At 71.8% G+C, this 55,978-nt stretch carries 44 protein-coding genes; 23 read left to right on the forward strand and 21 right to left on the reverse strand.

All coding sequences use genetic code 11. The features are described from left to right. Positions 1-459: 459 nt before the first annotated feature. Both ACFQ6X_RS17950 and ACFQ6X_RS17955 read right to left on the reverse strand, forming a co-directional pair. Positions 460-1,749, reverse strand: a complete 1,290-nt coding sequence (locus tag ACFQ6X_RS17950; RefSeq protein ID WP_329210916.1) for a citrate synthase — start codon at positions 1,747-1,749, stop codon at positions 460-462. Between the two features lie 197 nt (positions 1,750-1,946). After that, entirely contained in the window at positions 1,947-4,178 is a 2,232-nt protein-coding gene (locus tag ACFQ6X_RS17955; protein WP_329210914.1) for an ATP-dependent RecD-like DNA helicase, read from the reverse strand. Positions 4,179-4,293: 115 nt separating this feature from the next. Between ACFQ6X_RS17955 and ACFQ6X_RS17960 the strand changes: the two genes are divergently transcribed. Together ACFQ6X_RS17960 and ACFQ6X_RS17965 are read left to right on the forward strand one after the other, a co-directional pair. Then, on the forward strand, positions 4,294-4,797 hold the full coding sequence (locus ACFQ6X_RS17960; RefSeq protein ID WP_383182494.1) for a DUF6584 family protein: 504 nt from the start codon (positions 4,294-4,296) through the stop codon (positions 4,795-4,797). A gap of 242 nt (positions 4,798-5,039) precedes the next feature. After that, positions 5,040-5,765: a class I SAM-dependent methyltransferase gene (locus ACFQ6X_RS17965; protein WP_383182496.1), complete on the forward strand. Its 726-nt coding sequence runs from the start codon at positions 5,040-5,042 to the stop codon at positions 5,763-5,765. 194 nt (positions 5,766-5,959) lie between these two features. Here ACFQ6X_RS17965 and ACFQ6X_RS17970 read toward each other — a convergent pair whose 3' ends face one another. Genes ACFQ6X_RS17970 through ACFQ6X_RS17980 form a run of 3 tightly spaced genes read right to left on the reverse strand, consistent with a single transcriptional unit; the run spans position 5,960 to position 9,080 of the window. Next, positions 5,960-6,793, reverse strand: coding sequence for a sugar phosphate isomerase/epimerase family protein (locus ACFQ6X_RS17970; RefSeq protein WP_329210908.1), 834 nt, complete (start codon positions 6,791-6,793; stop codon positions 5,960-5,962). After that, positions 6,790-7,932 (reverse strand): dihydrodipicolinate synthase family protein, encoded by a 1,143-nt coding sequence (locus ACFQ6X_RS17975; RefSeq protein WP_383182498.1) that lies wholly within the window; start codon positions 7,930-7,932, stop codon positions 6,790-6,792. The genes ACFQ6X_RS17970 and ACFQ6X_RS17975 overlap by 4 nt, the downstream gene beginning before the upstream one ends. Next, a complete protein-coding gene (locus ACFQ6X_RS17980; RefSeq protein WP_383182500.1) occupies positions 7,929-9,080 on the reverse strand; it encodes a Gfo/Idh/MocA family protein in 1,152 nt (383 codons plus the stop codon). Before ACFQ6X_RS17980 ends, ACFQ6X_RS17975 begins: the two co-directional genes overlap by 4 nt. Before the next feature lie 110 nt (positions 9,081-9,190). Between ACFQ6X_RS17980 and ACFQ6X_RS17985 the strand changes: the two genes are divergently transcribed. Together ACFQ6X_RS17985 and ACFQ6X_RS17990 are read left to right on the forward strand one after the other, a co-directional pair. Beyond that, positions 9,191-10,258 (forward strand): LacI family DNA-binding transcriptional regulator, encoded by a 1,068-nt coding sequence (locus ACFQ6X_RS17985; RefSeq protein WP_383182502.1) that lies wholly within the window; start codon positions 9,191-9,193, stop codon positions 10,256-10,258. A 59-nt stretch (positions 10,259-10,317) separates the two neighbouring features. Continuing rightward, complete coding sequence (locus ACFQ6X_RS17990) at positions 10,318-11,106, forward strand: sugar phosphate isomerase/epimerase family protein (protein ID WP_383182504.1); 789 nt, start codon at positions 10,318-10,320, stop codon at positions 11,104-11,106. A 3-nt stretch (positions 11,107-11,109) separates the two neighbouring features. Here the strand turns inward: ACFQ6X_RS17990 and ACFQ6X_RS17995 are convergent, their stop codons facing one another. Beyond that, entirely contained in the window at positions 11,110-12,009 is a 900-nt protein-coding gene (locus ACFQ6X_RS17995; protein ID WP_383182506.1) for an EamA family transporter, read from the reverse strand. Between the two features lie 96 nt (positions 12,010-12,105). On the opposite strand from ACFQ6X_RS17995, the gene ACFQ6X_RS18000 reads away from it, so the two are divergent. From ACFQ6X_RS18000 to ACFQ6X_RS18010, 3 genes are all read left to right on the forward strand, one after another. Beyond that, complete coding sequence (locus ACFQ6X_RS18000; RefSeq protein WP_383182508.1) at positions 12,106-13,014, forward strand: LysR substrate-binding domain-containing protein; 909 nt, start codon at positions 12,106-12,108, stop codon at positions 13,012-13,014. 175 nt (positions 13,015-13,189) lie between these two features. Next, positions 13,190-15,019, forward strand: a complete 1,830-nt coding sequence (locus ACFQ6X_RS18005) for a glycoside hydrolase family 3 protein (protein ID WP_383182510.1) — start codon at positions 13,190-13,192, stop codon at positions 15,017-15,019. A gap of 124 nt (positions 15,020-15,143) precedes the next feature. Beyond that, positions 15,144-15,758: a hypothetical protein gene (locus tag ACFQ6X_RS18010; protein ID WP_383182512.1), complete on the forward strand. Its 615-nt coding sequence runs from the start codon at positions 15,144-15,146 to the stop codon at positions 15,756-15,758. Between the two features lie 50 nt (positions 15,759-15,808). On the opposite strand, the gene ACFQ6X_RS18015 is transcribed toward ACFQ6X_RS18010, so the two are convergent. The 3 genes from ACFQ6X_RS18015 to ACFQ6X_RS18025 form a co-directional block, all read right to left on the reverse strand. Then, a complete protein-coding gene (locus ACFQ6X_RS18015) occupies positions 15,809-17,281 on the reverse strand; it encodes a S28 family serine protease (protein ID WP_383182514.1) in 1,473 nt (490 codons plus the stop codon). A 77-nt stretch (positions 17,282-17,358) separates the two neighbouring features. Then, a complete protein-coding gene (locus ACFQ6X_RS18020; RefSeq protein WP_383182516.1) occupies positions 17,359-17,823 on the reverse strand; it encodes a hypothetical protein in 465 nt (154 codons plus the stop codon). Between the two features lie 90 nt (positions 17,824-17,913). Further along, positions 17,914-21,693 (reverse strand): ABC transporter ATP-binding protein, encoded by a 3,780-nt coding sequence (locus ACFQ6X_RS18025; RefSeq protein WP_383182518.1) that lies wholly within the window; start codon positions 21,691-21,693, stop codon positions 17,914-17,916. A gap of 258 nt (positions 21,694-21,951) precedes the next feature. Between ACFQ6X_RS18025 and ACFQ6X_RS18030 the strand changes: the two genes are divergently transcribed. Further along, the gene (locus ACFQ6X_RS18030) at positions 21,952-22,314 is read left to right on the forward strand and encodes a hypothetical protein (protein WP_383182520.1); all 363 of its coding nucleotides are present in this window, start codon (positions 21,952-21,954) and stop codon (positions 22,312-22,314) included. A gap of 74 nt (positions 22,315-22,388) precedes the next feature. Here ACFQ6X_RS18030 and ACFQ6X_RS18035 read toward each other — a convergent pair whose 3' ends face one another. The 3 genes from ACFQ6X_RS18035 to ACFQ6X_RS18045 form a co-directional block, all read right to left on the reverse strand. Beyond that, complete coding sequence (locus ACFQ6X_RS18035) at positions 22,389-24,071, reverse strand: thiamine pyrophosphate-binding protein (RefSeq protein ID WP_383182522.1); 1,683 nt, start codon at positions 24,069-24,071, stop codon at positions 22,389-22,391. Next, positions 24,068-25,045 (reverse strand): agmatinase, encoded by a 978-nt coding sequence (gene speB, locus ACFQ6X_RS18040; protein WP_383182524.1) that lies wholly within the window; start codon positions 25,043-25,045, stop codon positions 24,068-24,070. The genes ACFQ6X_RS18035 and speB overlap by 4 nt, the downstream gene beginning before the upstream one ends. 153 nt (positions 25,046-25,198) lie before the next feature. Next, entirely contained in the window at positions 25,199-26,668 is a 1,470-nt protein-coding gene (locus tag ACFQ6X_RS18045; RefSeq protein ID WP_383182526.1) for a sodium:solute symporter, read from the reverse strand. Positions 26,669-26,789: 121 nt separating this feature from the next. On the opposite strand from ACFQ6X_RS18045, the gene ACFQ6X_RS18050 reads away from it, so the two are divergent. Next, on the forward strand, positions 26,790-28,229 hold the full coding sequence (locus tag ACFQ6X_RS18050) for a PucR family transcriptional regulator (protein ID WP_383182528.1): 1,440 nt from the start codon (positions 26,790-26,792) through the stop codon (positions 28,227-28,229). A gap of 25 nt (positions 28,230-28,254) precedes the next feature. Here the strand turns inward: ACFQ6X_RS18050 and ACFQ6X_RS18055 are convergent, their stop codons facing one another. Then, positions 28,255-29,574, reverse strand: coding sequence for a GntR family transcriptional regulator (locus ACFQ6X_RS18055; RefSeq protein ID WP_383182530.1), 1,320 nt, complete (start codon positions 29,572-29,574; stop codon positions 28,255-28,257). Between the two features lie 47 nt (positions 29,575-29,621). On the opposite strand from ACFQ6X_RS18055, the gene ACFQ6X_RS18060 reads away from it, so the two are divergent. Next, positions 29,622-31,010 (forward strand): MFS transporter, encoded by a 1,389-nt coding sequence (locus tag ACFQ6X_RS18060; RefSeq protein WP_383182532.1) that lies wholly within the window; start codon positions 29,622-29,624, stop codon positions 31,008-31,010. Between the two features lie 60 nt (positions 31,011-31,070). After that, positions 31,071-35,177: a hypothetical protein gene (locus tag ACFQ6X_RS18065; protein ID WP_383182533.1), complete on the forward strand. Its 4,107-nt coding sequence runs from the start codon at positions 31,071-31,073 to the stop codon at positions 35,175-35,177. An 11-nt stretch (positions 35,178-35,188) separates the two neighbouring features. Here the strand turns inward: ACFQ6X_RS18065 and ACFQ6X_RS18070 are convergent, their stop codons facing one another. Beyond that, complete coding sequence (locus ACFQ6X_RS18070; protein ID WP_383182535.1) at positions 35,189-35,635, reverse strand: hypothetical protein; 447 nt, start codon at positions 35,633-35,635, stop codon at positions 35,189-35,191. Between the two features lie 110 nt (positions 35,636-35,745). Between ACFQ6X_RS18070 and ACFQ6X_RS18075 the strand changes: the two genes are divergently transcribed. Further along, complete coding sequence (locus ACFQ6X_RS18075; RefSeq protein ID WP_383182537.1) at positions 35,746-36,156, forward strand: RidA family protein; 411 nt, start codon at positions 35,746-35,748, stop codon at positions 36,154-36,156. Positions 36,157-36,186: 30 nt separating this feature from the next. Here ACFQ6X_RS18075 and ACFQ6X_RS18080 read toward each other — a convergent pair whose 3' ends face one another. After that, the gene (locus ACFQ6X_RS18080) at positions 36,187-36,528 is read right to left on the reverse strand and encodes a DUF5713 family protein (RefSeq protein WP_383182539.1); all 342 of its coding nucleotides are present in this window, start codon (positions 36,526-36,528) and stop codon (positions 36,187-36,189) included. A gap of 135 nt (positions 36,529-36,663) precedes the next feature. Between ACFQ6X_RS18080 and ACFQ6X_RS18085 the strand changes: the two genes are divergently transcribed. Continuing rightward, on the forward strand, positions 36,664-37,239 hold the full coding sequence (locus ACFQ6X_RS18085) for a M23 family metallopeptidase (RefSeq protein WP_383182541.1): 576 nt from the start codon (positions 36,664-36,666) through the stop codon (positions 37,237-37,239). Positions 37,240-37,345: 106 nt separating this feature from the next. Here the strand turns inward: ACFQ6X_RS18085 and ACFQ6X_RS18090 are convergent, their stop codons facing one another. Together ACFQ6X_RS18090 and ACFQ6X_RS18095 are read right to left on the reverse strand one after the other, a co-directional pair. Continuing rightward, on the reverse strand, positions 37,346-40,240 hold the full coding sequence (locus tag ACFQ6X_RS18090) for a BTAD domain-containing putative transcriptional regulator (protein ID WP_383182543.1): 2,895 nt from the start codon (positions 40,238-40,240) through the stop codon (positions 37,346-37,348). Positions 40,241-40,337: 97 nt separating this feature from the next. Continuing rightward, positions 40,338-40,805 carry an Asp23/Gls24 family envelope stress response protein gene (locus ACFQ6X_RS18095; RefSeq protein WP_383182545.1) on the reverse strand — a complete coding sequence of 156 codons (468 nt, stop codon included), beginning with the start codon at positions 40,803-40,805 and terminating at the stop codon, positions 40,338-40,340. A gap of 268 nt (positions 40,806-41,073) precedes the next feature. Here ACFQ6X_RS18095 and ACFQ6X_RS18100 point away from each other — a divergent pair, with 268 nt between their 5' ends. Genes ACFQ6X_RS18100 through ACFQ6X_RS18110 form a run of 3 tightly spaced genes read left to right on the forward strand, consistent with a single transcriptional unit; the run spans position 41,074 to position 44,124 of the window. Further along, on the forward strand, positions 41,074-42,231 hold the full coding sequence (locus ACFQ6X_RS18100) for an acyl-CoA dehydrogenase family protein (RefSeq protein ID WP_383182547.1): 1,158 nt from the start codon (positions 41,074-41,076) through the stop codon (positions 42,229-42,231). Positions 42,232-42,251: 20 nt separating this feature from the next. Then, positions 42,252-43,127, forward strand: a complete 876-nt coding sequence (locus tag ACFQ6X_RS18105) for an acyl-CoA thioesterase (RefSeq protein ID WP_383182549.1) — start codon at positions 42,252-42,254, stop codon at positions 43,125-43,127. A 28-nt stretch (positions 43,128-43,155) separates the two neighbouring features. Next, positions 43,156-44,124, forward strand: coding sequence for a cation diffusion facilitator family transporter (locus tag ACFQ6X_RS18110; RefSeq protein ID WP_383182551.1), 969 nt, complete (start codon positions 43,156-43,158; stop codon positions 44,122-44,124). Here the strand turns inward: ACFQ6X_RS18110 and ACFQ6X_RS18115 are convergent. Then, on the reverse strand, positions 44,121-45,281 hold the full coding sequence (locus tag ACFQ6X_RS18115) for an epoxide hydrolase family protein (RefSeq protein WP_383182553.1): 1,161 nt from the start codon (positions 45,279-45,281) through the stop codon (positions 44,121-44,123). The two genes, ACFQ6X_RS18110 and ACFQ6X_RS18115, sit on opposite strands and share 4 nt — an antisense overlap. A 62-nt stretch (positions 45,282-45,343) precedes the next feature. Here ACFQ6X_RS18115 and ACFQ6X_RS18120 point away from each other — a divergent pair, with 62 nt between their 5' ends. Beyond that, on the forward strand, positions 45,344-46,330 hold the full coding sequence (locus ACFQ6X_RS18120) for a helix-turn-helix transcriptional regulator (protein WP_383182555.1): 987 nt from the start codon (positions 45,344-45,346) through the stop codon (positions 46,328-46,330). Here ACFQ6X_RS18120 and ACFQ6X_RS18125 read toward each other — a convergent pair. Together ACFQ6X_RS18125 and ACFQ6X_RS18130 are read right to left on the reverse strand one after the other, a co-directional pair. Continuing rightward, complete coding sequence (locus tag ACFQ6X_RS18125; RefSeq protein ID WP_383182557.1) at positions 46,282-47,079, reverse strand: phosphatase; 798 nt, start codon at positions 47,077-47,079, stop codon at positions 46,282-46,284. The two genes, ACFQ6X_RS18120 and ACFQ6X_RS18125, sit on opposite strands and share 49 nt — an antisense overlap. Positions 47,080-47,209: 130 nt before the next feature. Next, entirely contained in the window at positions 47,210-47,563 is a 354-nt protein-coding gene (locus tag ACFQ6X_RS18130) for an HGxxPAAW family protein (RefSeq protein WP_383182559.1), read from the reverse strand. Between the two features lie 95 nt (positions 47,564-47,658). On the opposite strand from ACFQ6X_RS18130, the gene ACFQ6X_RS18135 reads away from it, so the two are divergent. Then, positions 47,659-48,156 carry a MarR family winged helix-turn-helix transcriptional regulator gene (locus ACFQ6X_RS18135; protein WP_383182561.1) on the forward strand — a complete coding sequence of 166 codons (498 nt, stop codon included), beginning with the start codon at positions 47,659-47,661 and terminating at the stop codon, positions 48,154-48,156. A gap of 12 nt (positions 48,157-48,168) precedes the next feature. Here ACFQ6X_RS18135 and ACFQ6X_RS18140 read toward each other — a convergent pair whose 3' ends face one another. After that, positions 48,169-48,807 carry a TetR/AcrR family transcriptional regulator gene (locus tag ACFQ6X_RS18140; protein WP_383182563.1) on the reverse strand — a complete coding sequence of 213 codons (639 nt, stop codon included), beginning with the start codon at positions 48,805-48,807 and terminating at the stop codon, positions 48,169-48,171. Positions 48,808-48,906: 99 nt separating this feature from the next. On the opposite strand from ACFQ6X_RS18140, the gene ACFQ6X_RS18145 reads away from it, so the two are divergent. The 5 genes from ACFQ6X_RS18145 (at position 48,907) to ACFQ6X_RS18165 (ending at position 55,944) form a co-directional block, all read left to right on the forward strand. Beyond that, positions 48,907-50,538 (forward strand): carboxyl transferase domain-containing protein, encoded by a 1,632-nt coding sequence (locus ACFQ6X_RS18145; RefSeq protein WP_383182565.1) that lies wholly within the window; start codon positions 48,907-48,909, stop codon positions 50,536-50,538. A gap of 13 nt (positions 50,539-50,551) precedes the next feature. Further along, complete coding sequence (locus ACFQ6X_RS18150; RefSeq protein WP_383182567.1) at positions 50,552-52,600, forward strand: acetyl-CoA carboxylase biotin carboxylase subunit; 2,049 nt, start codon at positions 50,552-50,554, stop codon at positions 52,598-52,600. A gap of 17 nt (positions 52,601-52,617) precedes the next feature. After that, on the forward strand, positions 52,618-53,565 hold the full coding sequence (locus tag ACFQ6X_RS18155) for a hydroxymethylglutaryl-CoA lyase (protein WP_329215339.1): 948 nt from the start codon (positions 52,618-52,620) through the stop codon (positions 53,563-53,565). Between the two features lie 6 nt (positions 53,566-53,571). Then, a complete protein-coding gene (locus ACFQ6X_RS18160; RefSeq protein WP_383182569.1) occupies positions 53,572-54,738 on the forward strand; it encodes an acyl-CoA dehydrogenase family protein in 1,167 nt (388 codons plus the stop codon). Positions 54,739-54,915: 177 nt separating this feature from the next. Continuing rightward, positions 54,916-55,944: an ABC transporter substrate-binding protein gene (locus ACFQ6X_RS18165; RefSeq protein ID WP_383182571.1), complete on the forward strand. Its 1,029-nt coding sequence runs from the start codon at positions 54,916-54,918 to the stop codon at positions 55,942-55,944. Positions 55,945-55,978: the final 34 nt, after the last annotated feature.

Consider the following 55,978-nt stretch of genomic DNA (forward strand, 5'->3'; position numbering starts at 1 on the left):
GATGGGTTGGTGAGTCTAAGAGTGCGATGCCAAGGATGTCTTGGGGGACGTCCGATGGAGTGTCTTGGGGGACGCTCCTGGCAAGCGTTGGCCGGGGCACGTGCACCGGGGAGCTTTGAGCGGCCCTCCCGTTCGTACGTACCCCGGCAGACCGCACTGCAGGACCGAACTGAATACGCACCACCGGCAGAACAACGGGAGCCTCGGCTCCCTGCAGACGCCCGGCCGGATCCCGTGGGGGGAATCCGCTCCGGGATATGGGAAGCGCCCTGTCCGTCGACCCGTGGGGGGATCGGCGGCAGGGCGTTTCTCGCACCCGGACGGCCTCGCGGCGCCGTCGCAAGGGCCCCGGAACGCCGAAACGCCCCGGACACCGCGCTCTGATCAGCGAGCGCGGCACGCGGGGCGAAGGCAGTCGGCCGATGCGGCCGGGTACTGCAGCAGGTGCGGGAGCCGGATTCAGCGACTCTCGACCGGGACGAAGTCGCGCAGGACCTCGCCGGTGTAGATCTGGCGCGGGCGGCCGATACGGGATCCCGGCTCCTTGATCATCTCGTGCCACTGGGCGATCCAGCCGGGGAGCCGGCCGATCGCGAAGAGCACGGTGAACATCTCGCTCGGGAAGCCCATGGCCCGGTAGATCAGACCCGTGTAGAAGTCCACGTTGGGGTAGAGGTTGCGCGAGACGAAGTACTCGTCGGAGAGCGCGTGCTCCTCCAGCTTGAGCGCGATGTCGAGCAGCTCGTCGGACTTGCCGAGCGAGGAGAGCACGTCGTGCGCCGCGGCCTTGATGATCGTGGCGCGGGGGTCGAAGGACTTGTAGACGCGGTGGCCGAAGCCCATCAGCCGGACGCCGTCCTCCTTGTTCTTCACCTTGCGGATGAAGGAGTCGACGTCGCCGCCGTTGGCCTGGATGCCCTCGAGCATCTCCAGCACCGACTGGTTGGCGCCACCGTGCAGCGGGCCCCACAGGGCCGAGATGCCGGCGGAGATCGAGGCGAACATGTTCGCCTGCGAGGAGCCGACCAGACGCACGGTGGAGGTCGAACAGTTCTGCTCGTGGTCCGCGTGCAGGATGAGCAGCTTCTCCAGCGCCGAGACGACGACCGGGTCCGGCACGTACTCCTGGGCGGGGACCGAGAAGGTCATGCGCAGGAAGTTCTCGACGTAGCCGAGGTCGTTGCGCGGGTAGACGAACGGGTGACCGATCGACTTCTTGTACGCGTACGCCGCGATCGTCGGGAGCTTGGCCAGCAGCCGGATCGTCGAGAGGTGGCGCTGCTCCTCGTCGAACGGGTTGTGGCTGTCCTGGTAGAACGTGGACAGCGCGCTGACGACCGAGGACAGCATGGCCATCGGGTGGGCGTCGCGCGGGAAGCCGTCGAAGAACCGCTTGACGTCCTCGTGCAGCAGCGTGTGCTGGGTGATCTCGTTCTTGAAGTCCGACAGCTCGTCGACCTTCGGAAGCTCACCGTTGATCAGCGTGTAGGCGACCTCGATGAACGTCGAGCTCTCCGCGAGCTGCTCGATCGGGTATCCGCGGTACCGCAGAATGCCCTGCTCGCCGTCGAGGTAGGTGATGGCGGATTTATACGCGGCCGTATTGCCGTATCCGCTGTCCAGCGTGACCAGGCCCGTATTGGCCCGGAGCTTCCCGATGTCGAAGCCCTTGTCGCCGACGGTGCTGTCGATCACCGGGTAGGTGTACTCGTCATCGCCGTACCGCAGTACTACAGAGTTGTCGCTCACGTCATCCCTCACCGACGTAGTGCCTCTTCTTCGAGGTGCCCTGACTGTCTCCACCCTCCCCCATTTGGCTCAGGAGAGTGCACTCGGGGTCGTCCATTGGACCTACTGACGGCACTGAGTGCCGCCAACTTACTCATCCTGCCCCCTGGAAACCGGTTCCGGAAGGCCTCCGTGATGTTTCCCACCGTTTTGATCGATCATTTTTCCGCGAAGTCTGCGACGGGTACCCCGCGGAGCCGGAAATCCAGCCCCGTACAGCGCCTGCCTGCGGAAACCGTGCGGACCGCCTGGCCGATGGCCTTGCGTGAACCGACCAGTACGACAAGCTTCTTGGCCCGTGTCACCGCCGTGTACAGCAGATTCCTCTGCAGCATCATCCAGGCACTGGTGGTCACGGGGATGACGACCGCCGGGTACTCGCTGCCCTGGGAGCGGTGGATCGTCATCGCGTAGGCGTGGGCGAGCTCGTCGAGCTCATCGAAATCGTACGGAATCTCCTCGTCCTCGTCCGTGAGGACCGTCAGCTTCTGCTCGTCGACGTCGAGGGCGGTGACGACGCCGACCGTGCCGTTGAAGACGCCGTTCTCCCCCTTGTCGTAGTTGTTGCGGATCTGGGTGACCTTGTCGCCGACCCGGAAGACCCGGCCGCCGAACCGCTTCTCGGGCAGATCGGGGCGGCCGGGGGTGATGGCCTGCTGGAGCAGCCCGTTGAGATGGCCCGCACCCGCGGGGCCGCGGTGCATCGGGGCGAGAACCTGCACGTCACGGCGGGGGTTCAGACCGAACTTGGCGGGGATGCGGCGGGCCGCAACGTCCACGGCCAGCACTCCGGCGTCCTCCGTCTCGTCCTCAACGAAGAGGAAGAAGTCGCTCAGCCCCTCGGTCAGCGGGGGCACTCCCGAATTGATCCGGTGGGCGTTGGTGACGACGCCGGACTGCTGGGCCTGGCGGAAGATCGTGGTCAGGCGGACAGCCGGCACCGGGCCGCCCTCGGCGAGCAGATCCCGCAGCACCTCCCCCGCGCCGACCGAGGGCAGCTGGTCGACATCGCCCACCAGCAGGAGATGGGCACCGGGTGCCACCGCCTTCACGAGTTTGTTGGCCAGCAGCAGATCGAGCATCGAGGCCTCGTCGACGACGACCAGGTCGGCGTCCAGCGGCCGGTCGCGGTCGTACGCGGCGTCCCCGCCAGGCTTCAGCTCCAGCAGCCGGTGCACGGTGGACGCCTCGGCGCCCGTCAGCTCCGAGAGCCGCTTCGCCGCCCGCCCGGTGGGTGCGGCCAGCACCACCTTCGCGTTCTTGGCGCGGGCCAGCTCGACGACCGACCGGACCGTGAACGACTTGCCGCAGCCGGGACCGCCGGTGAGGACGGCCACCTTCCGGCTGAGCGCGAGCCGCACGGCCGCCTCCTGCTCGGGTGCCAGAGTGGCCCCCGTGCGCTGCGCGAGCCAGGCCAGCGCCTTCTCCCAGTCCACGTCCTGGAAGGCCGGCATCCGGTCCTCCGGCGTACGCAGCAGGCGCTGCACCTGGGCGGCGAGGGAGATCTCGGCACGGTGGAAGGGCACCAGGTACACGGCGGTGACGGGCACCCCGTCCTCGGGGCCCGGCACCTTCTCCCGTACGACGCCCTCCGGGTCCTCGGCGAGCTCGGCCAGGCAGTCGATGACGAGCCCCGTGTCCACCTGGAGGAGCTTCACCCCGTCCGCGATGAGCCGCTCCTCGGGCAGGAAGCAGTGCCCCTGGTCCGTGGACTGCGACAGCGCGTACTGGAGCCCGGCCTTGACCCGCTCCGGGCTGTCGTGCGGAATGCCGACGGCCTGGGCGATGCGGTCGGCGGTGAGGAACCCGATGCCCCAGACGTCGGCGGCCAGCCGGTAGGGCTGGTTCTTCACGACGGAGATCGAGGCGTCCCCGTACTTCTTGTAGATACGGACGGCGATGGAGGTCGAGACGCCCACGGTCTGGAGGAAGACCATGACCTCCTTGATCGCCTTCTGTTCCTCCCAGGCCGCGGCGATCATCTTCGTCCGCTTCGGGCCGAGGCCGGGCACCTCGACGAGCCTCTTGGGCTGCTGCTCGATGATGTCCAGGGTGTCGACGCCGAAGTGCGTGGTGATGCGGTCGGCCATGACCGGTCCGATGCCCTTGATCAGGCCGGAGCCGAGGTAGCGGCGGATGCCCTGGATCGTGGCGGGGAGGATCGTCGTGTAGTTCTCGACGGTGAACTGTTTCCCGAACTGCGGATGGGAGCCCCAACGGCCCTCCATGCGCAGTGATTCGCCGGGCTGCGCACCGAGCAGCGAACCGACGACGGTGAGCAGGTCGTTGGCTCCGCGCCCGGTGTCGACGCGCGCGACCGTGTACCCGTTCTCCTCGTTGGCGTACGTGATCCTCTCCAGGACACCTTCGAGGACAGCCATGTTGGACATACGACGACGTTACCGGTCGGCGCCGACAGCCGGACGGGGCCGGTCGCACTCCTCCGGGCGGCCGGAGGAGGGATGACCGTTCGGCGGACCACGCCCGGTGGCCGATGATGTGCGCATGGCACTGACCGACACACTGGCGCGCGCGGACGCCGACCTCGCCGCCGGACGCATACCCATGGCCCGCACCCGGCTTCGCGGGCTCGTCCAGGCCTACCCCGCGAGTGCTGAGGTGCGCCGGCGGCTGGCGGAGATCTACCGGCTGTACGGCGAACCGGAGCAGGCGGGACGGTGGATGTACCTGGAGGAGGACCGCGATCCGGTCGAGACGGCCGCCTTCGAGGACCGGTACGTCCTGCCTGCCCGGCGCATGCGCGCACTGGCCTGGCGGGGGCATGAGTCGCTGGCCGGATCCGCTTTCGCCGAAGCGCAGTTGACCGCTGTCCGTGTCGCCTGCGCGGAGTCGCTGGGCCGTGCCGTCGACTGGGACACCTTCACCGGCGAGGAGGAGGAGCCGGACACGGGCGGCGTGCGCCGTGTCGCGGGGTGTGCGGGGACGTTCCTCCTCGTGGCCGCCTTCGTGGCGATCTGGGTGAACGGGCTGATCGACCTCTTCGACTGAGCCCGGCACGGCCGGCACGGCATCAGGAATTGTTCGAGAAACACCTCCGGGCGCCCCGCCCAGTGCCCCGTCCAGGCCCTCGGGCGGACCGCTCGGAGCGCTCCCGCCCTTCCCGTACCCCTGCCGCCCGGCCCTCTTGCGAAAGGCGCGCTGCGGCCCGCGTGGGCTGGCCGCAAAGCGGCTTTGACCTGGGGTGATGCCACAACTCCGCCTAGAATTGGGGCCTCGGGAAGGGGGTCCGGATGGACCGGAACATACGCTCGGTGGAAGACGTACTGAAGCTCATGGACAGCCTGTTCGCGCCAGAGGCCGACCGGTGGACCGGCGGGGCGGGCGCATGGTGGGACGGGTTCTACGCGGACCGGTCGAAGCCCGTGCCGTTCTTCGTGGCGAAGCCGGACGAGAGCCTCGTCTCGTACCTCGACCGGGGCCTGATCGCTCCGGGCCGCGCGCTCGACCTCGGCTGCGGGCCGGGGCGCAACGCGCTGCACCTCGCTTCGCGGGGCTTCGAGGTGGACGCGGTCGATCTGTCGCCCGAGGCCATCGCCTGGGCCGGGGAGCGGGCCCGCGAGGCCGGGGCGGACATCCGCTTCCACTGCGGAGACGCCTTTGCCGAGGACGCGCCGGCCGGGCCGTACGACCTCGTCCACGACTCCGGCTGCTTCCACCACCTGCCGCCCCACCGCCGCGTCAGCTACCTCGCGTTCGTGGATCGTGTCCTCGCCCCCGGCGGGCACCTGTCCCTCACCTGCTTCGCCTCGGGTGCGATGGGCTCCGAGCTGCCGGACGCGGACTTCTACCGCGAGGCGGGACTCCAGGGCGGGCTCGCCTACACGCCGGAGTCGCTGCGCTGGATCTTCTCCGAACTGACGGAGGTCGAGCTGCGCCGGATGCGGGACGAACCGGCCGACTCCCCTTGTTTCGGGGAGGAGTTCCTCTGGGCGGGGCTGTTCAGGAAAGCCGGCTAGACCGGCCGGCGTTCCGGAGAAGCGGAATGGGGCCCGGCCACCAGGCCGGACCCCCCTCGCTTTCCCCCTCCGTCGGGTCTTCCCGATCCCCCCGGACCCCTCCCCGGAAGTCCCGACGCTGAGTACGACCGGGGAAGGTGCGTAAAGGTTGCACGCCTTGACGTTCTCTTTACCAAGGTTCGCCGGACACGCTCTCAGCAGGCATGTTCCAGGTAGCGGGACGCGACCTCGGCCAGTACCTCGGCGCCGTCACGCGCCCACAGGTCCTCGTTGAAGATCTCGACCTCGATCGGGCCGTCGAAGCCGGTGGCCTCTACCTGCCGGCGCATGGCCCTGAAGTCCACGCACCCGTCGCCCAGTTGGCCCCGGCCCACCAGGACGCCCGCCGGAAGCGGAGTGATCCAGTCGGCCAGCTGGAAGGAGTGGATCCGGCCGCCCGCGCCCGCCCGGGCGATCTGTGCGGGAGCCTGGTCGTCCCACCAGATGTGGTACGCGTCGACGACCACGCCGACCTGCTCGGCCGGAAAGCGCTCCGCGAGGTCGAGGGCCTGGGACAGGGTGGAGACGACGCAGCGGTCCGAGGCGAACATCGGGTGCAGCGGCTCGATCGCCAGACGTACGCCCCGCTCCTGCGCGTACGGGCCCAACTCGCCCAGCGCGTCGGCGATCCGCTCCCGGGCGGCGTACAGGTCCTTCTCTCCGGACGGGAGCCCGCCGGAGACCAGGACCAGGGTGTCGGTGGACAGGGCCGCGGCCTCGTCGACCGCCGCCCGGTTGTCGTCCAGGGCGCGGGCCTGCTCGGCGGGGTCGACCGCGGTGAGGAAGCCGCCCCGGCAGAGGCTGGTGACGGTGAGGCCCGCGTCCTTCACCAGCTGTGCGGCGCGCTCGACTCCGTACTCCTGCACGGGGGCCCGCCACAGGCCGACCTGTCCGATGCCCGCCTTGACGCAGCCCTCGGTGAGCTCGGGCAGGGACCACTGCTTGATGGTCTCCTGGTTGATGGAGAGGCGGGAAAGGGCGGTGCTCATCGTGCTCCTCCGTGGACGGCCAGCAAGGCGCGCATCCGGGTTTCGGCCAGCTCCGGGTCGGGGAACAGGCCGAGGCGGTCGGCGAGTTCGTACGCCGTCGCCAGGTGCGGCAGCGAGCGTGCGGACTGCAGGCCGCCGACCATCGTGAAGTGGTCCTGGTGGCCCGCCAGCCAGGCGAGGAAGACCACGCCCGTCTTGTAGTAGCGGGTCGGGGCCTCGAAGAGGTGGCGGGACAGCTCGACCGTCGGGTCGAGGAGGGCGCGGAAGCCCTCGACGTCCCCGGTGTCCAGGACCCGTACCGCATGGGCGGCCAGAGGGCCCAGCGGGTCGAAGATTCCGAGCAGCGCGTGGCTGAAGCCCCGGTCGTCGCCGGCGATCAGCTCGGGGTAGTTGAAGTCGTCGCCGGTGTAGCAGCGCACCCCACCGGGGAGTCGGCGCCGGACGTCGATCTCGCGCTCGGCGTCCAGGAGCGAGATCTTGATGCCGTCGACCTTGTCCGGGTGTTCGGCGATGACCTTCAGGAAGGTGTCCGTGGCCGCGTCGAGGTCCGGGGAGCCCCAGTAGCCCTCCAGCGCGGGGTCGAACATCGGGCCCAGCCAGTGCAGGACGACCGGTTCCGTGGCCTGGCGCAGGAGATGGGCGTACGTCTCCAGGTAGTCCTCGGGGCCCTTCGCCGCGGCGGTGAGGGCGCGGGAGGCCATCAGGATGGCCTGGGCGCCGCTCTCCTCGACGAGGGCCAGTTGCTCCTCGTAGGCCGCACGCACCTCTGCGAGCGTCGCGGGGCCGGTGAGCTGGTCGGTGCCGACGCCGCAGGCGATCCTGCCGCCGACCGACTTCGCCTCGGCGGAGGACCGGCGGATCAGTTCCGCGGCGCCCGCCCAGTCCAGGCCCATGCCGCGCTGCGCGGTGTCCATCGCTTCGGCGACGCCCAGGCCGTGCGACCAGAGGTGGCGGCGGAAGGCGAGGGTGGCGTCCCAGTCGACGACGGCGGGAGCGTCCGGGCTGACGTCGGCGTACGGGTCGGCGACGACGTGGGCGGCCGAGAAGACCGTACGGGAGGCGAGCGCCGCGCCGCCCGGTGCGAGGTCGAGCGGGGTGGTGCGCGGCTCGTACGGGCCCTGCGGGAGGTGGATGGTCACAGGTTCAGCTCCGGCACGTCGAAGCGGCGGCCCTCGGCGGACGACTTGAGGCCGAGCTCGGCGAGCTGGACACCGCGGGCACCGGCCATCAGGTCCCAGGTGTAGGGCTCGTCGAGGACGATGTGGCGCAGGAAGAGCTCCCACTGGGCCTTGAAGCCGTTGTCGAAGACGGCGTTGTCGGGGACTTCCTGCCACTGGTCGCGGAACGGCTCGGTGACCGGGAGGTCGGGGTTCCAGACCGGCTTCGGGGTGGCCGAGCGGTGCTGGACGCGGCAGTTGCGCAGTCCGGCGACGGCGGAGCCGTGGGTGCCGTCGACCTGGAACTCGACGAGCTCGTCGCGGTTGACGCGGACCGTCCAGGAGGAGTTGATCTGGGCGACGGCGCCGCTCGCCAGCTGGAAGGTGCCGTACGCGGCGTCGTCGGCGGTGGCGGCGTAGGGCTTGCCCTGCTCGTCCCAGCGCTGCGGAATGTGTGTCTGCACATGCGCGGATACGCTCGTGACCTGGCCGAACAGCTCGTGCAGGACGTACTCCCAGTGCGGGAACATGTCGACGACGATGCCGCCGCCGTCCTCCGCGCGGTAGTTCCAGGACGGCCGCTGGGCCTCCTGCCAGTCGCCTTCGAACACCCAGTAGCCGAACTCGCCGCGCACGGAGAGGATCTCGCCGAAGAAGCCGCCGTCGATGAGGCGCTTCAGCTTCAGCAGGCCCGGCAGGAAGATCTTGTCCTGGACGACGCCGTGCTTGATTCCGGCGTCGCGGGCGAGGCGAGCCAGGTCCAGGGCGCCCTCGACATCCGTGGCGGTGGGCTTCTCGGTGTAGATGTGCTTGCCCGCGGCGATCGCCTTCTTGATCGCCTCGACGCGGGCCGAGGTGACCTGGGCGTCGAAGTAGATGTCGATCGATTCGTCGGCGAGTACCGCGTCCAGATCGGTCGACCACTCGGTCAGGCCGTGCTGTGCGGCGAGTGCCTCCAGCGCGTGGGCGCGGCGGCCGACGAGGACGGGCTCGGGCCACAGCACCTCGCCGTCGCCGAGGTCGAGGCCGCCCTGCTCGCGGATCGCGAGGATCGAGCGCACCAGGTGCTGCCGGTATCCCATGCGACCCGTGACGCCGTTCATGGCGATGCGCACTGTCCTGCGTGTCACGAAGTTCCCTCCATAAAGCCGTAGCAAGCGCTTTCTATTTGGTATGACGCTAGCCTGCCGACAGCGGCCCGGACAAGAGGGGCCGCGCCACAACTCCTCGGAGGAGAGCGATGACAGTCACCCTGGCGGACGTGGCGGCTCGCGCCCGGGTGTCCCCGGCCACCGTGTCCCGCGTGCTGAACGGCAACTACCCGGTGGCCGCGTCCACCCGGGAGCGGGTCCTGCGTGCGGTCGACGACCTCGACTACGTACTGAACGGCCCCGCCAGTTCGCTCGCCGCCTCGACGTCCGACCTGGTCGGGATCCTGGTCAACGACATCGCCGACCCCTTCTTCGGGATCATGGCGGGGGCCGCGCAGACCGAGATCGGCGGACCCGGCGACGGATCGGGCCGCGGGGGCGGCGAGAAGCTCGCCGTCGTCTGCAACACCGGCGGCTCCCCCGAGCGTGAACTCACCTACCTGACCCTGCTCCAGCGCCAGCGCGCCGCAGCGGTCGTCCTGACCGGTGGCGCCCTGGAGGACCCGGCCCACCAGGCCGCGATGGCCGTCAAGCTGGCGAAGCTCGCGGACGCCGGTACCCGCATCGTGTTCTGCGGGCGGCCGCCGCTGCCGGACACCGACGCGGTCGTGGCCTCACTCGCCTTCGACAACCGGGGCGGCGGCCGGAGGCTCACCGAGCACCTCGTCTCCCTCGGCCACCGGCGCATCGGGTACGTCGCGGGGCCCCTGGAGCGCACCACCACACGGCACCGCCTGGAGGGCCACCGCGAGGCGATGAAGGCGGCGGGGCTGTACGGGGACGAGGAGCGGCTCACCGTCCACGGCCCGTACGACCGCCGGTCCGGCTACGAAGCCACGCTCGAACTCCTGCGCAGGGAACCGGATGTGACGGCCGTCGTCGCCGCCAACGACACCGTGGCACTGGGTGCCGGTGCGGCGATCCGGGACCGCGGGCTCCGCATCCCCGAGGACGTCTCGGTGGCGGGCTTCGACGACCTGCCGTTCTCGGTGGACGCGGTACCGGCACTGACGACCGTACGGCTGCCGCTGTTCGAGGCCGGGGCACGTGCGGGCCGGCTGGCGATGGGCAAGGAGAAGCCGCCGGCCGGGGGCATAGCGACGATTTCGGCGGAGCTGATGGTCCGCGGCTCGACGGCGCCGCCGCGGGTGGGGTGAGGATTCCCTCGCGGAAACGGGGGTACCGATCAGCCCGGCATCGACGGAAGGACTACATCGTGAAGCTCGCTTTTTCGACCCTCGGGGTGCCGGGGCTGCCCGTGGCCGAGGTGGTACGGCTCGCCGCCGGGCACGGGTACCAGGGCGTGGAGCTGCGCACCCACCCCGAGGAGCCCGTGCACACGGGGCTCACGCCGCTCGAACGGGCCTCCGTGGTCGAGGAGTTCAAGAACGGCGGGGTCGAGATCCTGACCCTCGCCGGGTACGTACGGATCGCCGCCGAGGGTGACGACGAGCCGGTGCTGGCCGAGCTCGCCGGGCTGGTGGAGCTGGCCCGCGACCTCGGGGCGGCGAACGTCCGCGTGTTCCCCGGCGGCGGCGGCCAGGATCCCGCCGAGTCCGACGCGACCGCCGCCCGGCGGCTGGGCGCCGCGGCTCCGCACGCCGCCGACATGGGCGTACGGATCCTGCTGGAGACACACGACTCGCACCGCGCCGGGGCCGACGTGGCCCGCGTGGTGGGGACCGTCGGGCACGGGCAGATCGGCGCGATCTGGGACATCATGCACACCTGGCTGGCGGGCGAGGAGCCCGTGGCCAGCCATGCGGTGCTCGCCCCGCACCTGGGATACGTACAGGTGAAGGACATCGCGTCGGCCGAGGACACCGCGCCCCTGGCCCTCGGGGACGGCGTGCTGCCGTTGCGGGCCTGCCTGGACACGCTGGATGCCGACAGCTGGGTCTGCTGGGAGTACGAGAAGCGCTGGCACCCCGGCGCACCGGAGCTGCCGGGGATGCTGACCGCGGCGCGGGAGTACCTGCTGCGGCTGGGCGCACCGAAGCAGTAGCCGTCAGACCGGTGCCGGCTGCGCCTCCGGCACCTGCGACGCCGTCGCGCGCCGCCCTGCCAGGGACGTCAGTGCCACTCCGCCGACCAGCAGCGCCGCCGCGCACCATCGCAGCGGGCTCACCGACTCGTCGAGGAACAGTGCGGCGGAGGACATCCCGAAGACCGGCACGAGCAGGGTGAACGGGGCCACGGACGAAGCCGGGTGGTGGCGGAGGAGGAAGCCCCAGGCCCCGAAGCCGAAGACCGTGGTGATCCAGGCGACGTAGACGATGATGCCGACGCCGCTCCAGTCGAGCGCCGCGAGGGCCTCGGCGTCGCGGTCCGGTCCCTCGATGAGCAGGGACAGGCCGAGCAGCGGCAGTACGGGCACTGTCGACACCCACACCATGAAGTTGAGGGAGTCCGACGGGGCGGCCTTGCGGGTGAGGACGTTCGACACACCCCAGCAGGCTGCCGCCGCCACGACCAGGACGAAGGCGAGCACGGGCCCGCCCGCCCCCTCGTCGACGGCCGCGACCCCGATGCCCGCGAGGGCCACGCCCATCCCCAGTACCCGTACCCTGCCCGGCCGTTCGCCGAGCGCCAGGGCCGCGAACAGGGCGGTGAAGACCGCCTGGACCTGGAGGACGAGGGAGGAGAGCCCGGCGGGCATCCCCCGGTCCATGCCGATGAAGAGCAGCCCGAACTTGGCCACCCCGAGGACGAGGCCCACGCCGATGATCCACTTCCACGCGACGGTGGGCCGTCCGACGAGGAACACGGCGGGCAGTGCGGCGACGAGGAAGCGCAGGGCGGAGAAGAGCAGGGGCGGGAAGTGGGCGAGGCCGACCTCGATGACGACGAAGTTCACACCCCAGACGGCGGCGACGAGCGCGGCCAGGGCGATGTGGAGGGGACGCATGCACCGAGGATCGGCTGCGGGGACCGTGTAGCACCAGCGCGGATTTCTTCATGGTTGGATTAAGCGCTGCTCACGCTTTGCTCCCGGGAGGGTCCCGTGCTCGATCTGTCCCGGCTGCGCGCCCTGCACGCCGTCTCCGTCCACGGCTCCGTCGCGGGCGCGGCCGCGGCGCTCGGCTACACGGCCTCGGCGGTCTCCCAGCAGATCACCAAGCTGGAACGCGAGACCAGGACGACTCTTCTCGAGCGGCGCGGGCGCGGGGTGGCGCTCACCGAGGACGCGCTCCATCTCGCGGCCACGGCACAGCAGTTGCTGGCCATCGTGGAGCAGGCCGAGACGACGTTGGAGGAGCGCAGGGGGCGGCCGGCGGGGCGGCTGTCGATCGGCGCGTTCGCGTCCGCGGCGCGGGGGCTGCTGCCCGGTGTACTGGCGCAGCTGCAGCAGGAGCACCCGTCGCTGGACGCCCGGCTCACCGAGGTCGACCCGCACCTCTCGGTCGACCTGGTGGCGAAGGGCGTGATCGATCTCGCCGTGGCACACGACTGGGACATCGCGCCGCTTCCCGCACCGGAGGGGGTGGCGCAGGCGGTCATCGGCGACGACCGGTGCGACCTGCTGGTGCCGGAGGGGCACGCGCTCACCGGTCGGACCGCGGTGCGGCGCGAGGAGCTGGCCAAGGAGCGCTGGGTGTGCCAGCCGCCCGGCACGGTGTGCCACGACTGGCTCGTACGGACGTTGCGGGCGGCGGGGTACGAGCCGGACATCCGCCACCGGGCAGAGGAGAACCACACCCAGCTGGCCCTGGTCGCCGCGGGACTCGGTGTGGCGATGATTCCGCGGCTGGGGCGGGGGCCGCTCCCGCCCGGCGTGGTGGAGGTGCGGCTGGATCCCGTACCGGTGCGGCGGCTGTACGCGCTGTGGCGTACGGAGGCGGCGCGGCGACCGGCGATCACCGCTGCGGTGGCGGCACTTCAGGGTCACGGCGCGGGGGCGGGCCTGACGTAGCCGTCGTGGGGGACACGACTCCCCGCCGCACGGCACGGGTGTGGGCCATGTCCGGGCATGTCCACCCGTCCTCCCGCGTGTCACTGCCTTTATCGGGTGGTCCTCTTGACTGGTAGTTACTTTCCATATATCCGTACCTTCTTGGAAGTTTCTTTCAGCACCGGAAGGAGCTCACGTGCACCACCGCACCTCCAGACGCACTCTTCTCACCGCCACCGCGGCCACCGTCGCCGCGGCAGCGACGGGCGTCGCCGCCGTTCCCGGGGCCGCCCAGGCATCCACGGGCACCTCCACGGACAGCCGCCTCAAGCGGCTCATCGCCCGGATGAGCCTGGAGGAGAAGGTCGGCCAGCTCTTCGTGATGCGGGTGTACGGGCACTCCGCCACCGCACCCGACCAGGCGGACATCGACGCCAACCTCGCCGAGATCGGTGTGCGCACCGCGGCCGAGCTGATCTCCACGTACCACGTCGGCGGCATCATCTACTTCGCCTGGGCGCACAACACCCGCGACCCGCACCAGATCGCCGACCTGTCCAACGGCATCCAGCGTGCCGGGCTCGCCGGGCCCACTCCCCTGCCGCTCCTCGTCTCCACGGACCAGGAGCACGGGATCGTCTGCCGCGTCGGTGAGCCCGCCACCCTGATGCCCGGCGCGATGGCGCTGGGCGCGGGCGGCTCGCGCTCCGACGCGCGCACGGCCGGCCGGATCGCCGGGGCCGAGCTGGCCGCGCTCGGCATCAACCAGAACTACGCGCCGGACGCGGACGTCAACGTCAACCCGGCCAACCCGGTCATCGGCGTACGCTCCTTCGGCTCCGACCCGGAGTCGGTGGCCGGCCTGGTCGCCGCACAGGTGAAGGGCTACCAGAGTTCCGGAATCGCCTCCACGGCCAAGCACTTCCCCGGTCACGGCGACACCAGCACCGACAGCCACACGGGCCTGCCCTACATCCACCACACCCGTGAGCAGTGGGCGGAGCTCGACGCCCCGCCGTTCCGGGCAGCCGTCGCAGCCGGCATCGACTCGATCATGACGGCCCACATCGTGGTGCCCGCCCTCGACCCCTCGGAGGATCCGGCCACCCTGTCCCGGCCGATCCTCACCGGCATCCTGCGCGAGGAGCTCGGCTACGACGGTGTCGTGGTCACCGACTCGCTCGGCATGGAGGGCGTGCGCACGAAGTACGGCGACGAACGCGTCCCCGTGCTCGCCCTGCAGGCAGGCGTCGACCAGCTGCTCAACCCGCCGAACCTCTCCGTGGCATGGAATGCCGTCCTCGACGCCGTGCGCAACGGCGAGATCAGCGAGGCCCGCATCGAGGAGTCGATCCTGCGCATCCTGCGGCTGAAGTCGAAGCTGGGCCTGTTCCGGGACCCCTACGTCACCCACCGGGGAGTGGACCGCACGGTGGGCATCCGTACCCATCTCGCCGCCGCCGACCGGATCGCCGAGCGCACGACCACGCTGCTCGCCAACACCGGTTCGCTGCTGCCGCTCTCGCGCCGCTCCCACCGGAACCTGCTCGTGGTCGGCGCCGATCCCGCCTCCCCGTCGGGCACGACCGGACCACCGACCACGACGCTCGCCGCGGCGTTCGAGGAGCTGGGGTACACGGCCACCGCCCTGTCCACCGGCACCGCTCCCGCCCCGGCGAGGATCGGCGAAGCGGTGGCCGCCGCGCAGGGCAAGGACGCGGTGATCGTGGGGACGTACAACGTCACCGCGACCAGCTCCCAGCGCACCCTGGTCGAGGCCCTCGCGGCGACCGGGGTCCCGGTCGTCACCGTCGCCATCCGCAACCCGTACGACATCGCCCAGCTGGCCGGCACCGGTTACGCCGCGAGCCTCGCCGCGTACTCCTGGACGGACGTCGAACTCCGGGCCGCCGCCCGGGTCATCGCGGGGCGGGCCGAACCCCGGGGCAAGCTGCCGGTCCCGGTGCAGCGTGCGGACATCCCCGCGCAGGCGCTGTACCCGGTCGGCTACGGACTGTCGTACTAGACGTACGCCGCACCGTAGGCGTACCGATACCGAAGAGCGCAAAGCCCCCCGCTCACCTGGCGTGTGCCCGCTCCGGCGGGTCACGCTGGGTGTACGTCTTTACGGACGTATCGGGGGGTCGACCATGTCCGAGCACCGTGTCCCGGGGGTCCTGCACGTCCTGCTGTCCGCACTCGCGGCCCTGTCCCTGAGTGCCTGCCAGCAGCCCGTGGGCGGCGCCTCGGGGCCCGGGGCCGACGGGCGGCGGGACAGTACCGCGCCGTCCGGTTACGGGGTGGTGTTCCTGGGGCCCGCCGACTGCAGTTCCCGTGGGGACGTTGTCCGTGAGGTGTCGTGCCGCAGCGAGAAGGCGGCGGCGCGGGTACTGACCAGGTACACGGGTGCGCCCTCGGAGGGCCCGGCCTGCCCGCCCTCCACCGATTTCGTGCTGCACATCTCGCGGAGCGGCCCCTCCCAGGAGCCCGCCGTGCCCGGCGGGTACGCGTGCATGCGCAATCTGGAGTCCCCGCATCCGGGCGATCCCGGGCAGGGCGGAGGCCCCCTGACCGTCGTCGGGGACTGCGTCTACGGCTCGCGCAAGGGTGAGGTCAGGGAGACGGCCTGTGACGGATCGGGGGAGCGGCCACCGGAGTTCGAGGTCGGCTCCGCGGTGGAGCGGCGCGGCCTCTGCCCGGACACGACGGATCTCTTCGTGCAGCTGGGCGGGGAGACGCCGGTGGGCTGTGCGCGCCGGGTGTGAACCCCGGTGCGCACAGCCCACGTCGGCCGATCGGCCCCCGCTACGCCCGGCTACGGCCGCAGCGTGCCCTGGTTCCGCTCGAGCTCGGCGTCCCGCTTGTCCAGACGCGCGTCGAACTTCGCGAGCGGCTTCGCCTTCGCCGGGTCGGCCTCGACGGCCGCGGGGGCCACTCCGGCCCAGCGCAGGATGGCCGCGGTGGCGTTCGCCTTCTCGTCGGCGACGAGACCGGCGACCTTGGAGCCGTGGTTGCCGCCGGGCACGGTGTAGACGTAGCTGTCACGCGCGCCCCTGCCGAGGCGGAAGGGCTCGGCACCCCACGGGTCGTTCTCCCCGTAGACGTACAGCATGTGCCGGGCGTTGTTCCTGACCCAGCTGTCGATGTCCCGCATCGCCGAGGGCTGGAACTTCATGGAGATGTCGCGCGGTACGAAGCTGCGCGGCGGCTGGTAGCCGTACCGGCTCAGGTTGCCGAGCCACGGCTGCCTGATGTCGGGCGATCCGAGCTGCGTGCCCGCCTGGTAGTAGTACGGCGTGTACGTCCCCAGGCCCTGGTCGGCATAGGCCGAGAAGCCGGAGATGCCGTCGATCGAGTCCCAGATCTCCTGGTCGGTCGCCTTGGCGGCGTCGGCCGGGATGGCCTCGCAGTCGGCGAGCAGGCTGTACTGCCAGAACGCCCAGACGTAGTCCATGACGACGGCTTCGTACGCCTTGTCGAGCGAGCCCACGGTGTTGAAGGTGTAGCCGCCCTCGGCTGCGTACGCCTCGTACTTCTTCTCCAGCGGCCCGCGGCGGACGAGGGCCTCGCGCTGGACACCGGAGAGCCGGTCGCGGCACTCCTTGGTGCCGACGCGGGCGAGGAAGCGGTCGTAGGCCGAGTCCTCGTTGTTCACCACGTCGTTGGGCGCGACGTAGGCGACGACGCCGTCCATGTCCTTCGGGTAGAAGCGCTCGAAGTAGGTGGCGGTCATGCCGCCCTTGGAGCCGCCGGTGGTCAGCCAGTTCTCGGAGTAGATCTTCTTCAGCGCGGTGAAGACGCGGTGCTGGTCACTGGCGGCCTGCCAGATGTCGAGCTTCGACCAGTCCGCCGGCGCGGGGCGGGACGGAGTGAAGAAGCGGTACTCCAGCGAGACCTGGTTGCCGTCGATGATCTGCGTCGGCTCGCTGCGGCTGGGGTTGGTCGAGACGTTGTAGCCGCTGGTGAAGAAGACCGTCGGTCGGCTCGTGTCCTTGTGCAGCAGGGTGATGCGCTGCTGGAACGTGCCCTTGGACGGCCTCTTGTGGTCGATCGGCTGGGTGTAGTTGAGGACGAAGTAGCGGTACCCGGGGTACGGCTTCTCCTCGATCAGACTCATGCCCGGGATGGCCAGGATGCGGTCCTTGATGTCCTCGCTGCTGCTGGTCGAGCCGCTGCTCTGCTTCGCGGTCGGTTCCGCGGCGGTGGCCGCACCGGCCGAGGCACCCGTCGCACTCACTGTGCCTATGAGCACCGCGAGCGACAGGACCCCTCTGAGCGCCTTGCGCATGCACCCTCCCCTTGATTCACGACAGTCGCCGCGAACCTAGCCGGGGTAACACCTGCAACGCCAGACCCAGTTGTGCGTCAGCACAGGATCCATCCCGTGGATGCCGATTTGCCCGCGATGGAACCGGACGCACGGACGCAGCGGTTGAGCGCGTGGACCGTGACGGGACCGGCCAGCTTGGTGAACCTGCCGCTGTCGACGGCCGCCCGGCCGCCGCGCGGCTGCAGGGACACGCGCATGGCGCGGCGCGCACCCGGCTTGTCGGCGACGGTGACGGCGCACGCGTAGGCGCGGCTCTCGTAGACGCGCAGTGAGCCGGTGGAGAACGTCACCGTCTTGACCAGCCGTCCGGAGCAGGCCGCAGCGGCGTGCGCCGGGGAGCTGCCCGAGGTGCCGAGCACCAGCCCGACGGCTCCGAGCAGCGGCAGGACGAACAGGAGGACCGCCGCGCGTCTCCCGGCGGGCCCTCCCGACGGTCTCGACGACCTCAGCGGTCCCACCACCCCGTCCACCCCACCTGTTCCGTCTGTTCCATCGAACATTCCGAGCCTCGCCAGACACATGTACGTATGTGCGTACGACGCCGAGGCGGGCCGAAAGGTTCCGGGAACGGGCGGAGTGGCCGGACGGTGTCACACACCCGCCGGTGTGTCCTCCCCTATGTCCTCGCCTATGAAGGTGCGCCACAGCCGGGCGTACGTCCCGTCCCTGGCGAGCAGTTCGTCATGCGTGCCGTCCTCGGCGACCCTGCCGTGGTCCATCACCACGACCCGGTCGGCGCGGGCGGCCGTCGTCAGCCGGTGGGCCACCACGAGCGTGGTGCGGCGGCCGGTCAGCCGGTCGGTGGCCTGATTGACCAGCGCCTCGCTGGCGAGGTCCAGGGAGGCGGTCGCCTCGTCGAGGAGGAGGATGTCGGGGTCGACCAGCTCGGCGCGGGCGAGGGCGATCAGCTGGCGCTGGCCGGCCGAGAGGTTGCGGCCGCGCTCGGCGACCTCGTGCAGATAGCCGTCCTCGAGGGTGGCGATCATGTCGTGCGCGCCGACCCCCCTGGCCGCCGCCTCCACCTGCGCGTCGGTGGCGTCGGGCAGGCCGTAGGCGATGGCGTCGCGGACCGTACCGGCGAAGAGGTAGGCCTCCTGCGGTACGACTCCGAGCCGGTGCCGGTACGCGGTCATGTCGAGTGCACGCAGATCGGTGCCGTCCGCCGTGACCCGCCCGCTCGTCGGGTCGTAGAAGCGGGCCACGAGCTTGACGAGCGTGGACTTCCCCGCTCCGGTCTCGCCGACGAACGCGACCGTCTGACCCGCCGGGATCCGCAGGTCGATGCCCGTGAGGGCCTCCTCCTCACCCTTCTCGCCGTCGAAGGCGCCGTAGGCGAAGGAGACGTCCTCGAAGGCGATCTCGCCGCGCAGCGAGGAGACGTCCTGCGGCGCGTCGTGGTCGGCCGTGGACGTGGGCTCCCGGAGGAGTTCCTGGATCCGGCCGAGGGAGACCGTGGCTTGCTGGTAACCGTCGAAGACCTGGGACAGCTGCTGCACGGGGGCGAAGAACAGGTCGATGTAGAGGAGGTAGGCGACCAGCGCACCCGTGGTGAGCGTGCCGTTGTCGACGCGGCCCGCGCCGACGATCAGCACGGCGGCCGCGGCGACCGAGGCGAGTAGCTGCACGAACGGGAAGTACACGGAGATCAGCCACTGCCCGCGCACCCGGGCCTGGCGGTAGTGGTCGCTGCGGGCCGCGAACTGCTCGGCGCCGTCCTGCTCGCGCCGGAACGCCTGCACGATCCGCAGGCCGGAGACGGACTCCTGGAGGTCGGCGTTGACGACGCTGATGCGTGTACGGGCGAGCTCGTACGCCTTGACGCTCTTGCGGCGGAAGAAGAACGTGCCGACGATCAGCGGCGGCAGCGTCGCGAACACGACCAGGGCCAGCTGGACGTCGAGGACGAGCAGGACTCCGGTGATGCCGAAGAAAGTGACGACGGAGACGAAGGCCGTGACCAGACCGGTCTGGAGGAAGGTGGACAGCGCGTCCACGTCCGTCGTCATCCGGGTCATGATCCGGCCGGTCAGCTCGCGCTCGTAGTAGTCGAGGCCGAGCCGCTGGAGCTGCGCGAAGATCTTGAGGCGGAGTGAGTACAGGACGCGTTCGCCCGTACGCCCGGTCATCCGGGTCTCGCCGATCTGGGCCGCCCACTGCACGAGGACGGCCAGCAGTCCGAGTCCCGCAGCCGCCCAGACCGCGCCGAGCGCCATCTTGGTGACGCCGTCGTCGATGCCGTGCCGGATCAGTACGGGCAGGAGCAGGCCCATGCCCGCGTCGACGGCGACCAGCCCCAGGCTCACGAGCAGCGGGAGCCCGAAGCCGCGCAGCAGCCTGCGCAGCCCGTACGACTCCTCGGGACGGACCGCGCTCGCCTCGTCGATGCCGGGGGCGTCCGTGGCGGGCGGCAGCGCGTCGACCTGGGCGAGGAGCTCGGGGGTTGCGGGCATTCCTGCCGCGGCCGTGTCGCGCTGCTCCTCCTTGCGGATCCACAGCTCGGGGGTGACGCCGCGCTCGGCGTCGAACTCGGCCTCCAGTTCCTCCTGGAGCGCGCGGTCGTCGTCCTCGGGCGCCCCGGTCATGACCGGCTGGTGGCCCGGTGAGGTGCCGCCCAGCTCGTCGGGGTCGGTGAGGAGCCGGCGGTAGAGCGCGGAGCGCTGTTCCAGCTCCGCGTGCGTGCCGATGTCGGCGAGCCGCCCCTGGTCGAGGACCGCGATGCGGTCGGCGAGGCCGAGGGTGGAGCGGCGGTGCGCTATCAGCAGGGTCGTGCGACCGGCCATGACCTGGGCCAGGGCCTCGTGGATCTCGTGCTCCACCCGGGCGTCGACGGCGGAGGTGGCGTCGTCGAGGAGGAGCAGCCGGGGGTCGGTGAGGATGGCGCGGGCGAGCGCGACGCGCTGGCGCTGGCCGCCGGAGAGGGTGAGCCCGTGCTCGCCGACGGTGGTGTCGTACCCCTCGGGCAGCTCGGAGATGAATCCGTGGGCCTGGGCGGCGCCGGCGGCCTGCTCGATCTGCTCCTGGGTGGCCCCCGGGAACCCGTACGCGATGTTGGCGCGGATCGTGTCGGAGAAGAGGAAGCTGTCCTCCGGTACGAGCCCGATGGCGGCCCTGAGCGAGTTCTGGGTCAGCTCGCGGACGTCGTGGCCACCGACGAGGACGGCGCCGTGCGTCACGTCGTAGAAGCGGGGCAGCAGGAGCGAGACGGTGGACTTGCCGCTGCCGGAGGCGCCGACGACGGCGACCGTCTCGCCGGGCTCGATGGTGAGGGAGAAGCCGTCGAGTACGGGGCGCTCCTCGTCGTAGCCGAAGCGCACGTCGTCGAACTCGACGCGGGCGGGGGCGTCGGCCGGGAGCTCCTTCGTACCGTCCTGCATGGACGGTTCGGTGTCGATCAGCTCCAGGACGCGCTCCACACCGGCCCGTGCCTGCTGGCCGACGGTCAGGACCATGGCGAGCATCCGGACGGGGCCGACGAGCTGGGCGAGATAGGTGGAGAAGGCGACGAACGTACCGAGGGTGATCTCGCCGCGGGTGGCGAGCCAGCCGCCGAGCGCCAGCATGGCGACCTGGCCGAAGGCGGGGACGGCCTGGAGGGCGGGGGTGTAGCGGGAGTTCAGCCTGATGGTGCGCAGCCGGCCCGCGAAGAGCCTGCGGCTGACCTCGCGGAGCTTGCCCGTCTCCTGCTCCTCCTGCCCGAACCCCTTGACGACCCGGACTCCGGACACGGCCCCGTCGACCACTCCGGCGACGGCGGCGGCCTGGCTCTGCGCGTACCAGGTGGCGGGGAAGAGGCGGGTGCGGGAGCGGCGGGCGATGAACCAGAGGGCGGGGGCGACGGCGAGGGCGATGAGGGTCAGCGGCAGCGACAGCCACGCCATGATCACCAGGGAGATGATGAAGAGCAGGATGTTCCCGATGGTCATCGGGAGCATGAAGAGGAGCCCCTGGATCAGCTGAAGGTCGCTGGTGGCGCGCCCGACGACCTGTCCGGTCGACAGCTCGTCCTGCCGCTTCCCGTCGAGCCGGGTGAGCGTCGTGTACATCTCGGTACGCAGGTCGTGCTGTACGTCGAGGGCGAGCCGGCCGCCGTAGTACCGGCGGACGAAGGTGGCGGCGTAGACCAGGACGGCCGCGCCGATGAGGAATCCGGTCCAGACGCCGAGGGAACGGGTGTGGTCGCCGACGACATCGTCGATGATCACCTTGGTGATCAGCGGGACGAGGGCCATCACGGCCATACCGGCGAGCGACGACCCGAGCGCCAGCACGACATTGCGCCGGTAGCGCCACGCGTATCCCGTCAGCCGCCGGCCCCACCCCTGTCGGTCGGCGCCCTGTTCCTTCGCGCCCTGCACCTTCGTGCCCGCCACCCCGTGCCTCCAGTCCGCCCCGCTGTCCCACCTGACCTACCGCACGTCACCAACGCGGTCAGCTGCGGATTTCATCCCGCTGCAACAATTCTCGGCCCATGGTCGGAGACGGTACTCGGGTGGTCCTAGGACCACCCGGGGGCGAGCCGGGCGCCCGGGCCGGGCTTCCGGGCGCCCGGCGGGCGGGTTCGGCCGGTGGGCGACCGGGTAGTCATGTCCGCTGACCGGCACCGGGGACGACGGGGACAGGGGGGCTCCATGGCGAACGGCGGGCACGCGGAGGCATTCCGTTGCGGACAGCTCTACGCGGCGCTGGCAGCGCTGCAGAAGTGCAGCGACGGACCGCATCACTCGCTGGGCCGGCCCGCGACGGTGAAGAACATCCTGAGATCACCTTCGAAGGTGCTCAACGATCATCTGTGGCGGGTCGGGAAGTATCTGGTCACTGCGCACAACAATGGACAGGGTGCGGCGGCGGCGGTGCTCTTCCGGTCGATCCCCGATCTCCTGCCGACGCGGAAGGAACCCCCGTTCGCCCTCGACGCCGGGCAGCGGGAGCAGTTCCAGCTCGGCGCCGAGGCCCAGAAGGCCGAGATCGAGAAGGCTCTGCGGTCGCTGTAGGCGCCCGGGGTGCCCGAAGGCACGGCCGTCCGCGTACCCGGGCACGGCTCCCCGGGTACGCGGACGTCAGGTGCTCACAGGTGCGTCGGCTCGAACATCCTCAGCAGAGCGGGGAGCACGACCACCGACGGGCCGGGGCTCGCCAATGCCTTGCCCAGGTCCGCGGCCAGGGACTCGGGCGTCGTCAGGACCGCGGGGACCCCGAAGGACTCGGCCAGGGCGACGAAGTCCGGCCGGGTCAGTTCCGTCGCCGTGGCCTCGCCGAAGGCACCCGTCATGTACTCGCGCAGGATGCCGTAGCCGCCGTCGTCGACGATCAGCCAGGTGACGGGCAGGTCGTACTGCCGCGCGGTGGCGAGCTCGGCGATCGAGTACATCGCGCCGCCGTCGCCGGAGACCGCCAGCACGGGCTTCGTACGGTCGGCCGCCGCTGCGCCGATCGCGGCCGGGAAGCCGTAGCCGAGGCCGCCCGCGCCCTGCGCCGAGTGCATCGTGTTGGGGTGGCGGGCGTCGAAGGCGGACCAGGCCCAGTAGGCGAGGATCGTCATGTCCCAGAAGCTGGGCGAGGTGTCGGGCAGTGCCTCGCGGACCGAGGCGAGCACCTGCTGCTCCAGGGTGAGGTCCTGGGCGGCGATCCTGTCGTGGACGGCCCCCAGGACCGCCGCGACGCGCTCGGGCGCGGTCGCGTCCTCGCGGGCCTCCACCGCGTCCAGGAGGTCGTCGAGTGCCTCGCGGGCGTCGGAGTGGATGCCGAGTGCGGGGTGGTTGGACTCCAGCTTCCCGGCGTCGGCCTCGATCTGGATGACCCGGCCGCGGGGAGCGAACGTGTGGTAGTTCGAGGAGAGTTCGCCGAGCCCGGAGCCGACGACCAGCAGCACGTCCGCGGACTCCAGGAAGTCCGTGGTGTGCCGGTCCTCCAGCCAGGACCGGAGCGAGAGCGGGTGCTCCCAGGGGAAGGCGCCCTTGCCGCCGAACGTGGTGACGACCGGGGCGTTGATCTTCTCCGCGAGCGCGAGCAGCTTGCCGGTCGCGTCGGACCGTACGACTCCGCCGCCCGCGATGATCGCGGGCCGCTCGGCGTTCGACAGCAGGTGGGCTGCCGCGACGGTCAGTTCGGGGCGCGGGTACAGCTCGCGCGGGGTCGCGTCGAGTGCGCTGACGACCGGCAGGACCGTCCCGGCGAGCAGCACGTCCTGCGGGATCTCCACCCAGACCGGCCCGTGCGGAGCGGTGAGCGCGGACTCCCAGGCGGCGGCGATCGCGGACGGGATCTGCGAGGCCGTACGCACGGTGTGCACGGACTTCACGATGTCGCGGAACGAGGCCTTCTGGTCGCGGAGTTCGTGCAGGTAGCCGTGGCGTCCGCCGCCGAGCCCGGCGGTCGGGATCTGGCTGGAGATCGCCAGCACGGGGGCGGACGCCGCCGCCGCTTCCTGGAGTGCGGCGAGGGAGGTCAGGGCGCCCGGTCCGGTGGAGAGGAGCAGCGGGGCGACCTCCCCGGTGATCCGGCCGTAGGCGTCGGCGGCGAAGCCCGCGTTGTTCTCGACGCGCAGCCCGATGTACGCGAGGGAGGAGCGCCGCAGTGCGTCGAACATGCCGAGCGCGTGCTGGCCGGGCAGTCCGAAGACGGTGGTGGCGCCGAGGCCCTGGAGGGTCTCGACCACGAGGTCTCCGCCGTTGCGTCCGGCCGGCGGGTTCAGGGCCGCCTCGGCCTGCGCGGGGGTGAGCCGGGGCCGGTCGTCGTGGTCGTGGCTCACTTGGCCTGCGCTCCCTTGGCCGCCGCGATCTGGCGGGCCATGATCGTCGTGAGTTCGTACGCCGTGTGGGAGGCGGCGACGGAGGTGATCTCCGCGTGGTCGTACGCGGGGGCCACCTCGACCAGGTCCGCGGAGACCAGGTTGCAGGAGGAGAGACCGCGCAGGATCTCCAGGAGCTCGCGCGAGGTCAGGCCGCCGGCCTCGGGGGTGCCGGTGCCGGGGGCGTGCGCCGGGTCGAGGACGTCGATGTCGATGGAGATGTAGAGCGGCCGGTCGCCGATGCGCTGGCGCAGCTGGTCGGCGATCTCGTCGACACCGCGCCGCATGACGTCGGCGGAGGTGACGATGCCGAAGCCCATCTTCTCGTCGTCGGTGAGGTCCTGCTTGCCGTACAGCGGGCCGCGCGTACCGACGTGGGAGAGCGCCTCGGTGTCGAGGATGCCCTCCTCGACGGCCCGGCGGAACGGGGTGCCGTGGGTGTACTCGGCGCCGAAGTAGGTGTCCCAGGTGTCCAGGTGCGCGTCGAAGTGGAGCAGGGCGACGGGGCCGTGCTTCTTGGCGACGGAACGCAGCAGGGGCAGCGCGATGGTGTGGTCGCCGCCGAGGGTCATCAGGCGGGCACCGGTGGAGAGCAGGTCGTCGGCGGCGGCCTCGACCGTGTCGACGGCCTCGTTGATGTTGAACGGGTTCGCGGCGATGTCACCGGCGTCGGCGACCTGGGCGAGGGCGAACGGGGAGGCGTCCTGCGCCGGGTTGTAGGGGCGCAGGAGGCGGGAGGCCTCGCGGATGGCGTTGCCGCCGAAGCGCGCGCCGGGGCGGTAGGAGACGCCGCTGTCGAAGGGCACGCCGACCACGGCGATGTCGGCGGTGCCGACCTCGTCGAGCCGCGGCAGCCGGGCGAACGTCGCGGGACCGGCGTACCGCGGGACGCGGGAGGAGTCGACGGGGCCGCGCGGCGATTCGTTGCTGCTCATGGGGCGGAGTGCCTTTCCTTCGGTTTTCGTACGGTATCCAGTGTGCGGGAGGCGGTGGTGTGCGGGCCCCCCGGAAACGGTTTCGTCCTCGGGCGCCGGACGGGCCGGGACTGTGTGGTCAGGCCCGTCCGGCGATCGAGGACAACGAGGGGGTCAGGTGGTGGCCGGCTCCGGGGCGGGCGCCGGCTCGGCCTCCGCACCGCGGCCCGCCAGCCGTTCGCGCCAGGCGACCAGCACCGCGGCGTCCGTCGGCTTCGTCGCCAGCGAGACGACCACGTACACGGCGAGCGAGGCGAGCAGCCCGTAGTAGACCGGCTCGTTGGCGAGGATCCCGTAGGTCGCCATCAGCCCGATCACCGCGACGCCGCCCACGCAGACGGAGGCCAGCGCGCCCGCGGCCGTGCCCCTGCGCCACAGGAGGCCGCCCAGGATCGGCACCAGCAGCCCGCCGACGAGCAGGTTGTAGGCGACGGTCAGGGCTTCGACGACGTTGTTGAGCGCGATGGCGATGGCGATGACGGCGATGCCCATGATCAGGATGAAGATCCGGTTGCCCTTCACCTCGTCGCGCTCCTCACCGTCTCCCCTGGTGACCGCGCCCCGCAGCCGCGACCAGATGTCGTTGTTGGCCACGGTCGCGCAGGCGATCAGCGCACCGGAGGACGTCGACATCACCGCGGCGAGTGCGGCTGCCAGCACCAGGCCGCGCACGCCGACCGGCAGTTCGTCCTTGACGATGGTCGCGAAGGCGGCGTCCGCGCTGGGCAGGTTCGGGTACATGACCTTGGCGGCCGTGCCGATGACGGCCCCGGCGACCGCGTACACCAGACAGTAGGTCCCGGCGACGGTTCCGCCCCAGCGTGCCGTGCGGTCGCTGCGGGCCGTGAACACGCGCTGCCAGATGTCCTGGCCGATCAGCATGCCGAAGGTGTAGATCAGGACGTACGTGAAGATCGTCTCGCCGCCGATGCCCAACGGGTCGAAGTACTCGGTGGGCAGCTGGGCCTTCATCTCGCTGAAGCCGCCCGCCTTGATGACCGCGATCGGCAGGAGCAGCAGCAGGACGCCGATCGTCTTGACGACGAACTGCACCATGTCGGTGAGCGTGATCGACCACATGCCGCCGAGCGTCGAGTACGCGACGACGATGGCGCCGCCGAGGATGATCGACAGGGTGCGGTCGAGGTCGAAGAGGACGTCGAAGATCGTGGCGTACGCGATCGTCGAGGTGACCGCGAGCATCAGGGTGTAGGCCCACATGACGACACCGGATATGAGCCCCGCCCTGCCGCCGTAGCGCAGGTCGAGCATCTCGGAGACGGTGTAGACCTTCAGCCGGGCGATGCGGGCCGAGAAGAAGACGGACAGGGCGAGCAGCCCGAGGCCGATGGTGAAGACCATCCAGGCGCCGGAGAGCCCGTACTGGTAGCCGAGGCCGACCCCGCCGATCGTCGAGGCGCCGCCGAGGACGATCGCCGCCATGGTGCCGGAGTACATCCAGGGGCCGAGCCGCCGGCCGGCGACCAGGAACTCGCTCTTGGACTTGGCGCGGCGCATGCCCCACCAGCCCATGGCGAGCATGCCGGCCAGATAGACGACGATCACTGCGTAGTCGACAGCCATGGGCTTCCTCCGTCTCGTCTCGATACACGGGGCGTGTGTCGAGAAGACGGTAGGTGGCCGGAAGCCGACGCTGAAGTGTACGTTTCATCCACTCCCCATTCCACGAATGGATGGACCGTCCATGCCGGACTCCCCCGCCGGGCCGCCGACCCCGCCCATCCCCCTGGCCGAGCTGCTGGCCAGGGAGGAACTCGGGCTGCGCCGGATCGCCGGTCCGGACCGCGCGGATCTGCTGTGGGTGCACACCTCGGAGATGGCCGACCCGTACCCCTACCTGCTCGGCGGCGAGCTGCTGCTGAGCGCCGGGGTGCTGCTCACCGACCCGGACACGTACGTGGCCCGACTGGTGGAGGCGGGGGCGGCGGCGCTCGGTTTCGGGGTGGCGCCGGTGCACGACACGGTGCCCGCGGCTCTGGTGGAGGCTTGCGACCGGCACGGCCTGCCGCTGCTGGAAGTACCCCCGGAGACCCCCTTCACGGCGATCGCGCGGGCGGTGTGGCGGCTGATGGCGGAGGCCCGCCACCGTGAGCTGCGCCGGGTGACCCGCGCCCAGCAGGCCCTGGCGACGGCAGCCGCCCGGCCCGACCCGGTGCCCGCGGTGCTCCACCAGCTCGCCGTACAGCTGGAGGGCCGGGTGGTGCTGCTCACGAGGGAGGGCGCGGAGCTGCACACGGCGGGCGGCCATCCGCCGCCGGAGGAGCGGGCGGCCCTGGCCCAGCTGTCCCGGGTGGTCTCCTCCGGCCGGCGGGCCTCCCCCGCTTCCGCGACCGACACCCTGAACGACACGCAGCTCGCCGCCTACGCGCTGAGCGGCGGCCAGGGGCTGGCCCTGGCCCTGGCGACCCGCCGGCGCGATCCCGGCGACCACACCGTCGCCGGGATCGCCGTCGTCCTGCTCGCCCTGCTGACCGCCCCGCACCAGGGCGCGGACGCGGCGGGCCGTTCGGCGGCGCTCGTACGGATGCTGCTGGGCGCGCCCCCGCAGGAGGCGGCCCCGCTCCTCTCGGAGGACGGCGCACCATGGACGGTGGTCCATGCCCGCCGCACGGACGGCGCGGTTCCCGACCCGCTCACCGCCGGGGCACTCGGCGCGTCGCTGGGCTCCGCCCTGGTCGACGCGAACGGCGAAACGGTACGGGTCCTGCTCACCGGCCACCGCGGGGCGACGGCGCAGCCGGGCTGGATCCTCGGCGCGTCCGCCCCCTCCCCCGCCACGGCCCTGCCCACCGCCGACACCGAGGCGGCCCGCGCCCTGGGCCGCGCGGAGGCCACCCGCTCCCCGCTGGCCACACACCGTGCCGGTACCGGAGGTCTGGCCGCCCTGGTGCCCGCCGACCGCGCCGAGGCCCACGCCCGCACCCTCCTGGCCCCGCTCACCGCACCCCTCGCCGAGACGCTGCGGTGCTGGCTGAGCCTGCACGGCAGCTGGGACCGGACGGCCGTGGCCCTGCGGATCCACCGCAACACGGTCCGCCAGCGCATCGCACGCTGCGCGGAGCTGCTGGACGCGGACCTGGACGACATGGACGTACGCGCGGAGCTCTGGCTGGTGCTGCGCTGACGCACGCCGCCACCGCCGGGCAGCCCTAACCCCCGTACACCGCTTGCGACTCCGCGAGGGTGTCCGCGAAGTCACGGGCGAGGACGCGGGATTCGTCGGGGGTGAGGGTCGCGGTGGTGACGCGCACGCCGGGCGGGGACGCGATACGGAAACGGGTGCCCGCCGCGGTCCACCAGCCGCGTGTGCGAAGCCCGTTGACGACGGCGGACTCGTCCCGGACGGGCACCCACACGTTGAGGCCGCTCACACCGTGGGAGGAGATGCCGTGCTGCTCCAGCGCGGTGCTCAGGGCGTCCCGGCGGGTGGTGTACGTGCGGGCGGCCCCGGCCACCAGCCGGGTCACCGCCGGGTCGGTCAGGAGGTCCGCCACGGTCGTCTGCAGGATGTGGCTGACCCATCCGGAGGTCAGCAGCATCCGGCCGTCGTGGCGCGCGAGTGTGGCGGGGTCGCAGGCGAGGGCGGCCCAGCGCAGATCGATGCCCAGGTGCTTGGACACGGTGCGCACCTGCGCCCAGCGGGGCAGTGCGCCGGAGGTGAGGCTCACCGCGGCCGCGCCGGCGATGTCCGCGTTGTGGTCGTCCTCGACGACCAGAACATCGGGGAAGTCGCGGAGCACGGAGAGGAGTTCGTCCCTGCGCCCGACGGTGAAGCGCGCGCCGAGCGGGCTCTGGGCGCGGGGGCTGCACACCAGCGCGCGTGCCCCCGCGCGCAGAGCCGCCCGCAGCGCCTCGGGGCGGATGCCCTCGTCGTCGACCGCCACCGGCAGCATGCGCAGCGCGAGCGCCGGGACGAGGTCGAGGAGGTGGTGGAAGCCGGGATCCTCCACGGCCACGGCGTCGCCGGGCTTGAGCTCGGTGGAGAGCAGCCGGGCGATGCAGTCCAGCGCCCCATGGGCGAAGGTCACCGACCCGGTGGGCACGCCGTCGCGGGCGAACCAGTCGCGGGCCGCCTCCTCGAGTGCGGCGAGCCTCGGCGCGGCCCGGTGCGATCCGGGCACTGGCTCCACGCGCGCGGGCGGGTTCAGCACCGGAAGGCAGGCGGGGTCGGGGTGCCCGCCCGCCAGGTCACGCAGTCCGGACGGCACCCGTGGAGGGCGTCGCGAGGTGACGACGGGAGCGGACGCCACCACCGTGCCGCCGCGCCCCAGGGTCATCACCACCCCGCGCCCGCGCAGCTCCTTGTAGGCGGCCGCCACCGTGCCGGCGCTCACGCCCAGTTCCTCGGCGAGCCGGCGCACCGGGGGCAGCGAGGAGCCCGGGCGGAGCGTGCCGTCGGCCACGCGGCTTTCGACGGAGGCGGAAATCTCTCTGGCCGTACCACCCGTGATCCCATATTGTTCTGCCACAGAGGCAAGTTTGTACCGATACAAAATGCATGTCAAGGGGGATCCTGATGCAGCCGACACCGAGCCGCGTGCCGTTCGTCCGGCGCCTGGCCGTTCCGGGTGGCAGGGACGGCCGGCTGATGCTGGTGGTCGCGATCATCGACAAGGTCGGCACCGGCCTGTGGATGGGCGTGGCGACGCTCTACTTCGTCTACGTCACGCATCTGTCGGTGTCTCAGATCGGCCTGCTGCTGGGGGTGTCCGGCATCCTCGGCATCGCCGGACCCCCGCTCGCCGGGCGGCTGGCCGACCGCTTCCCCGTCACCCGCCTCCTGGTCGCCGCCCAACTGGTCCGGGGTGCGGCCCTGGTGGCGTTGCTGACCACGCACGACTTCGGGCTGCTGGTCGTGTACTCGGCGCTGGGCGCGCTGCCCGACCGTGCGTCGAGCGTGCTGACCAAGCTGTTCGCCGCACGCGTGGCCGGCCCGCAGCGCGTCCGCTACCAGGCGATCCAGCGCACCGCGGTGAACATCGGATGGGCCGTCGGCGGTACGGGAGCCGCCGCCGTGCTCACGGTCGGAACCGTCCTCGCCTACCAGGTACTGCTGCTCGCCAACGCCGCGTCCTACCTGGCCATGGCGGTCCTGACGCTCCGGTGCACGGAGCCGCCCGCCCCCAGCCGTGTCGTCGCCGGACCCGGTGGCGCCGCCGGCGGGAAGACCCTTCCGGTCGCGCGCCCCGAGGGAGTGACGCCCTGGCGCGACCGCCGCTACCTCGCTTTCACCGGTACGGAGGTCTGGCTGTTCCTCGACGACAGCGTGCTCCAGGTCGGATTCCCGCTGTGGATCGTCCACGCCACCAGCGCCCCGGTCGGGCTGGCACCGCTCGTCCTCGTCCTCAACAGCGTTCTGGTGATAGCGCTCCAGGTCCCCCTGTCCCGCTTCGGGGAGACCCGCGCAGCGGCCCGTCGCCTGCTCGTCCCGATCAGTGCCGTGTTCCTGACGGGAGGAGTGGCGCTCGCGGCCTCGGCCGGAGGCGGCCCCTGGTTCGCCACCGGCGCCGTCGTCGTCGCGGCCGTCGCCTTCACCCTGGCGGAGATCCTGCACTCCCTCTCCTCCTGGGAACTCTCCGTCGCCCTCGCGCCCCCTGAGGCGCAGGGCGCCTACCTCGGGGTGCACGGCCTGGCCCAGTCGGCGCAGCGCAGCCTGGGGCCCGTCGTCGTCGGGGCCGCGGTGAGCGCCGGCCCGCTGGCCTGGCCGGTGCTCGGCGCCACCCTGGCGCTGGCCTGCCTGGCCCAGCACCGGCTGGTCCGGCCGACGGCCGCCCCGGACGCGGAGACCGCTCCACCGGAGGCCGGGAGCGGCGGGTCGGCCGAAGCCGCCCCGGACGCCCCCGAGGTGCAGCCTCGGCCGAGTACCGCGAAGCCTGCGGGAGTACGGCAGTCCGACGGCTCCTGACGCCCTTGTCCGCGAGGGGGACCGGGCCCGTTGTCGGTGGCACCTGACAAGATCGCCCGTATGACCAGCAGCACCGGAACTCCCGTCCCGCTCCCGGCCAATCACCGCATCTCGGAGACGTACGCCGACTGGGCGCGCAGTCAGGGACCGGGTGTCGAAGCGGACGCCCGCGACACGCTGGAACGGGCGGGCAGCAGCCGGCACCGGTCCTGGGAGAAGCCCGGCCGGTTCATCGACGACGCGGAGCGCCTGGCCCGGGGCCTGCCGGCCGCCCATCTGCCCTGGTTCTGGGACACCATCGGCCACTGGATGCTGGAGACGCACCGCCGCTCGGCCGGCCGTGCCTACGGGCAGGCACGTGCCGCCGAACGCACCCACGGGCTGCCGGTCGATCCCGACTGGCGGCGGGCGAATCTGCTGCTGTTCGCCCGGTTCGGCGCCCTGCCTGCCACCGAAATCGGCGGAGCGGCGGCCTGGTTGGCCGATGTCCTCGAACCGGCCGACGCGCACCACGAGTTCGTCCGCCTGCTGACCGCCTGGGCCGCGTCACCCGGCGAACTTCCCGCCGACCTGGCCCGCCGGGTCCGGGACTCGGCCCGGGTGGCCGGTCTCGGCACCGAGGAGGAGGCCCGGGTGCTGGGAGGGCTGCTGGCCGCGGCCCGCGGCAAGGCCGTACCCGACCGGCTGCTCGACGCGGCCGTCGGCCCGCTCACCGCGCACCCGCCCGCCGACGAGCAGGCCACCGCACTCCTCGACCTGTTCCCCGAGTCGAAGAACGACGCGGCGGCCTGGCTGCGGCTGCTCATCGCGTGCGGCGCCGCCGACGCGGCCGCGGCCGGACGGATCGTCCCGGAGGGCGGCCTCGGGGACTGGCTGCGCCGTTACGCCGCCGGTTACTCCCACCGCACGGTCGGCGGCGGCGGGGTGACCCGTCAGCCCATGCCCGCGGAACTCTTCGACCTGGTCGGCCGGTTCGCCCCGCTGCTGCGCGCGGGCGGCAGCCCGGTCCGGCTGCACGAGGACCGCTACCGCTGGCCGCATCTGGACGCCGACCTGCTCGATCTCTGCCTCGCCGAGGGCATACCCGTCCACGACCCCGGTGCTGCGATCGGCCTGGAGTTCTGGGGTGACGGCTCCCGGCGCGACCTCGTGGCGCTCGCCGCGGACCCGGTGTTCGGGCCCCGGCTGGAAGGCACCGTGCATGCCGGGCTCCGCACCCGCGGCGGCACCGCCATCAGCCGGCTCCCCCACAACCCGGGCATCACCGCCGAGGTGCACGCCCGCGTCGAGAAGCTGCTCGACGCCCTGCGCGGCGGGGGGCTCGCCGCCGCGGACGAGGCCGTCGACGAGTTGCACGGCCTTCTGGACCGGCCCACCGCCATCGCTCTGGACGGCATCGAGGAGGCCCTGGACGCCCTCGATCTCACGGGCCCGCTGGCCCGCGCCCTGCGGGCCGGACTGCCCGAGGAACTGGGCTGGCCTGCGCTGGATCAAGCCCTGGCCGCGTTCCGGCCCGACGAGACCGTGCACGTCACCTGCACCTGGCCGGTGCTCACCGTCTACGGGGAGACCCGCGCCCTGGCCGTCGACCACGCCGGACTGCGCGGCGACCACACCCTGGAACTGCCCGAAGGCGCACTGGGCCACACGGTGTACTGGGTCGGCGGCCGGTTCCTCGTCGCCTGGAACGAGGAGCACAAGGACAACTTCCCCGGCATCGCCTACTGGTCCGACCGCCCCGACGAGACCTTCGAACCCGAGCAGACGTACGGGCTGCGCCCCTACGGCGGCAGCATCCAGGGCGGCCTCGGCTACCAGTTCGAAACCCCGGACGGTGGCGGCCGGTTCGACGGCGAGCGCGTCCTGCGGGCGGGCGGCCGTGAGGGCATCGGCCATCGCGACTACCAGATGAGCGACGGCCGCTCCTTCTGGAGCGCCGCGGTGTTCAGTGAGGACCACGGCGGCTGGAGCCGCACCGACCGGGCCACCGGTGTTCCCCTCGCCGACCGCGCCCTGCCGGCCTTCCACGACCCCGCCGGATCCCCGCCCGGCACGAAGCCCTTCCCCGACCACCGGATCCTCGCCGCGCTGCCGCCCGGCGCCCCGCCCTCCCCGCTCGGCCAGGACGGCGCACTCACCGGCTGCCGGGTCGACCACCGCACGCCGTACGCGGGGCCGTCGCCCCGCGAGTTCGTGCTCCGGTCCGTCGACGGCCGTACCGCCTCCTACCGCAGCCGCAACTGGGGCCGCCGCCCGTGGGGCATCCTCGCCCTGCCGCTCGACGGCGAGGACGCCGTCCTGGCCGGCGGGACCACGATCCGCTGCCACGCCGCCGACGACAACTCGCTGCTCTGGCAGGTCCAGGGCTTCCCCGGCAGCCGGAACAGCTCCCGGGGACGCGCCACTCTGGGCGAGTCGGCCGGGCCGGTTCCGCCGCCCGCCTTCTGGCACTTCCTCACCCCGCGCGACGAGCCCTCGTCCCACGCCCTGCGGACGGTCACGGACACCGCCGTACGCGAACTGCTGCGCCCCGGCACCGGGACCGACCTGCCCGGAGTGAGCGACCCCCGGGTCCGGGACGGCGTGGACCGTGCCGCCCGGCTCGCCGCCGACGTCCTGCGCCGCCGCCTGGAGCTGTCCCACCGGGTCGCCGTCATGCGCGCCGGGCCGGTCGTCGACCTGCCCGACCCGGCACCGGACACCCGGCTCGTCCCGGCCCTCCACGGCCTGCTGCCCCAGCTGCGCGGCTACGAGGAACGGCAGCCGCAGCCGCAGCCCGCCCTCCTCACCTCGGTCGCCGCCGACGGCCGCTACCTGCGCGGCGAGATCGACGACGAGGTGCGGGTGCTCGCCCTGCCCGCGCCGCCGTCCGAGTGGGCGGTGCTGACCGGCCGGATCGATGCCGTGGCCTGGCGGACCGTTGTCGCGGCCACCCCCGACGAGCAGCGACAGGCACTCGCGGCGCTGCTCGGCGTGTGGAGCCGGCAGCCGTTCGCGGAGGCCGGGGGCTCCTGGCGGACCGGCCGTGCTCCCGAGCAGCGGATCGCCGGACTCCGCGCGGACGGCTCCCTCGTGGCCTCCGGGCCGGTCCGGAGCGGCCTCGCCCCCTTCCTCCAGCGAGCCGCCGATCCGCTGCCCGCAGACGCCGAGGAGTGCGCCACGCACACCGTCGCCGCGGACGACGCCGCCAGGCTCCCCCGTCTGCTGGCCCTGCTCGCCGAGCAGGGCCCGCTGCCGGTGCCCGAGGAGGCCGTGGACCTGTTCCGCTGGCGCACCGGGGTACCGCGCCCGATCGCGGCCCTGGTCCTCGACGGATTCGCCGGCAGCGACGACTACGGCGTACACCGCAAGCTGCTCCGCGCCAAGCCGTACAAGGCTGACCGGACCACCTCGTACGCGTACGACGAGTTCCTGCGGCGGCTCGGCCCGGCCGGCAGGCGCACCGTGCTCGCGGCCGCTGTACCCGGCGACCCGGCGGAGCTCTGGGCCCCCGGCGGGACGACCGCGGCCGCGGAGCGCATGGCCGCCGTCTGGGCCGAGTTGCTCGGTTCGGCCCCGTACACCGACGACGGCAGCCATGCCTCAGCCCTCGCCGCGGACCACGGCCTCCCGGAGACCTGGGCCGCGGCGCTGCTCACCGGCCGCGTCGAGGTGCCTCTGGACGCCGACGGGATCCGGGCCGCCGCCACCGCCATCGCGTGGGCCCTCGCCGAGCGCCCGGTCGCAGACCCTGCGGCCCAGGGCGCCCGCGCTCTGATCGACGGGCTCGCGGACGCCCCCGCCGGGCTCCTCACAGCCCTGCGCGCACTGGCGGACCGGTCCGCCGCCACTCCCGTCCCGCCCGGCCAGTACGAGGCCAACCCGCTGTTCGGTGCCCCGGACCTGGTGGACGAGGTGGCGGCGGCCCTCGGTGTCAGCCGTGACGCGGCCGCGCTCCACCTCCAGGTGCACGCCTTCGACCGCCCGGCCGACCGCACCGTACGCCGCTGGAACTCCTGGTCCCTCGACCATCACCGCGCCGTCCGAAAGGAGTTGACCGCCGCGAAGGCTCCGCGCCCGGCACCCGCCACGCCGGCGGAAGCCCCTGCTGCGGTCCTGCCGCCCGCGCACGAGCGGTTCGCCCGCGCCTGGGCACAGGGGGCGGCACGTCCCAGGACGAAGGCATGACGCCGCTGCTGTCAGCCGACCGCCGACCCGTGGGGACGGGCCGGGACGTCACCGATCGGCGCAGGCGTGAGGGCCATCCTCACGAGCGTGCCCGAGTCGTTGATCAGCAGCTCCGGCACATGGTCCTCGTAGAACCGGATCTGTCCGATCACACCCTCGGTCCCGCAGTGGTGGGCCAGCCGCTCCAGGAGCGCGTCCAGATCGGGCAGGAGCTCGGCATGCACCTCCTGCCGCACGGTCAGTGACCAGCCGTCGCCGGTTCGGGCGATCTCTCCCACCAGGAGCCCGCCGATGCGCATCGCCGGCCCGCGTTCGGCGAGCAGCGGCACCAGGCCGTCCGGCTCGTCGTCCCGCCCGTCCGGATGCGTCCCGAGGTGCCGGCGGAGATCGTCCATCACGGCGCCCGGCACGGAGGCCCGGAGGTCCAGTGCGAGATCCACTGCGTACATGTCACCCATGCACGCAGCCTAAGGGGCCCCTCGGACGCGCGGGCCGGCCGAAAAGGCGAGGCGTGGGCGGAGAACACTTGTGAGGATGAGGGCACTTCGACCCAGGAGGCCTGGACGCCATGCCCGGTACCGTCACGTTGATCCGGTCCGCCCAGCTGTCCGACGTCGCCGAGTACGCCTACGCGGCCACGGCGCCCGCCGGCGCACGTCCGGTCTTCCTCGCCGGGGCGTGCCCGCTGAACGAGGACGGCTCGACGGCGGCCGTCGGTGACTGCGCGGGCCAGGCGGCGAAGGCGTTCGAGAACATGCGGACCGCTCTCGCGGCCGCGGGCGCCTCCCTGGAGGACGTCATCAGTACGCGGGTGCTCGTCGCGTCCACGCGGCGGGAGGACCTGGTGGCCGCCTGGCAGGTGGTCCGGGCGGCGCTCGGAGAGCATGACGCCCCGAGCACGTTGCTGGGCGTCACCGTGCTCGGCTACGCCGACCAGCTCGTGGAGATCGAAGCCGTCGCAGCGGTGCTCGACTCCTGACGCGGCGCCCGGTGCCGCGCCCGCCCTCCGTCACCACTCCCGGGTGGCGATCAGCTCCTCCACGTCCGCGTCCGCGAACCCGTACGCCGTCGCGATGCACCAGAAGTCCTCGGCTATCTCCTCGCGGGCCACGGTCTCGATCTCGCTGCCGGCTGCCTCGAACTCCGCTTCCAGAGCGTTGAACTCGTCGGTCGCCGCCGTCGTCAGCACGTACAGCGCCGCCAGGTCGGCGGGGCGCTCGGCCTCGATCCGTTCGCAGAGCCGGACCAGGACGGCCCTGCCCTTGTCCACGATGCGGTCGGGGAAGTACCCGTCCTCGTAGAGCCCCCGCAGGAACGCGTACTGCGTCATGCGCTGGTTCGTGATCGCCACGGCGATCCCCCCGTCCACTCGGTGATCCGTCGTCCCGATGCTGCACCACACCACTGACAACACCGGGCGGAATGTATCCGCCGTGTATGCCCGCCTCCTTGAATCGCCGTGTCACCCGACGACAAGGGGAGAACCATGCACAGGAATGTTCGCCGGTCGCTGATCACCATGAGCGCCGTCGCGGCCGCCGTGTTCACCGTTCCGGCCGCTGTCGCGGCGCCGGTCGTTGACGCGGCGGAGGCCGCCGTGGCCGCGCGGCCCGCCTTCAAGATGCCCTTCGAGTGCAACCAGACGTGGCTCGGCAGCAACTGGTCGGGGCACAGTCCCGCGCACGCGATCGACTGGAACCACTACGACGCGAACGGCACCCCTGACGACGAGGGCCGCCGGGTGTTCGCCAGTGCCGGCGGCACGGTGCTCGAATCGTATTACTCGACGGGCGCCGGATACGGGAACACGATAGTCATCGGTCACGGGGGCGGCTGGCAGACGCGGTACGCCCATCTGAAGACTCGTTCGGTGGCCGCGGGCGCCACGGTGAACGTGGGCCAGCTGATCGGCGAGGTCGGCAACACGTCCGCCCTCTACGACCTGTCCCCGCACCTGCACTACGAGCAGAAGCTCAACGGAGCGGTCGTCGTCGCGGTCGTCCAGGGCGTCACGTGGAGCGACTACCTCAAGCGCAACCAGGTCAGCAACAACAGATGCTGACGCACCGCCGGGTGCCGACGGGAGGACGGGCCGGCACCCGGTGACCCCTGTGCCAGGTGCGGGTGGGACGGCGGTTGCACCCGCACCTGTTCTCCGTCGGCGCCGCTCAGCGCATCGAGCGGAGTTTCGCGTCCACCCGTCCGGCCTCGTCGGACAGGCCCAGGCGGCGCCAGGTCGCGAGGGAGCGGTGGAAGTAGTGCCGCGCGGTCTGCTTGCGGCCGGTCGCGTCGTGCAACTCGCCCAGCAGGCCGGCCACCCGGGCCTCGGCGCGGCGGTCCCCGAGCTGCTGCTGCACGGCGAGTGCCCCGATCAGCAGCGCCGACGCCTCGCCGGCATCCCCCTGCCGCAGGCACAGTTCCGCGATGCTCTGCTGCACGTAGGCGGCGCAGTGCAGGTCGGCCAGCTCGTCGAAGATGCCGAGGGCCCGCTCCAGTTCGCCACGCGCCGACTGCGGTTCGCCACGCAGCTCGTGCAGCACGGCGACCCTGCGGCGCACCTGTGCCTCGCGGTGCCGGTCCCCGTCGGCACGGGACAGCTCCAGGGCCCCGCTCAGCCAGCCGGCCGCGGTCTCCGGGTCCTTGCGCTCCAGCCAGACGGAGGCGATCGCGTTGCGTGCCACCGCCTCGCCGTGCCGGTCGCCGGCCGCGGCGAAGTCCTGGAGCGCGGCGGTGAACGTCGCGAGCGCGGTGCCGAGATCACCCACGACCCGGTGGACCGAGCCGGCCCCCACCGCGGCGACCGCTTCCCCCGTCGGGTGACCGAGCTCGGCGAACAGCGCCCTGGCCCGGTCGAAGGAGGCGAGCGCGTCGGGGTACCGGTCCTGGTAGAGATGCAGCTGGCCGAGGTTGCGCAGCAGGGCCGCCGCCCTGAGGTCGTCGTGGTGCGGCATCGCGTCGAGCACGAGCCGGTGGGTCCGCAGCCAGTCCCCGTAGTAGCCCCGCATGTCGAAGAAGCCGGCGAGTTCGATCGCGAGGTCGGCGGCCCGGTCCGTCCGCCCGAGCCGCACGGCCGCGTCGACGGCGGCGACGAGGTTGCGGTGCTCGCTCTCGAACCAGTCCACGGGCCGGGCGCGCACCGTGGAGACGACAGCGTGCGCCGGTCCGTCCGGTAGGCCCCGCTCGTCGGGCTCGCCCAGCACGCCGAGGAAGCGGGTGGGCATGGCGGCGTTGGCGGAGCGGGAGAGGGCGGTGAGCGCGTCGATGACCCGCAGGCGCCGCCGCAGCCGTAACTCCTGGTTGTCCGTCAGGGCGATCTCCCGGGCGTAGGACCGCAGCAGGTCGTGCATGCGGTACCGGTTCAGACCGAGATGGTCCCTGCCCACGACTTCGACGAGGTGTTCGTCGAGCAGGGTCGCCAGACCTCCCGACGCCTCGCTGTCGCACCCCGTCGCCACGGCGACGAGCCAGCCCGGGACCGCGTCGTCGGGCAGGTCACCGAACGTGCGGAAGGCATGAGCGGCGGGCTCGGGCAGATGGCGGTAGCTGAGTTCGGCGCCGGCCCGCACCTCCAGCTCACCCCCGGAGCCGACCGCCCCGAGGCGGCCGCGCTCGTCGCGCAGCGAGTCGGCCAGCGTGCCGACACTCCAGCCGGGCCGGTTCACGAGCCGGGCGGCCGCGATCCGTACCGCCAGCGGCAGTGATCCGCACTCTGCGAGGACACGGTCGGCGTCGGCCCCCTCCCTGCGCAGCCGGTCCGCGCCGACGATGGCCCCGAACAGGGCACGGGCGTCGTCGTGCCGCATCAGCCCGAGCGGGCAGGCGTGCGCCGGCAGGCCGGGCATCCGGCGCCGCGAGCTGACCAGCACCGCCGAGCCGCCGGTTCCCGGGAGCAGCGGGCTCACCTGCGCGCCGTCCAGGGCGTCGTCGAGCACGATGAGGAAGCGCCGCTGGGCGAGACGGGACCGGAACATCGCGGCGCGTTCGCCCGGTTCCCCGGGTATCGCGCTGTCGATGACGCCCAGGCCACGCAGCATCTCGGCCAGGACGTCCGCCGCCTCACGGGGGCACTCGCTCGTTCCGGCCAGGTCGACGAAGAGCTGCCCGTCGGGGAACGCGCCACGCACCCGGTGGGCGACATGCACGGCCAGCGTGGACTTCCCGGCACCCGGCGGCCCCGACACCGCCGCGACCACGGGCTGCCGGCCGGCGGTGGACAGTAACTCCTCCAGGTCGGCGACCTCGACGGCGCGGCCGGTGAAGTCGGGGATGTCCATCGGGAGTTGGCAGACGGGAGCGGGCACTGCTGCCCGGCGGCGGCCGGTGTAGCCGTTGACCTCGGCGCCGATGGCCCGCAGCGGTTCGCTCGGCCCGATCCCGAGCTCGGCGGCGATCACGTGCTCCGCCTCGGCGTACGCGGACCTCGCCTCGGCGCTGCGGCCCGCGTCGTTCAGCGCGTGCACGAGCATCCGCCACAGGTCCTCCCGCAGAGGGCTCTCGGTCAGCCGGGACCGCAGGCCGGAGACCAGGTGGGCGTAGTCCCCGAGGCGGAGCCGCAGCTCCAGGCACTCGTCGGCCGCGAGCGAGCGCAGCCCCTCCAGGCGCGTGACGGCGGGGTCCCACACCACGCTGGAGGCGACGTCCTGGAGCACCCCGCCGCGCCACAGCCCCAGGGCCGATTCGTAGGCGCGCAGGGCTGCGGCGTCCTCACCGCGCTCGCGGGCGGCACGGGCCGCCGCGAGCTGCTGCTCGAAGAGCAGCATGTCCACCTGTCCGGGTGCGACGTCCAGCGAGTAGCCGGAGGGCTCGGTACGCAGTCCGTCGACTGCCTCGGTGGGCAGCCGCAGCCGTAGCGCCCTGACATACGTGCGCACGTTGGCGAGCGCGGACCGCGGTGCGCCACCGGGCCACAGAACCTCCGTCAGCAGGTCCAGCGAGACGAAGCCGTTCGGCTGGAGCAGCAGAGTCGCCAGTACGGCGCGGGGCTTGGCTCCGCCGATCCGTACCGGGACACCGTGCGCCTTCACCTGGAGCGGCCCCAGGACTCCGAATGTCGGCTCCCCCACCGCAGGCCTCCGCGCTCTCGGCAACTGCGGTGCAGCGTAACGATGTTCGAAGCTCTCCAGACGAAATCCGGGTGACGACTCCCACCCGGCTCACGGCTCACTGCACGCGGGCGGATGCCCGGCGGCGGCTCTCCTCGTCCTCGCTGTCCTCGTCCTCGTCCTCGTCCGGGACATGGACGTCGAAGACGTTGATGTTGATCTCGACGACTTCCAGACCGGTCATCGTCTCCACCGCGTCCGTCACATGAGTCCTGACCTGCTCGGCGAGCTCATGGATCGCGACGCCGTACTCCACCTCGATGTCGACGTCGATCGCCGTCTGCTTCTCCCCCACTTCCACCTTGACGGCGCGTCCGTGTCCGGACGACCCGGACACCCGCCCGGTGACGGCACCCAGGGCCTTCGCCGCCCCCCGGCCGACCGAATGCACTCCGTCGGTCTCCCGGATGGCGATTCCGGCGATGGTGGCCACCACGTTGTCGGCGATGGTGGTCCTGCCGCGCCCGGCCTGGCCCCCACTCCTGTCTGTCGTTGAACTCCCGCCCAGGGACTCGACATCAGCCATGACTGCCTCACAGAGGGTTGTGGCGACGAGGCGGCTCTCGTCCTCGCCGGCTCCTTTTTCACTGTGCGCCCGACCGTCGCCCGCCGCCATTTGGGTGTACGCAGCGCTCGGCGTCAGCACTCTCTGCTACGAGCCGGAGGAGGAGGCGCGGGCGTGCTGAGCATCACCCTGGACAGCCGCGGTGACTGCCGGGTAACTTTTAACCGGACTGAGCAAGCGCTTAGCCACCGACCGAAGCCGATGCTGAAGCTGACACAGGAGGCACCCCGTGCGCCGTACGGTTTACAACGAGGACCACGAGGCGTTCCGGGAGACCATCCGCGCCTTCATCGCAGCCGAGGTCGTCCCCGTCTACGACGAGTGGTTCGCCGCGGGTCAGGCGCCGCGCGAGTTCTACCTCAAGCTCGGCGAGCTGGGTGTCTTCGGCATCGAGGTGGACGAGGAGTACGGCGGCGCCGGCATCGAATCGCACAAGTACGAGGCCGTGATCTACGAGGAGACCGCCCGCGCCGGTGTCTCCTTCGGCGGCTCAGGTGTGCACACCCTGCTCGGCCTGCCGTACATCAAGATGCTCGCCAGCAGCGAGCAGAAGAAGCGCTGGCTGCCGAAGTTCGCCACCGGCGAGGAGATGTGGGCCCTCGCGATGACCGAGCCGGGCACCGGTTCCGACGTCGCGGGCATGAAGACCACCGCCAAGCTCTCCGAGGACGGCACCCACTACGTCCTCAACGGCTCCAAGACCTTCATCACCGGTGGCGTGCACGCCGACCGTGTGATCGTGTGCGCCCGCACGTCCGCGCCCCGCGAGGACGACCGCCGCTTCGGTATCTCCCTGTTCGCCGTGGACACCAAGTCGGCGGGCTACTCGGTCGGCCGCAAGCTGGACAAGCTCGGCCTGAGGGTCTCCGACACCGCCGAGCTCGCCTTCGTCGACGTCAAGGTGCCCGTCGAGGATCTGCTCGGCGAGGAGAACAAGGGCTTCGGCTACCTCGGCACCAACCTGGCGTCCGAGCGCTGGGGCATTGCCTTCGGCGCCTACGCGCAGGCCGCTGCCGCTGTCCGGTTCGCCAAGGAGTACGTGAAGGACCGCACGGTCTTCGGCAAGACCGTCGCCTCGTTCCAGAACACCAAGTTCGAGCTGGCCGCCTGCCAGGCCGAGGTGGACGCCGCCCAGGCCGTCGCCGACCGTGCGCTGGAGGCCCTCGACGCCGGCGAGCTGACCGCCGCCGAGGCCGCCTCCGCGAAGCTGTTCTGCACCGAGGTCGCGCACCGCGTGATCGACCGCTGCCTCCAGCTGCACGGCGGCTACGGCTTCATGAACGAGTACCCGATCGCCCGCCTGTACGCGGACAACAGGGTCAACCGCATCTACGGCGGCACCAGCGAGGTCATGAAGTCGATCATCGCCAAGTCCATGGGCCTGTAAGAGCGGCTACGTTCTCCTCCATGAGCGCAGCACTTGAATCCCTGCTCGATCTGCTCGACCTGGAGCAGATCGAGCAGGACATCTTCCGGGGCATGAGCCGCAGCGCGGTCGTGCCCCGGGTCTTCGGCGGCCAGGTCGCGGCACAGGCGCTGGTCGCCGCGGGCCGTACGGTCCCTGCGGACAGGTCCGCCCACTCCCTGCACGCGTACTTCCTGCGCCCCGGGGATCCGGGCGCACCGATCGTCTACACCGTGGACCGCATCCGTGACGGGCGGTCCTTCGCCACCCGCCGGGTCGTCGCGGTCCAGCACGGCAAGCCGATCTTCCACCTCTCGGCCTCCTTCCAGGCGTACGAGGAGGGCATGGACCACCAGGCGCCCATGCCGTCCGCCCCTGACCCGGAGACCCTGCCCACGGCCGCGCAGATGCTGCCCCGGTACGCGGACCGCTTCGCCGATCCGCTGATGGTGGACCGGCTGATCGAGGCGCGGGCCGCGGTCGACCTGCGGTACGTGGACGCCCCGCCGTTCGCCACGGCGGGCGAACCCCGCGAGCCGCGGTCCCAGGTGTGGTTCCGGACGCACGGCAAGCTGGCGGACGATCCCCTTCTGCACGTCTGCATGGCCACGTACGTCTCCGACATGACGCTGCTCGACTCGGTACTGCTCGCCCACGGGCGCGGCGGCTGGGCGGTCGGTGACGTGGTGGGGGCCAGCCTGGACCACGCGATGTGGTTCCACCGGCCCTTCCGCGCCGACGAATGGCTGCTGTACGACCAGGAGTCGCCGTCGGCCTCCGGCGGGCGCGGTCTCGGCCAAGCCCGGATCTACACGGCGGACGGACAGCTGGCCATCACGGTCATCCAGGAGGGCGTGGTCCGCGTCCCACGGGACTGAAGACCCGTATACGGACATACTCCCCACCATGAGTGACGAGAAGAACCATGGTGGGGAGTCCACGTTCACCGTCGTCGTCGCGGCCGCGGCCAACCTCGGTATCGCGGTGGCGAAGCTGGTGGCCGGCCTGATCAGCGGTTCGAGCGCGATGCTCTCGGAGGCCGCGCACTCGGTCGCCGACACCGTCACCGAGGTCATGCTCCTCACCGCGCTCAGGCGCAGCCGGAAACCGGCCGACGAGGAGCACCCGCTGGGCTACGGCCCCGAGCGGTACATCTGGGCGATGCTCGCCTCCGTCGCCACGTTCGTCGGCGGCGCGGTCTTCTCGCTCTACGACGGCATCCACACCCTGGTCCAGGGGGAGGACCTCGGCGACCCGCTCGTGTCCTACCTCGTGCTCGCCGTCGCCTTCCTGCTGGAGGGCTACTCGCTGCGTACGGGAGTCCGGCAGGTCCGGAGCGAGGCGGCCGGCCTCGGTATCCCCGCGCCCCGCTATCTGCGCCGTACCCCCGACACCGCGGTCAAGGCCGTCGTGATGGAGGACTCCGCCGCCCTGATCGGCCTCCTGCTGGCCGCCGGCGGTCTGCTGGGCGGTCAGCTCTCCGGATCGGGGATGTGGGACGGCATCGCGTCCGTGCTGATCGGCGTCCTCCTGGTGTACGTGGCCTGGGTGCTCTGCCGGTCCAACGCCCAGCTGCTGATCGGCCGGCCGGTGCCGGCGGCGATGCGGGCGGGGGTGCGGGAGGAGCTGCTCTCCGTGCCGCACATCATCGACGTGCTGGAGCTGACCACGCTCGTCCAGGGCCCGGACGAGGTGCTGATCGCGGCGAAGGTCGACTTCCGGGACGTGGCGAGTGCCGAGCAGGTCGAATGGGCCTGCGAGGAGGCGGACGAGCAGTTGCGGGAGCGGTATCCGTCGGTCCGCCGGGTCTATCTGGATCCGACGCCGGGCCTCGGTCAGCGGCGCCGGGCCCGGCGCGGTGCGGACGGGCCCTAGAGGCCCGCGAAGAACTCCCGCACGTCCTCGACCAGCAGCTCGGGCTGTTCCAGGGACAGGAAGTTGCCACCGCGTTCGAACTCGGTCCAGCGCACCACGTTGTGGTCGCGCTCGGCGTACCGGCGGATGGCGACGTCCGACGGCAGCGCGACGACGACCGCGGTCGGGACCGTACCGCGCTCCTTGGGCGCCCAGGCGCTCGGGTCGTGGGCCGTCTCGTAGTACAGGTGGGCGGAGGAACCCGCCGTACCCGTGTACCAGTACAGGCTGACGTTGGTCAGCAGCCGGTCCCGGTCCACCGCGTCCTCGGGCAGTTCCTTCGCGGTGTCGGTCCACTCCTTGAACTTCTCCACGATCCAGGCGAGCTGGCCGACCGGTGAGTCGTGCAGTCCGTAGGCCACCGTCTCGGGGCGGGTGGACTGGATGGCGTTGAAGCCCATCTTGTCGTCGCGGAACTGCTGCAGCCGCTCCAGCCGGGTCTGCTCGCCCTCGGTGAGGCCGGCGAAGTCCGCGGGGTCGTCGGACGGGAAGGTGACCAGGCCGTTCACGTGGATGCCGGCCACGTGGTCGGGGGCGATCCGGCCCATCTCACCGGCGATCCAGGCGCCGCCGCCGTTGCCCTGGACGCCGTACCGCTCGTAGCCGAGGCGGGCCATGAGGGTCGTGAACGCGGCGGCGATGCGGCCGGTGTTCCAGCCGGGCGAGGACAGCGGCCCGGAGAAGCCGACGCCCGGCGTCGACGTGACGACGACGTGGAAGTCGCGCGACAGCGGCTCGATGACGTCGGTGAACTGGACGAACGATCCCGGCCAGTCGTGGATCAGCAGCAGCGGGGTGGCGTCGGCCCTGTCCGAGCGGACGTGCGCGAAGTGAATGGTCTGGCCGTCGATCTCGGTGAGGTACTGCGGGAACTCGTTCAGCCGGGTCTCGGCCTTGTGCCAGTCGAACCCCTCCGCCCAGTACTCGGCGAGCCCCTTCAGATAGTCGGCGGGTACGCCGCGCGACCAGCCCTCGACGCCGGGCACCCCGGTGTTCCAGCGGGTGCGGGAGAGGCGGTCGTGGAGGTCGTCGATCTCGGCCTGCGGGATCTCGACCCGGAAGGGCCGGACGGCGTCGGCGTGGGCGTTCGAGCTGGTGCTGCTGGTGCTGTTCTCCATGAGCAGAATTCTAGGATTCCAATAGGAAGAATTCGTTCCTATTGGGGCCTCACGGTGGGGGCATGTTGGAAACCTCCGCCCGTCTGCTGCGGCTCCTGTCCCTGCTCCAGTCACCCCGCGAGTGGCCCGGCACCGAACTCGCCGAACGGCTCGGCGTGAGCGGCCGGACGGTGCGCAACGACATCGAGCGGTTGCGCACGCTCGGCTACCCGGTGGACGCCACCCGCGGATCGGCCGGCGGTTACCGGCTGGCGGCGGGCAGCGCGATGCCGCCGCTGCTCCTGGAGGACGACGAGGCCGTCGCGGTCACCATCGCGGTCCGCAACGTCGCCGGGAGTTCGATGGCCGGCATGGAGGAGACCTCGCTCCAGGCGCTCGCCAAGCTGGAGCAGGTGCTGCCGCCCCGGCTGCGCCGCCGGGTGCGGGCGCTGCAGCAGTACACCGTGCCGGTGCCCGCCGACCGGCCCGCTCCGGCCGTCGACACGGACGTCCTGATGACGCTGACGGCCGCCTGCCGCGACCACGAGCGTCTGCGCCTGGACTACCGCGACCACGCGGGGGCGTCGACGCGCCGGCTGGTCGAGCCCCAACGCGTCGTGAACTGGGGCCGCCGCTGGTACCTGGTCGCCTGGGACGTCGACCGGGACGACTGGCGCACCTTCCGCGCGGACCGGATAACCCCGCGCACCCCGTCCGGCCCGCGCTTCGCGCCGCGCGAGGACCCCGAAGGCAATGCGGCGGCCTACGTCGCGGGCAAGGCGTCCGCCGCGGCCTGGCGCCACCGCGCCCGGGTGACGGTGCACGCACCCGCCGCCGCGGTGCTCGAGCGGATCAATCCCGCGGTGGGTTCCGTGGAGGCGGTCGACGCGGAGACCTGCGTCCTGGACACCGGGGCCGACTCACTGGACACGCTCGCCGTCCATCTGGGCATGCTCGGACACGACTTCACGGTGACGGAGCCGGCCGAGCTGGTCGAGCACCTGCGGGAGCTCGCGGCCCGCTACACCAGGTCGACGGAGCCGAGCAGCCCGGCCGCGTCCAGCAGGTAGTCCGTCATCGGGTCGTAGAACCGCGGGTCGGTGACGTGGTCGTCCAGCGGGACGGTGACCTGGAGGGTGCCCTCGGCCTCGCCCAGGAAGAGCGCCGGGTCGTTGGAGTCCGCGTACCCGACGGAGTCGAGCCCGCGCTGTCCCGCGCACCCGGCCCATCCGTGGTCGGCCACGACCAGGTCCGGCTGCGGCCGGCCCTCGCGCTCCAGTCCGTCCAGGATCGCGGCCATCGGCGCCGGGGAGTGCGTGTGCCACAGGGTCGCACCGCGTTCCAGGACGGCCACGTCCGCGAACTGGAAGACCATGCCCTCGTCCGCCATGAGTCCCCCGGGGATCCTCACGATCTCGCAGCCGGCGGCCCGCAGGGCCGCCGCGGTCTGCCGGTGCACATCGAGGAGCCCGCCCGGGTGCCCGGTCGCGAAGAGGACCCGCTCCCCGCCCGCGGCCGCCTTCCGCAGCCGGGCCGCCATCCGGTCCAGGGCGTCGACGGTGAGCTCCGGGTCGATGGTGTCCTGGCCCTGCCGGTGCTCCGGGTCGTCGCTGACCCCGCATCGCTCGGCCATCACGGCCAGCACGTCCTGCTCGTCGCGCCACCGGTCGCCGAGCTCGAGCCCCAGCCAGTAGTGGCGGTCGCCGTTGGCGAGTTTGCGGTAGTGGGAGAGGTTGTTGTCGCGGGGGGTGGCTACGTCGCCCGCGATACGCGTACGGACGAGGTGCTCGACGAGGGCGGCGCGGCTGGGTATCGGCATGAACCCATTGTGCCGTCAGGAACGCGCTGTGTGCCGGGCGTCTTGCACCGCGGAATCCCTGCGGCGCCCACCCGCCCGCGCACCGGTACCGCGCAGGGACACCGCGGGCGCCGGGCGGCCCTTTCCCGGCTCACACCGCGGCGGCCCGGGACGCGGGCGTCGGCACCGCGGCGGCACGGGCCCCACCGCGGCCGGCCATCCGGCAGCCGAGACAGCCGGGGTGGCCGTGGCGGGCGGCGGTGTCCCGGGACCGCCAGTCCTGTGCGCCCGCGGGGCGCGGCCCCGCCGCCTTGCCCCATCCCGCGAGATGGAGTGCCCAGCAGATCAGCGCCGCCAGCACGACGACGACGGCGCCGAGCCACAGAATCGCGGCGGACGCGGTGATGAGGCCCGCTCCCAGTACCGCGCTCCCCAGGACTCCGACCGCCGTACCGGTCCAGCCGGCCACGGTGTGGCCCAGGTCGTGGTCACCATGTGCACTCACGTCGGCTCCTCAGGGTGTGATAGTTCAGCGACCGGCACTCCGTCCGGGACCAATAGCTTACGAACTAAGTTACTTAGACACTAAGGGGAATCTCCGTGGACGGCAAGAAGCGCCCGGAGGCGACGGCCGACCAGGCGCTGCAGGCGATGGACCGGATGATCGCGCTCGCACAGTTCGGGCAGCACGACATCGCCGGGCGCCTCGGCCTCAACACCACCGACCTGACCTGCCTCGGTTTCGTGATGGAGGCCGCTCTGGCCGGGGCGCCGCTGAGCGCCGGCGACCTCGCCGAGCGGGCGCGGCTGACCACCGGCGGGGTGACCGGCGTACTCAACCGGCTGGAGAAGGCCGGATACGCCCGGCGCCTGCCCGACCCGGGCGACCGGCGCCGGGTGCACGTGGTGATGGACGAATCGGCGCAGGAGCGCATCCTCGCGGTGTACGGCCCGTTCTACGCCCGCCTGGGTTCCCTCTTCGCCGACTACGGGCCGAGCGAGATCGCCGTACTGACCGACTGGTTCGGCCGGGCGCGGGACGCCATGCAGGAGTCCCTCGACGAGATCAGGGCCGGCGAGGACCGAAGCGGCACCTGACCGGCCCCGCGATCAGGAGGCCGCGGCCTCGAACGCACCGCGCGCCAGCCGGTGCAGCAGGGCCGCCGTGGCCTCGCGGCCCGGGAGTGCCTCGGGGCGGGCGAGGTGGGGGGTGGAGTTCAGCAGGCCGAAGACCGCGTGCACGGTGACACGGGCCTCGTTCTCCGCGAGGTCCGGGTACAGGGCGCGGACGACCTCGACCCACACCTCCACGTACTGCCGCTGGAGCTGGCGCACCCGCTTGCGGTCCGTGTCGCGCAGCCGGTCCAGCTCGCGGTCGTGGAGGGTGATCAGGGGGCGGTCGTCCAGGGCGAAGTCGATGTGCCCCTCGATGAGCGCGTCCAGGAGGTCCCGGGGCGAGCTGCCCGACGAGGCCGCGTCCTCGGTGACGCGCAGCCTGCCGCCGGCGAGCAGACGCTCGCTGATGCCGACCAGCAGCTCGGCGAGCATCGCGTCCTTGCCGGGGAAGTGGCGGTAGAGGCCGGGGCCGCTGATGCCGACCGCCGCCCCTATCTCGTCGACGCCGACGCCGTGGAAACCACGCTCGGCGAAGAGGCGCGCAGCCTCCCTGAGGATCTGCTCGCGGCGGGTGGGAGCCGCGACACGGGAGACGGCACGGGCAGCGGTGCGGTCAGCGGCATTGGTGCTCATGGAGATTCATTCTAGACAGGCGCGTTAGCGCTCGTTAACCTGAACGCAATGCGTTAACGCTTATTAACTTCAGCGGTACGGGCAAGGGGGCTCGACACGATGCAGCAGGCACCGGTCCTGGCGAGCGCGGCCGATCCCGCCTCGGAGGCCTGGCAGGCCAACGAGGCGGCGCATCACGCGCTCGCCGAGGAGCTGCGCACGCGGCTCACCACGGCACGGCTCGGCGGGGGTGAGAAGGCCCGCGCCCGGCATGTGGCGCGCGGCAAGCTGCTGCCCCGGGAGCGGGTGGACACCCTGCTCGACCCGGGGTCCCCGTTCCTGGAGCTGGCGCCCCTGGCGGCCGAGGGGCTGTACGGGGGCGCCGCTCCGGCGGCCGGGGTGATCGCCGGAATCGGGCGGGTCAGCGGCCGGGAGTGCGTGATCGTCGCCAACGACGCGACCGTCAAGGGCGGCACGTACTACCCGATGACGGTGAAGAAGCACCTCCGCGCCCAGGAGGTCGCCCTGGAGAACCGGCTGCCCTGCCTGTACCTGGTGGACTCCGGCGGCGCCTTCCTCCCGATGCAGGACGAGGTGTTCCCCGACCGGGACCACTTCGGGCGCATCTTCTTCAACCAGGCCCGGATGTCCGGGGCCGGTATCCCGCAGATCGCGGCGGTGCTGGGCTCCTGCACGGCGGGCGGGGCGTACGTCCCGGCGATGAGCGACGAGGCGGTCATCGTCCGGAACCAGGGCACGATCTTCCTGGGCGGCCCGCCGCTGGTGAAGGCCGCCACGGGCGAGGTCGTCACGGCCGAGGACCTCGGCGGCGGTGAGGTCCACTCCCGTACGTCCGGGGTCACCGACCACCTCGCCGAGGACGACGCCCACGCGCTGCGGATCGTGCGGAACATCGTCGCGACGCTCCCCGCGCGCGGAGAACTCCCCTGGTCCGTGGAGCCCGCCGAGGAGCCCAAGGTCGATCCCGCCGGGCTGTACGGGGCGGTGCCCGTCGACTCGCGCACTCCGTACGACGTACGCGAGGTGATCACCCGGGTGGTCGACGGCTCGCGCTTCGCCGAGTTCAAGGCGGAGTACGGCCAGACGCTGATCACGGGCTTCGCCCGGATCCACGGGCACCCGGTCGGCATCATCGCGAACAACGGGATCCTCTTCTCCGAGTCCGCCCAGAAGGGCGCGCACTTCATCGAGCTGTGCGACCAGCGCGGCATCCCGTTGGTGTTCCTGCAGAACATCTCCGGGTTCATGGTCGGCCGGGACTACGAGGCGGGTGGCATCGCCAAGCACGGCGCCAAGATGGTGACGGCCGTGGCATCCACCCGGGTGCCGAAGCTGACCGTCGTCGTCGGCGGTTCGTACGGCGCGGGCAACTACTCCATGTGCGGCCGCGCCTATTCGCCGCGCTTCCTGTGGATGTGGCCCAACGCCAAGATCTCCGTCATGGGCGGCGAGCAGGCCGCCTCCGTGCTGGCCACGGTCAAGCGGGACCAGATCGAGGGGCGCGGCGAGCAATGGCCCGCCGAGGACGAGGAGGCCTTCAAGGATCCGGTCCGCGCGCAGTACGAGCAGCAGGGCAACGCCTACTACGCAACCGCCCGGCTCTGGGACGACGGTGTGATCGACCCTATGGAGACCCGGCAGGTGCTGGGGCTCGCTCTGACGGCCTGTGCCAATGCCCCGCTGCCCCAGAAGGATCCAGGCGGCCCGGGCTTCGGCGTCTTCCGGATGTGATGTGAGGACTTCCATGTTCAGCACTGTTCTGGTCGCCAACCGTGGCGAGATCGCGGTCCGGGTCATCCGGACCCTGCGCGAGCTCGGCGTACGGTCGGTCGCCGTCTTCAGCGACGCGGACGCGGACGCCCGGCATGTCCGGGAGGCCGATACGGCGGTACGGATCGGGCCCGCGCCCGCATCGATGAGTTATCTCTCCGTGGAGCGGCTCCTGGACGCCGCCCGGCGCACCGGGGCCGAGGCCGTCCACCCGGGATACGGCTTCCTCGCGGAGAACGCCCACTTCGCGCAGGCCTGCGCGGACGCGGGGCTCGTCTTCATCGGCCCGCCGGCCCCGGCGATCTCGCTGATGGGCGACAAGATCCGCGCCAAGGAGACCGTCGCCGCGGCCGGGGTTCCGGTCGTGCCCGGCTCCTCCGGTAGCGAGCTCACCGACGGGCAACTGGCCGAGGCCGCCCGGGAGATCGGCATGCCCGTGCTGCTGAAGCCGTCCGCGGGCGGTGGCGGCAAGGGCATGCGGCTGGTGCGCGACGAGGCGCTGCTCGCGGACGAGATCGCGGCGGCCCGGCGCGAGGCGCGCGCCTCCTTCGGCGACGACACCCTGCTGGTGGAGCGGTGGATCGACCGTCCCCGCCACATCGAGATCCAGGTCCTCGCCGACGGACACGGCAACGTGGTGCATCTGGGCGAGCGCGAGTGCTCGCTCCAGCGCCGCCACCAGAAGATCATCGAGGAGGCGCCCTCGGTCCTTCTCGACGAGAAGACCCGCGCCGCGATGGGTGAGGCCGCCGTCCAGGCGGCACGGTCCTGCGGGTATGTGGGCGCGGGCACGGTGGAGTTCATCGTCCCGGGCAGCGACCCCGCCTCGTACTACTTCATGGAGATGAACACCCGCCTCCAGGTCGAGCACCCGGTCACCGAGCTGATCACCGGCCTCGACCTGGTGGAGTGGCAGCTGCGGGTCGCGGCCGGCGAGCGGCTCCCGCACACCCAGGCCGACATCACGCTCACCGGGCACGCGATCGAGGCCCGGGTCTGCGCGGAGGACCCGGCGCGCGGCTTCCTGCCGTCCGGTGGGACCGTGCTCGCCCTGGACGAGCCGCAGGGCGGCGGGGTGCGCACGGACTCGGGACTCAGCGAGGGCGTGCCGGTCGGCAGCACGTACGACCCGATGCTGTCGAAGGTCATCGCGTACGGCCCCGACCGGGCGACGGCGCTGCGCCGGCTGCGGGCGGCGCTGGCGGACACGGTGGTGCTGGGCGTCCCGACGAACGCCGGGTTCCTGCGGCGGCTGCTGGCCCATCCGGCGGTGGTCGCGGGCGATCTGGACACCGGACTCGTGGAGCGCGAGGCGGACGGCCTGGTGCCGGTGGGGGTGCCCGAGGAGGTGTACGCGGCGGCGGCACTGCTGCGGCAGGCGCCGTCCGCCAGGACCTCCGGCTGGGTCGACCCGTTCTCCGCGGTCGACGGCTGGCGTCTCGGCGGCACACCCGCCGCGACGTTCCACCACTTCCGCGTACCGGGCCATGATCCGGTGCGGGTGAGCGTGCGTGCGGCCGCGGGGGGCACGGCCGAGCTGGCCTTCGGCCACGCCGGGGACCGTGACGAGCGGGCCGACGCGTGCGGGCCGGTGCCCTCGCTGCCCGGTGCGCAGGTGTCCCGGCTCGTCGAGTCGACCGGGCGGCGCGTCGTCGTCGAACTCGACGGCCTCACCCATGCGTTCAGCCTGGCGGCCTCCGCGGACGGGGTGTGGCTCGGCCGGGACGGGGACACCTGGCACGTCCAGGACCACGACCCGGTGGAGGCCTCTCTCAGCGGCGCCGCCCGTTCCGGGGCCGACACGCTCGCGGCGCCCATGCCGGGGACCGTGACGGTGGTGAAGGTGGCCGTCGGGGACGAGGTCGCTGCCGGGCAGAGTCTGCTCGTGGTCGAGGCGATGAAGATGGAGCACGTCATCTCCGCCCCGCACGCGGGAACGGTCACCGAGCTGGACGTCACCGCCGGTGCCACGGTCGCCATGGACCAGATCCTGGCCGTGGTGGCCCCGAGGGAGGAATCGTGACCGACACCGATCTGCCCATGACCGTGCCCGCACCGGGGCTGCCGGACCGGGTCCGCATCCATGAGGTCGGCGCCCGCGACGGCCTGCAGAACGAGAAGGCCGTGGTGCCGACGGAGGTGAAGGCGGAGTTCATCCGCCGGCTCGCCGTCGCCGGGCTGTCCACGATCGAGGCGACCAGCTTCGTCCACCCGAAGTGGGTGCCCCAGCTCGCCGACGCCGAGCAGCTGTTCCCGCTGCTCGGGGATGTCGCGGACGTCGGGGACGTGGCACTGCCCGTCCTCGTACCGAACGAACGCGGTCTGGACCGGGCGCTGGCCCTCGGCGCACGGAGGATCGCGGTCTTCGGGTCGGCGACGGAGACGTTCGCCGCCCGCAATCTCAACCGCACCGTGGACGAGTCGCTCGCCATGTTCGAGCCGGTCGTGGCCCGGGCGAAGGCGGAGAAGGTCCATGTGCGGGGCTATCTGTCGATGTGCTTCGGCGATCCGTGGGAGGGCGCCGTGCCCCTCGCCCAGGTCGTCCGTGTCGCGAAGGCCCTGATGGACCTCGGCTGCGACGAACTGTCCCTCGGCGACACCATCGGCGTCGCCACCCCGGGCCATGTGACCGCCCTGCTGTCCGCGCTGAACGGGGCGGGGGTGCCCACCGCCACGATCGGGGTGCACTTCCACGACACGTACGGCCAGGCGCTCTCCAACACCCTGGCCGCGCTCCAGCAGGGGGTGACGACGGTGGACGCCTCCGCGGGCGGCCTCGGCGGCTGCCCGTACGCGAAGAGCGCGACCGGGAATCTCGCCACCGAGGATCTCGTGTGGATGCTCGACGGCCTCGGTATCGAAACCGGGGTCGACCTCGGCGCACTCACCGCCACGAGCGTGTGGATGGCCGAACAGCTGGGCCGTCCCAGCCCCTCCCGAACCGTCAAAGCGCTCTCGGCGTCACAAGCGCCGTCCCACAAGGAGTGACGTCCCATGTCCCTGGACCACCGGCTGACCGCCGAGCACGAGGAACTGCGCCGTACCGTCGAGGAGTTCGCCCACGACGTCGTCGCGCCGAAGATCGGCGACTTCTACGAGCGCCATGAGTTCCCGTACGAGATCGTGCGGGAGATGGGGCGGATGGGCCTGTTCGGCCTGCCGTTCCCGGAGGAGTACGGCGGCATGGGCGGGGACTATCTCGCCCTCGGTATCGCCCTGGAGGAGCTGGCCCGGGTCGACTCCTCGGTGGCGATCACCCTGGAGGCCGGGGTCTCGCTGGGCGCGATGCCCGTCTACCGCTTCGGCACCGAGGAGCAGAAGCAGCGCTGGCTGCCGAAGCTCTGCTCGGGCGAGGCGCTCGGCGCGTTCGGGCTGACGGAGCCGGACGGCGGGTCGGACGCGGGCGGCACCCGGACGACGGCCGTGCTGGACGAGGCCACCAACGAGTGGGTGATCAACGGTTCCAAGTGCTTCATCACCAACTCCGGTACGGACATCACGGAGCTGGTCACGGTCACGGCGGTGACGGGCCGCAAGGAGAACGGCGCCCCGCGCATCTCCTCGATCATCGTGCCGTCCGGCACCCCCGGCTTCACGGTCGCGGCGCCCTACTCCAAGGTCGGCTGGAACGCCTCGGACACCCGTGAGCTGTCCTTCTCCGACGTCCGTGTCCCGGCGGCGAACCTGCTGGGCGAGGAGGGCCGCGGCTACGCGCAGTTCCTGCGGATCCTGGACGAGGGCCGGATCGCGATCTCCGCGCTGTCGACGGGCCTGGCGCAGGGCTGTGTGGACGAGTCGGTGAAGTACGCGAGGGAGCGGCACGCCTTCGGGAAGCCGATCGGCGCCAACCAGGCCATCCAGTTCAAGATCGCGGACATGGAGATGCGGGCGCACATGGCCCGGATCGGCTGGCGGGACGCGGCCTCGCGGCTGCTGGCGGGCGAGCCGTTCAAGAAGGAGGCGGCGATCGCCAAGCTGTACTCGTCGACGGTGGCGGTGGACAACGCCCGCGAGGCCACCCAGATCCACGGCGGCTACGGCTTCATGAACGAGTACCCGGTGGCGCGCATGTGGCGCGACTCCAAGATCCTGGAGATCGGCGAGGGCACGAGCGAGGTCCAGCGGATGCTGATCGCACGGGAGTTGGGGATGGACGCCTGACACGGACGGAGGGCCGCCAGGCCACTCGGACGGGCCGCTCGGGCCAGAGGGAGGCCGCTCCGCCGGACACCGGCAGGGCGGCCTTTCGACCCCCCACCTGCCCATATCTGAGGTTAGGCTAACCTACCCTCGAACCCGTCGGCGGCCAGCCACCACCCGCACGAAAGCAGACAGCCCATGCCCAACGTCCGGCCCACCTCCCTCTCCCGTCGCGGCCTGCTGGCCGCCGGCGGAGCCGTCGGCCTCGGCGCCGTGCTTGCCGCGTGCGGCGACAGCGACTCCAAGGAGTCCGGCGCCGGCTCGGACTCCGCCAAGTCCGGTCCGTGGACCTTCAAGGACGACCGGGGCCTGACCGCGAAGGCCGGTTCGACACCGAAGAACATCGTCGCGTTCGTCGGTGTCGCCGCAGCCCTTCACGACTACGGCATCGAGGTCAAGGGAGTCTTCGGCCCGACGAAGACCGCTGACGGCAAGGCCGACGTCCAGGCCGGCGACCTCGACGTCAGCAAGGTCGAGGTGCTCGGCAACGTCTGGGGCGAGTTCAACGTCGAGAAGTACGCCGGCCTCGCACCGGACCTGCTCGTCACCGCCATGTGGGAGAAGGACGCCCTCTGGTACGTGCCGGACGAGTCCAAGGACAAGATCCTCAAGCTGGCCCCGAGCGCGGCGCTGTGGGCCGCCCAGACCACCATGCCGAAGGCGATCCAGCGCCACGAGGACCTCGCGGCCTCCCTCGGCGCCGACGTCAAGGCCAAGAAGGTCACCGACGCCAAGGCACGCTTCGAGAAGGCGGCCGCCCGGCTGCGCGCCGCCGCCAAGTCCCAGCCGAACATCAAGGTGCTGGTCGGCTCGGCAAGCCAGGACCTCTTCTACGTCTCGCTCGCCAAGACGTCCGCGGACACCCTGTACTTCCAGGAGCTCGGCGTGCAGTTCGTCGAGCCGAAGGTCAACGCGGCCGGCTTCTTCGAGGAGCTCAGCTGGGAGAACGTCGACAAGTACGAGGCCGACGTCATCATGATGGACAACCGGTCCTCGGCCCTGCAGCCCGACGCCCTGACCTCGAAGCCGACGTGGGCGCAGCTGCCCGCCGTCAAGGCCGGCCAGATCGTCCCGCGTACGACGGAGCCCATCTACTCGTACGACAAGTGCGCACCGATCCTCGAGGACCTGGCCAAGGCCATCGAGAGCGCCAAGAAGGTCAGCTGATCCTCGGCCCGGCCCGGAGCGAGTCGCTCCGGGC

The organism is Streptomyces sp. NPDC056452, assembly GCF_042796085.1.
Classification (GTDB): Bacteria; Actinomycetota; Actinomycetes; order Streptomycetales; family Streptomycetaceae; genus Streptomyces.

Coding starts and splice junctions, on each gene's coding strand:
- ACFQ6X_RS17955 (WP_329210914.1), bottom strand. CDS start 4,178: ATGTCCAACATGGCTGTCCTCGAAGGTGTCCTGGAGAGGATCACGTAC.
- ACFQ6X_RS17960 (WP_383182494.1), top strand. CDS start 4,294: ATGGCACTGACCGACACACTGGCGCGCGCGGACGCCGACCTCGCCGCC.
- ACFQ6X_RS17965 (WP_383182496.1), top strand. CDS start 5,040: ATGGACCGGAACATACGCTCGGTGGAAGACGTACTGAAGCTCATGGAC.
- ACFQ6X_RS17970 (WP_329210908.1), bottom strand. CDS start 6,793: ATGAGCACCGCCCTTTCCCGCCTCTCCATCAACCAGGAGACCATCAAG.
- ACFQ6X_RS17985 (WP_383182502.1), top strand. CDS start 9,191: ATGACAGTCACCCTGGCGGACGTGGCGGCTCGCGCCCGGGTGTCCCCG.
- ACFQ6X_RS17995 (WP_383182506.1), bottom strand. CDS start 12,009: ATGCGTCCCCTCCACATCGCCCTGGCCGCGCTCGTCGCCGCCGTCTGG.
- ACFQ6X_RS18010 (WP_383182512.1), top strand. CDS start 15,144: ATGTCCGAGCACCGTGTCCCGGGGGTCCTGCACGTCCTGCTGTCCGCA.
- ACFQ6X_RS18015 (WP_383182514.1), bottom strand. CDS start 17,281: ATGCGCAAGGCGCTCAGAGGGGTCCTGTCGCTCGCGGTGCTCATAGGC.
- ACFQ6X_RS18020 (WP_383182516.1), bottom strand. CDS start 17,823: ATGTTCGATGGAACAGACGGAACAGGTGGGGTGGACGGGGTGGTGGGA.
- ACFQ6X_RS18030 (WP_383182520.1), top strand. CDS start 21,952: ATGGCGAACGGCGGGCACGCGGAGGCATTCCGTTGCGGACAGCTCTAC.
- speB (WP_383182524.1), bottom strand. CDS start 25,045: ATGAGCAGCAACGAATCGCCGCGCGGCCCCGTCGACTCCTCCCGCGTC.
- ACFQ6X_RS18045 (WP_383182526.1), bottom strand. CDS start 26,668: ATGGCTGTCGACTACGCAGTGATCGTCGTCTATCTGGCCGGCATGCTC.
- ACFQ6X_RS18050 (WP_383182528.1), top strand. CDS start 26,790: ATGCCGGACTCCCCCGCCGGGCCGCCGACCCCGCCCATCCCCCTGGCC.
- ACFQ6X_RS18060 (WP_383182532.1), top strand. CDS start 29,622: ATGCAGCCGACACCGAGCCGCGTGCCGTTCGTCCGGCGCCTGGCCGTT.
- ACFQ6X_RS18065 (WP_383182533.1), top strand. CDS start 31,071: ATGACCAGCAGCACCGGAACTCCCGTCCCGCTCCCGGCCAATCACCGC.
- ACFQ6X_RS18070 (WP_383182535.1), bottom strand. CDS start 35,635: ATGGGTGACATGTACGCAGTGGATCTCGCACTGGACCTCCGGGCCTCC.
- ACFQ6X_RS18075 (WP_383182537.1), top strand. CDS start 35,746: ATGCCCGGTACCGTCACGTTGATCCGGTCCGCCCAGCTGTCCGACGTC.
- ACFQ6X_RS18085 (WP_383182541.1), top strand. CDS start 36,664: ATGCACAGGAATGTTCGCCGGTCGCTGATCACCATGAGCGCCGTCGCG.
- ACFQ6X_RS18095 (WP_383182545.1), bottom strand. CDS start 40,805: ATGGCTGATGTCGAGTCCCTGGGCGGGAGTTCAACGACAGACAGGAGT.
- ACFQ6X_RS18105 (WP_383182549.1), top strand. CDS start 42,252: ATGAGCGCAGCACTTGAATCCCTGCTCGATCTGCTCGACCTGGAGCAG.
- ACFQ6X_RS18110 (WP_383182551.1), top strand. CDS start 43,156: ATGAGTGACGAGAAGAACCATGGTGGGGAGTCCACGTTCACCGTCGTC.
- ACFQ6X_RS18115 (WP_383182553.1), bottom strand. CDS start 45,281: ATGGAGAACAGCACCAGCAGCACCAGCTCGAACGCCCACGCCGACGCC.
- ACFQ6X_RS18120 (WP_383182555.1), top strand. CDS start 45,344: ATGTTGGAAACCTCCGCCCGTCTGCTGCGGCTCCTGTCCCTGCTCCAG.
- ACFQ6X_RS18125 (WP_383182557.1), bottom strand. CDS start 47,079: ATGCCGATACCCAGCCGCGCCGCCCTCGTCGAGCACCTCGTCCGTACG.
- ACFQ6X_RS18140 (WP_383182563.1), bottom strand. CDS start 48,807: ATGAGCACCAATGCCGCTGACCGCACCGCTGCCCGTGCCGTCTCCCGT.
- ACFQ6X_RS18145 (WP_383182565.1), top strand. CDS start 48,907: ATGCAGCAGGCACCGGTCCTGGCGAGCGCGGCCGATCCCGCCTCGGAG.
- ACFQ6X_RS18150 (WP_383182567.1), top strand. CDS start 50,552: ATGTTCAGCACTGTTCTGGTCGCCAACCGTGGCGAGATCGCGGTCCGG.
- ACFQ6X_RS18155 (WP_329215339.1), top strand. CDS start 52,618: ATGACCGTGCCCGCACCGGGGCTGCCGGACCGGGTCCGCATCCATGAG.
- ACFQ6X_RS18160 (WP_383182569.1), top strand. CDS start 53,572: ATGTCCCTGGACCACCGGCTGACCGCCGAGCACGAGGAACTGCGCCGT.
- ACFQ6X_RS18165 (WP_383182571.1), top strand. CDS start 54,916: ATGCCCAACGTCCGGCCCACCTCCCTCTCCCGTCGCGGCCTGCTGGCC.